48 protein-coding genes and 2 tRNA genes (2 of these 50 only partly in view) are annotated in these 57,671 nt (G+C 66.9%); 17 read left to right on the forward strand and 33 right to left on the reverse strand.

What is annotated here, in order from left to right; all coding sequences use genetic code 11:
• The 15 genes from BKA23_RS10950 to BKA23_RS11015 form a co-directional block, all read right to left on the reverse strand.
• Positions 1-1,154 carry the 5' portion of a polyribonucleotide nucleotidyltransferase gene (locus BKA23_RS10950; protein WP_145227930.1) on the reverse strand. The gene continues 1,270 nt to the left of window position 1, outside the view, so only the first 1,154 of its 2,424 coding nucleotides appear in the window; it begins with the start codon at positions 1,152-1,154; its stop codon lies beyond the left edge, outside the window.
• A gap of 176 nt (positions 1,155-1,330) precedes the next feature.
• On the reverse strand, positions 1,331-1,600 hold the full coding sequence (gene rpsO / locus BKA23_RS10955) for a 30S ribosomal protein S15 (protein WP_145227932.1): 270 nt from the start codon (positions 1,598-1,600) through the stop codon (positions 1,331-1,333).
• Positions 1,601-1,719: 119 nt separating this feature from the next.
• Positions 1,720-4,614, reverse strand: coding sequence for an ATP-binding cassette domain-containing protein (locus tag BKA23_RS10960; RefSeq protein WP_145227934.1), 2,895 nt, complete (start codon positions 4,612-4,614; stop codon positions 1,720-1,722).
• Positions 4,601-6,841, reverse strand: a complete 2,241-nt coding sequence (locus BKA23_RS10965; RefSeq protein WP_145227936.1) for a cysteine peptidase family C39 domain-containing protein — start codon at positions 6,839-6,841, stop codon at positions 4,601-4,603. Before BKA23_RS10965 ends, BKA23_RS10960 begins: the two co-directional genes overlap by 14 nt.
• Positions 6,838-7,653, reverse strand: coding sequence for a biotin/lipoyl-containing protein (locus BKA23_RS10970; protein WP_145227938.1), 816 nt, complete (start codon positions 7,651-7,653; stop codon positions 6,838-6,840). Before BKA23_RS10970 ends, BKA23_RS10965 begins: the two co-directional genes overlap by 4 nt.
• A 22-nt stretch (positions 7,654-7,675) precedes the next feature.
• Entirely contained in the window at positions 7,676-8,413 is a 738-nt protein-coding gene (locus tag BKA23_RS10975) for an ABC transporter permease (protein ID WP_145227940.1), read from the reverse strand.
• On the reverse strand, positions 8,410-9,348 hold the full coding sequence (locus BKA23_RS10980; RefSeq protein ID WP_145227942.1) for an ABC transporter ATP-binding protein: 939 nt from the start codon (positions 9,346-9,348) through the stop codon (positions 8,410-8,412). Before BKA23_RS10980 ends, BKA23_RS10975 begins: the two co-directional genes overlap by 4 nt.
• Positions 9,348-11,351: a B12-binding domain-containing radical SAM protein gene (locus BKA23_RS10985; RefSeq protein WP_170226466.1), complete on the reverse strand. Its 2,004-nt coding sequence runs from the start codon at positions 11,349-11,351 to the stop codon at positions 9,348-9,350. The genes BKA23_RS10980 and BKA23_RS10985 overlap by 1 nt, the downstream gene beginning before the upstream one ends.
• Positions 11,348-12,592 carry an LLM class flavin-dependent oxidoreductase gene (locus tag BKA23_RS10990; RefSeq protein WP_170226467.1) on the reverse strand — a complete coding sequence of 415 codons (1,245 nt, stop codon included), beginning with the start codon at positions 12,590-12,592 and terminating at the stop codon, positions 11,348-11,350. The genes BKA23_RS10985 and BKA23_RS10990 overlap by 4 nt, the downstream gene beginning before the upstream one ends.
• Positions 12,593-12,623: 31 nt before the next feature.
• Positions 12,624-13,793, reverse strand: coding sequence for a M20/M25/M40 family metallo-hydrolase (locus BKA23_RS10995; RefSeq protein WP_145227949.1), 1,170 nt, complete (start codon positions 13,791-13,793; stop codon positions 12,624-12,626).
• Positions 13,790-15,238: a SagB family peptide dehydrogenase gene (locus BKA23_RS11000; protein ID WP_145227950.1), complete on the reverse strand. Its 1,449-nt coding sequence runs from the start codon at positions 15,236-15,238 to the stop codon at positions 13,790-13,792. The genes BKA23_RS10995 and BKA23_RS11000 overlap by 4 nt, the downstream gene beginning before the upstream one ends.
• 9 nt (positions 15,239-15,247) lie before the next feature.
• Positions 15,248-17,557: a TOMM precursor leader peptide-binding protein gene (locus tag BKA23_RS11005; protein ID WP_145227952.1), complete on the reverse strand. Its 2,310-nt coding sequence runs from the start codon at positions 17,555-17,557 to the stop codon at positions 15,248-15,250.
• 32 nt (positions 17,558-17,589) lie between these two features.
• Positions 17,590-17,724: a hypothetical protein gene (locus BKA23_RS18140; RefSeq protein WP_281287550.1), complete on the reverse strand. Its 135-nt coding sequence runs from the start codon at positions 17,722-17,724 to the stop codon at positions 17,590-17,592.
• A 158-nt stretch (positions 17,725-17,882) separates the two neighbouring features.
• Positions 17,883-18,224 carry a hypothetical protein gene (locus tag BKA23_RS11010; protein WP_145227954.1) on the reverse strand — a complete coding sequence of 114 codons (342 nt, stop codon included), beginning with the start codon at positions 18,222-18,224 and terminating at the stop codon, positions 17,883-17,885.
• A gap of 162 nt (positions 18,225-18,386) precedes the next feature.
• Positions 18,387-18,608, reverse strand: a complete 222-nt coding sequence (locus BKA23_RS11015; RefSeq protein ID WP_145227956.1) for a hypothetical protein — start codon at positions 18,606-18,608, stop codon at positions 18,387-18,389.
• Between BKA23_RS11015 and BKA23_RS11020 the strand changes: the two genes are divergently transcribed.
• Positions 18,602-19,126, forward strand: a complete 525-nt coding sequence (locus tag BKA23_RS11020; RefSeq protein ID WP_145227958.1) for a MarR family winged helix-turn-helix transcriptional regulator — start codon at positions 18,602-18,604, stop codon at positions 19,124-19,126. The genes BKA23_RS11015 and BKA23_RS11020 overlap by 7 nt on opposite strands.
• Positions 19,127-19,169: 43 nt before the next feature.
• Here the strand turns inward: BKA23_RS11020 and ndk are convergent, their stop codons facing one another.
• From ndk to BKA23_RS11055, 7 genes are all read right to left on the reverse strand, one after another.
• The gene (gene ndk / locus BKA23_RS11025; protein ID WP_145227960.1) at positions 19,170-19,613 is read right to left on the reverse strand and encodes a nucleoside-diphosphate kinase; all 444 of its coding nucleotides are present in this window, start codon (positions 19,611-19,613) and stop codon (positions 19,170-19,172) included.
• 23 nt (positions 19,614-19,636) lie between these two features.
• Positions 19,637-20,458: an undecaprenyl-diphosphate phosphatase gene (locus BKA23_RS11030; RefSeq protein WP_145227962.1), complete on the reverse strand. Its 822-nt coding sequence runs from the start codon at positions 20,456-20,458 to the stop codon at positions 19,637-19,639.
• On the reverse strand, positions 20,455-20,844 hold the full coding sequence (locus BKA23_RS11035) for a DUF4233 domain-containing protein (protein ID WP_145227964.1): 390 nt from the start codon (positions 20,842-20,844) through the stop codon (positions 20,455-20,457). Before BKA23_RS11035 ends, BKA23_RS11030 begins: the two co-directional genes overlap by 4 nt.
• The gene (locus BKA23_RS11040) at positions 20,841-22,238 is read right to left on the reverse strand and encodes a bifunctional folylpolyglutamate synthase/dihydrofolate synthase (protein WP_145227966.1); all 1,398 of its coding nucleotides are present in this window, start codon (positions 22,236-22,238) and stop codon (positions 20,841-20,843) included. The genes BKA23_RS11035 and BKA23_RS11040 overlap by 4 nt, the downstream gene beginning before the upstream one ends.
• The gene (locus BKA23_RS11045) at positions 22,231-22,737 is read right to left on the reverse strand and encodes a GNAT family N-acetyltransferase (RefSeq protein ID WP_145227967.1); all 507 of its coding nucleotides are present in this window, start codon (positions 22,735-22,737) and stop codon (positions 22,231-22,233) included. The genes BKA23_RS11040 and BKA23_RS11045 overlap by 8 nt, the downstream gene beginning before the upstream one ends.
• The gene (gene ileS / locus BKA23_RS11050; protein ID WP_145227968.1) at positions 22,734-26,009 is read right to left on the reverse strand and encodes an isoleucine--tRNA ligase; all 3,276 of its coding nucleotides are present in this window, start codon (positions 26,007-26,009) and stop codon (positions 22,734-22,736) included. The genes BKA23_RS11045 and ileS overlap by 4 nt, the downstream gene beginning before the upstream one ends.
• Before the next feature lie 249 nt (positions 26,010-26,258).
• Positions 26,259-27,506, reverse strand: coding sequence for a sigma-54-dependent transcriptional regulator family protein (locus BKA23_RS11055; protein ID WP_145227969.1), 1,248 nt, complete (start codon positions 27,504-27,506; stop codon positions 26,259-26,261).
• A 97-nt stretch (positions 27,507-27,603) separates the two neighbouring features.
• Between BKA23_RS11055 and BKA23_RS11060 the strand changes: the two genes are divergently transcribed.
• The 5 genes from BKA23_RS11060 to BKA23_RS11080 all read left to right on the forward strand — a co-directional run bounded on the left by BKA23_RS11060 (position 27,604) and on the right by BKA23_RS11080 (position 34,457).
• Positions 27,604-29,463 carry a flavin-containing monooxygenase gene (locus BKA23_RS11060; protein ID WP_145227970.1) on the forward strand — a complete coding sequence of 620 codons (1,860 nt, stop codon included), beginning with the start codon at positions 27,604-27,606 and terminating at the stop codon, positions 29,461-29,463.
• Positions 29,464-29,586: 123 nt separating this feature from the next.
• Positions 29,587-30,432: a nitrilase-related carbon-nitrogen hydrolase gene (locus BKA23_RS11065; protein WP_145227971.1), complete on the forward strand. Its 846-nt coding sequence runs from the start codon at positions 29,587-29,589 to the stop codon at positions 30,430-30,432.
• Between the two features lie 13 nt (positions 30,433-30,445).
• Entirely contained in the window at positions 30,446-32,032 is a 1,587-nt protein-coding gene (locus BKA23_RS11070) for an NCS1 family nucleobase:cation symporter-1 (RefSeq protein ID WP_145227973.1), read from the forward strand.
• Entirely contained in the window at positions 32,029-33,426 is a 1,398-nt protein-coding gene (gene hydA / locus BKA23_RS11075; protein ID WP_145227975.1) for a dihydropyrimidinase, read from the forward strand. The genes BKA23_RS11070 and hydA overlap by 4 nt, the downstream gene beginning before the upstream one ends.
• A gap of 2 nt (positions 33,427-33,428) precedes the next feature.
• A complete protein-coding gene (locus BKA23_RS11080) occupies positions 33,429-34,457 on the forward strand; it encodes a TIGR03842 family LLM class F420-dependent oxidoreductase (protein WP_145228487.1) in 1,029 nt (342 codons plus the stop codon).
• Between the two features lie 17 nt (positions 34,458-34,474).
• Here the strand turns inward: BKA23_RS11080 and BKA23_RS11085 are convergent, their stop codons facing one another.
• Positions 34,475-35,065: a T6SS immunity protein Tdi1 domain-containing protein gene (locus BKA23_RS11085; RefSeq protein ID WP_145227977.1), complete on the reverse strand. Its 591-nt coding sequence runs from the start codon at positions 35,063-35,065 to the stop codon at positions 34,475-34,477.
• A gap of 156 nt (positions 35,066-35,221) precedes the next feature.
• Here BKA23_RS11085 and valS point away from each other — a divergent pair, with 156 nt between their 5' ends.
• The 6 genes from valS to BKA23_RS11115 all read left to right on the forward strand — a co-directional run bounded on the left by valS (position 35,222) and on the right by BKA23_RS11115 (position 42,154).
• Positions 35,222-37,858 (forward strand): valine--tRNA ligase, encoded by a 2,637-nt coding sequence (gene valS / locus BKA23_RS11090; RefSeq protein ID WP_145227979.1) that lies wholly within the window; start codon positions 35,222-35,224, stop codon positions 37,856-37,858.
• Positions 37,859-37,938: 80 nt separating this feature from the next.
• Positions 37,939-38,646 carry a DUF4129 domain-containing protein gene (locus tag BKA23_RS11095; protein WP_145227981.1) on the forward strand — a complete coding sequence of 236 codons (708 nt, stop codon included), beginning with the start codon at positions 37,939-37,941 and terminating at the stop codon, positions 38,644-38,646.
• Between the two features lie 13 nt (positions 38,647-38,659).
• Entirely contained in the window at positions 38,660-39,262 is a 603-nt protein-coding gene (locus BKA23_RS11100; protein WP_145227983.1) for a hypothetical protein, read from the forward strand.
• Positions 39,259-40,236 carry an AAA family ATPase gene (locus BKA23_RS11105; RefSeq protein WP_145227985.1) on the forward strand — a complete coding sequence of 326 codons (978 nt, stop codon included), beginning with the start codon at positions 39,259-39,261 and terminating at the stop codon, positions 40,234-40,236. Before BKA23_RS11100 ends, BKA23_RS11105 begins: the two co-directional genes overlap by 4 nt.
• Positions 40,233-41,537, forward strand: a complete 1,305-nt coding sequence (locus tag BKA23_RS11110; protein ID WP_145227988.1) for a DUF58 domain-containing protein — start codon at positions 40,233-40,235, stop codon at positions 41,535-41,537. The genes BKA23_RS11105 and BKA23_RS11110 overlap by 4 nt, the downstream gene beginning before the upstream one ends.
• Entirely contained in the window at positions 41,534-42,154 is a 621-nt protein-coding gene (locus BKA23_RS11115) for a hypothetical protein (protein ID WP_145227990.1), read from the forward strand. The genes BKA23_RS11110 and BKA23_RS11115 overlap by 4 nt, the downstream gene beginning before the upstream one ends.
• Position 42,155: 1 nt before the next feature.
• Here BKA23_RS11115 and clpX read toward each other — a convergent pair whose 3' ends face one another.
• The 5 genes from clpX to BKA23_RS11140 form a co-directional block, all read right to left on the reverse strand.
• Positions 42,156-43,445: an ATP-dependent Clp protease ATP-binding subunit ClpX gene (gene clpX / locus BKA23_RS11120; RefSeq protein ID WP_145227993.1), complete on the reverse strand. Its 1,290-nt coding sequence runs from the start codon at positions 43,443-43,445 to the stop codon at positions 42,156-42,158.
• A gap of 239 nt (positions 43,446-43,684) precedes the next feature.
• Positions 43,685-44,353, reverse strand: a complete 669-nt coding sequence (locus BKA23_RS11125) for an ATP-dependent Clp protease proteolytic subunit (RefSeq protein ID WP_425473766.1) — start codon at positions 44,351-44,353, stop codon at positions 43,685-43,687.
• Entirely contained in the window at positions 44,353-44,976 is a 624-nt protein-coding gene (locus BKA23_RS11130) for an ATP-dependent Clp protease proteolytic subunit (protein WP_425473775.1), read from the reverse strand. The genes BKA23_RS11125 and BKA23_RS11130 overlap by 1 nt, the downstream gene beginning before the upstream one ends.
• 192 nt (positions 44,977-45,168) lie before the next feature.
• On the reverse strand, positions 45,169-46,518 hold the full coding sequence (gene tig / locus BKA23_RS11135) for a trigger factor (protein ID WP_145227996.1): 1,350 nt from the start codon (positions 46,516-46,518) through the stop codon (positions 45,169-45,171).
• 100 nt (positions 46,519-46,618) lie between these two features.
• Positions 46,619-46,692, reverse strand: a tRNA-Pro gene (locus tag BKA23_RS11140).
• A 102-nt stretch (positions 46,693-46,794) separates the two neighbouring features.
• Here BKA23_RS11140 and BKA23_RS11145 point away from each other — a divergent pair.
• A tRNA-Gly gene (locus BKA23_RS11145) sits at positions 46,795-46,865 on the forward strand.
• A 100-nt stretch (positions 46,866-46,965) separates the two neighbouring features.
• On the opposite strand, the gene BKA23_RS11150 is transcribed toward BKA23_RS11145, so the two are convergent.
• The 3 genes from BKA23_RS11150 to BKA23_RS11160 form a co-directional block, all read right to left on the reverse strand.
• The gene (locus BKA23_RS11150) at positions 46,966-48,060 is read right to left on the reverse strand and encodes a PP2C family protein-serine/threonine phosphatase (protein ID WP_170226468.1); all 1,095 of its coding nucleotides are present in this window, start codon (positions 48,058-48,060) and stop codon (positions 46,966-46,968) included.
• A gap of 105 nt (positions 48,061-48,165) precedes the next feature.
• Complete coding sequence (locus BKA23_RS11155) at positions 48,166-48,633, reverse strand: ribose-5-phosphate isomerase (protein ID WP_145228000.1); 468 nt, start codon at positions 48,631-48,633, stop codon at positions 48,166-48,168.
• Between the two features lie 12 nt (positions 48,634-48,645).
• Positions 48,646-49,254: a mycothiol-dependent nitroreductase Rv2466c family protein gene (locus tag BKA23_RS11160; protein WP_145228493.1), complete on the reverse strand. Its 609-nt coding sequence runs from the start codon at positions 49,252-49,254 to the stop codon at positions 48,646-48,648.
• Between the two features lie 132 nt (positions 49,255-49,386).
• Here BKA23_RS11160 and pepN point away from each other — a divergent pair, with 132 nt between their 5' ends.
• A complete protein-coding gene (gene pepN / locus BKA23_RS11165; RefSeq protein WP_145228003.1) occupies positions 49,387-51,996 on the forward strand; it encodes an aminopeptidase N in 2,610 nt (869 codons plus the stop codon).
• A 331-nt stretch (positions 51,997-52,327) separates the two neighbouring features.
• On the opposite strand, the gene malQ is transcribed toward pepN, so the two are convergent.
• Positions 52,328-54,451, reverse strand: a complete 2,124-nt coding sequence (gene malQ / locus BKA23_RS11170; protein ID WP_145228005.1) for a 4-alpha-glucanotransferase — start codon at positions 54,449-54,451, stop codon at positions 52,328-52,330.
• A 64-nt stretch (positions 54,452-54,515) separates the two neighbouring features.
• On the opposite strand from malQ, the gene BKA23_RS11175 reads away from it, so the two are divergent.
• Genes BKA23_RS11175 through BKA23_RS11185 form a run of 3 tightly spaced genes read left to right on the forward strand, consistent with a single transcriptional unit; the run spans position 54,516 to position 57,543 of the window.
• Positions 54,516-55,427, forward strand: coding sequence for a mechanosensitive ion channel family protein (locus BKA23_RS11175; RefSeq protein ID WP_145228007.1), 912 nt, complete (start codon positions 54,516-54,518; stop codon positions 55,425-55,427).
• Between the two features lie 13 nt (positions 55,428-55,440).
• Positions 55,441-55,821, forward strand: coding sequence for a globin (locus tag BKA23_RS11180; protein ID WP_145228009.1), 381 nt, complete (start codon positions 55,441-55,443; stop codon positions 55,819-55,821).
• A 6-nt stretch (positions 55,822-55,827) separates the two neighbouring features.
• Positions 55,828-57,543, forward strand: coding sequence for a glycoside hydrolase family 13 protein (locus BKA23_RS11185; RefSeq protein ID WP_145228011.1), 1,716 nt, complete (start codon positions 55,828-55,830; stop codon positions 57,541-57,543).
• A 43-nt stretch (positions 57,544-57,586) separates the two neighbouring features.
• Here BKA23_RS11185 and BKA23_RS17665 read toward each other — a convergent pair.
• Positions 57,587-57,671 carry part of the coding region annotated (locus BKA23_RS17665) for a DUF8185 domain-containing protein (protein WP_170226469.1) on the reverse strand (this coding region is incomplete at its 5' end). Its footprint extends 397 nt past the window's final position, so 85 of the 482 annotated nt are shown.

Below are 57,671 nucleotides of genomic sequence, written 5' to 3' on the forward strand. Positions count from 1 at the left end.
TTCAGCGTGGTGACACCCATGATCTGGGTCTCGCCGCGCTCGAAGATCGCCGAGCCGTGCACGCGCGGCAGCACCTCGACCTCGGCCGAGAGGGCACGGATGTCCTTGGGGCCACGGCCGTCGATGCGGACCTTGTCACGCAGGATCCGCTCGCGCACGACGTTCTTCTGCACGGACCGGTATGCCGCGGAGATCTCCTTGGCACGACCCTCGAACGGCTTGCCGTCGCCGGCGAGTTCGTCCTTGAGCTCGTCCTTGTAGGCGTCCAGCTGCGACTCGCGGTCCTGCTTGTCGGCGATGGACAGCAGGGTGCGCAGCTTGTCGGTGGCGGCCGCGGCGACTGCGGCATACGTGTCGTCCTGGTAGTCCAGGAACACCGGGAAGTCCTGCACCGGCTTGGCAGCCTTGGTGGCCAGCTGCGCCTGCGCCTCGCACAGCACGCGGATGAACTTCTTGGAGGCCTCAAGGCCCTCGGCGACGACCTCTTCGGTCGGGGCGCCCTTGCCCTGGTGCTTGACGAGGTCCCACGTGGACTCGGTGGACTCGGCCTCGACCATCATGATCGCGACGTCGTCACCGACGACGCGGCCGGCGACGACCATGTCGAAGACCGAGCGCTCGCTGTCGGAGAAGTTGGGGAAGGCGACCCATTCGCCGTCGATGAGCGACACCCGGGTCGCACCGATCGGGCCGGAGAACGGCAGACCCGAGATCTGCGTGGACGCCGAGGCGCCGTTGATGGCCAGCACGTCGTACTGGTGGTCGGGGTTGAGCGACAGGACCGTGATCACGACCTGCACCTCGTTGCGCAGGCCCTTGCGGAACGCCGGGCGCAGCGGGCGGTCGATGAGACGACAGGTCAGGATCGCATCGGTCGAGGGGCGACCCTCGCGGCGGAAGAAGCTGCCGGGGATCTTACCCGCGGCATACATGCGCTCTTCGACGTCGACGGTCAGCGGGAAGAAGTCGAACTGGTCTTTGGGCTGCTTGCCGGCCGCGGTGGTCGACAGCAGGGTGGTCTCGTCATCCAGGTAGCAAAGGACTGCACCGCCGGCCTGCTTGGCCAGCCGTCCGGTCTCGAACCGGACCTTGCGAGTGCCGAAGCGGCCGTTGTCGATGACGGCTTCGGCGAATGTGATCTCTGGACCCTCCATTGGGCCCTCCTCTTCTCTTCTTCAAGGCCACGCATCGTCGTTGTGCGTGGGTGTTCAACGCATTCAGCTGTATGCCGCAGGGTGGTCGCATCCGTGCGACGGCTGCGGCATACAGCTGCTTACGCCGAAGAGGCGGCCACCGACGGTGGCCGCCTCCAGGCGGAAGTTCTGGGTGATCAGCGACGCAGACCCAGTCGCTTGATCAGCGAGCGGTAACGCTCGATGTCGACGCTCTCGAGGTAGCGCAGCATGCGCTTGCGCTGACCGACGAGCAGCAACAGGCCGCGACGGCTGTGGTGGTCGTGCGGGTGGCTGCGAGCGTGCTCGGTGAGGTCCTTGATGCGCTGCGTGAGCATCGCGATCTGCACCTCGGGGGAACCGGTGTCGCCTTCTTTGGTGGCGTACTCGGTCATGATCTGCTGCTTGGTGGCGCTGTCCAAAGGCATGAAGTGACGACTCCCGTTTCTAGATCGTTGCGCGGTGCTCCTGGGCATGTCCACCAGGGCGCTGTGTATCCGCGGCCGGTTCACGGCTGTTCAAGGCTAGCAGCGCGCGGCCCTCCGCCCTAATCGCCGCGAACCCCAGTGGTGGGAGCGACCTGCTGACGGCGGATGAGGCGCTGGAACAGTCCGTCCTCCTCCGCCAACTTCGCATACGACCCCTGCTGCACCACGCGCCCCTGGTCGAGCACGATGATGCGGTCGGCCTGCCGGATCGTCGACAGCCGGTGGGCGACGACCACTCTCGTGGCGTCCATCCGCTCGATGGCGTGCATCACCCGCGCCTGCGTCTGATTGTCCAGCGCGGAGGTCGCCTCGTCCAAGAACACGATGCGCGGCGAACCGGCGATCGCTCGCGCAAGAATCAGCAGCTGCTGCTGTCCCCCGGACAGCACCCCGGAATATTCGTTGACCAGCGTGTCCAGGCCCATCGGCAGGTCGTCGACGAGTTCGTGCAGGCCGACCGCACGCAGGGCGGCGTTCACCTGGTCGTCGCCCAGCGACCTCGAACCGGCGACGTTCTCGCGGATGCTGCCGCTGATCAGCCGGGTGGACTGCAGGACGACCCCGCACTCCTGTCTCACCGACAGACCGTCCAGCGAGCGCAGGTCGTGGTTGTCGTAGAGGATCGCACCGGAGCTCGCCTCTTCCAGCCCGAGCAGCAGACTCAGCAGAGTGGACTTGCCAGAGCCGGACGGCCCGATGATCGCCACCATCTCCCCGGCCTCCACCTCGAAGGACACATCGCGCACGATGTCGAGCTCACCGATGCGGTAACTCACCTGGGCCAGCTCGATGCGGCCGCTGGGGCCTCCCGAAATGGTGGACCGGCCGGCGACCAATTCACTCGAACCGGCGATGTCGAGCAACCCGCTGCGTGTGGTGAGGGCGTCGACCAGCGCGGTCGAGCACTCGGCGAGCAGCCGTATGCCGATCGCCAGGACGGCGAGGGTGGCTCCGAAGCTGGGGACAGCGGTCACCGAACGCAGCGGCGCCGAGGACGTCGACAGCCACGGCATACTCGCCAGCACCAGCGCACAGACCAGCCCGCCGACCATCGCCTCCTGGCGTAGCCGTTGACGCAGCCGTTCCCGATGCGCGACCTGAGCGGTGGAGAACTGGCTCAGCCACCGCAGTGCCGCGCGGCGCTCCGCATGGGCGAGCCGGATCTTCGCGATGCCGGTGAGCAGGGACGCCGTCAGCGCCTCCAGTGCGGCGCGGGCATGTCGATCGGTATGACGAGCACGGTGCATCGTGCGCAGGCTCACTGTGAACAAGAGGGCGAACAACACGACCACCGCAAGGATCCAGCCGATGCTGTCGCCGGTGAGCACGGCCAGGGTGACCAGTGCGATCCCGGTCATCGCGCCGCCGAGGGTGCCGGTGAACCAGATGCGCAGCCACTGGCCCTGGGCGGAGCTGAGGTCGGTCATGACCGCCAGCACCTCGGCGGCCGGCACCTTACGCAGGTAGCTCATCGGCTGGGTCAGCACCTGCTGCAAGAGACCACCCTGCAGGCGCATGGTGGACCGCACCTCGACTCGCACCATCACGCGAGCGGCGAAGATCCCCAGTGCCGCGATGCCGATGGCATAGGCGCCGAGCGCGGCGGACAGGATCGCCGTGGTCGTGACATCCAACGGGGTCGCTCCCTCGCCCTGCAGGAAGTCCAGTGCGAACGCAGGTATCAACGTGAATAGCCCGATGAGGCAGAACAGCAACAACGCGACGACCACTTCGCGCGCGCTGCGGAACAGCGCGAAGCGCACGAGCGTGCGCAGTCGCGAGGTGACGGGAGCTGCGGCATACAGTTGGTAGGCGCGCGCCAACTGCCGGTCGGAGTCTTGGTCGACAGGCCGGGAACGCCCGGTGCGCAGGTCGCGGATCTGGTAGCCACGCCGGCGACGGATCAGCGGCAGCCACTCCCCTTCCGGCTCCTTACCGACGCCCAGCAGCGGACCGGCGTCGCCGTCATACCAGTGGGAGCCGAGGGACACCCGACGCACGCCGAAGCCGGAATACCGCGCGCAGACACCGAGCGGGTCGTCGGCGCCCTCGATCATGCTCAGCGGGGCCGGGTCGAAGGCCACCCCCGAGACCTTCGCGACGTGCTCGACCGCCACGAGAAAGGGCGAGCTGACATAGGAGTTGCTGCGGCTACCGGTCCGCCCGAGGAGCACATCATGTGCATCGCCCTCGACGGCGGCCACAAATCCGGCTTCGTACTCCCGCAGGGCCGCCCGGCGCGAGAGTTCGCTCTCGGTCGCGAGCCGGGAACGCTCGCCGATCCACCGGTAGCACATGGCAAGCATCTGCTCGAATCCCTGCCACCCCGAGGCCGAACCCAGTGCCTCCTGCCCGGACACCACGCGTGCGGTCACCGTCGTGCTGGTGACGACCGGCACATGCGGCGCGCACGGTATGACGCCGCCGCAATCCTCGCCCCACAACTGCACGTCGTGCTCGAAGGACAACCACAACCCGCGCTGACCTGCCGCGAACGGCTGATCGGCGGCGATGTCGACGCTCGCGCCGACTGAGGTGTCCGTGGGAGTGGACTGCGGCGGGTGCGGATATGTCGCAGCCATCAACCGGGTGATCCACCGCTCGATGAGGATCGCGACGGCAGCGGTGTTGCCGGCCAGCGCACCCTCGCGCATCTCACCCAGGTCGACGTCTGCGACGGTGGCATCCGGCGAACCGACAACGACCAGTTCGTGGGTGGGGTCGGCGATGGCGTCGGTGCCGACGACCAGACTGCCCTGACCGCAGGTCACCAACGGCGTCATCCGGCCGTGCGAGCCGTCGTCCATGCGCTCCACGGAGAACACCTGCACCGAACCGGTGAGAACCAGGTGTCCGTGTCGCGGCGACCCGAGCGACACCCGGTCGGCCGCGGACAGCACCCGCCGCCCGGTCGCGTGGCGCTGGTCGTCGGTGGGGGTCTCACTCCTCGTCATCGATCAACCCCCGGTAGACACCACCTGCTGCAACGAGCGAGTCGTGCGTGCCGGCCTCCACGACGCGCCCGTCTGCGAGCACCAGGATCGCGTCGGAGTCCCGGATGCTCGACAACCGGTGCGCCACCACGATCACCGTGCAACCACGCCGCTGCAGGTTGGCGTAGATCTGCTGCTCGATCAGCGTGTCCAGTTGGGAGGTGGCCTCGTCCAGCACCAGCACCGCCGGATCGGTCGCCAGGGCTCTGGCGAGTTCGAGGCGCTGGCGTTGACCACCACTCCACTCGGACGCGCCGTCATACATCGGGCGGTCGAATCCGCCTGCGCGACCGACGATCTCGCGGTGGATGACCGCGTCTCGCGCGGCCTTCGCCAACGTGACGTCGGTGAACGTCGGGTCCCACAGCGACAGGTTTTCGCGCACCGTGCCCTGCACGAAGACGGTGAACTGGTCGACATATCCCACGGATCCGGCCAGCATCGCCGGCGCCAGATCGGCACGAGCCACTCCGTCGTACAACAGCTCGCCGTCGGTCGGGATGTAGAGACCTGCCAGCACCTTGGCAAGGGTGGACTTGCCTGACCCGGACGGTCCCACGATCGCCACGCGCTGGCCGGGCCGTACGACGAAGGACACATCCTCCAGCAGCAGATGTTGTCTGCCGAAGCCGAATGACACGTCCTTGACCTCGACGTGACCGGACAACTGGACGATCCGCGATGCGGCCGACGGGCCGGCCGATGTCGCAGCCGCCTCCGCACTGACTGCGAGGTCGCCCTGTGCCAGCTCGTCGGTATGTGGATCGACCGGTGAACCGATCGGATACGTCATGACATCGCGACGCACCGCCAGGTCCGCACTCAGGCTGCTGAGGTCCTCCCACGAGGTCACCACCCTGCTGATGCCGTGGACCCCGATCAAGGCCAGCAGCTCCAGTTCCAACAGGCAACCCGGCGTCACCTGTCCGGCCTGCAGCTGGCGGCCACCGAGGATGCTCACCGCGCAGATCAAGACACCGGCCAAGGAGGGCGGGAAGGCACGATAGGCCAACTGTCGGCGCCGCACCGGCCAACTGAGGTTCGCGCTACGCGTGAGTGCTCCGGACCAGCGCTCGAAGGCCGCAGCCTCCTGCCCGTTGGCCTTGATCGTCCGCATCGAGAACAGTGCACTGGCGGCGACCGCCGACGTCCGCAGCATCGCACTGCTGTACCGGCTGTAATCCAGGACGGCCACCCGGTTCACCGCGCCCAGACCGATGCCGGCGGCGGCGATGATCGTGATCTCGGTCAGACCCACGAACGGCGCAATTGCAACCGACACCGACATCGCGGCCACGAGCATGGCGGCATCGACCACGACCGCGCAGGCGGTGATCGTGAACGCGACCGCCAACGAGTCGTTCGCCTTCAATCGCACCGCCAGCACGCCGCTGTGGCGTTGCTGGAAGTAGGCGATGGGCAGCCGGAGCATCCGGGTCAGCATCTGACTGTTCATCGAGAAGGCAAGCCGTTGCGCCGCAGTGAGCGCGACATTGTTACGGACCATGGTCGCGGCGGCATACACGACGAGCGCAGCGAACAGGAAGAACGAGGTGACGCCGGGTGACAGCCGTGGTTGACCACCCGCGACGAAAGCGTGGTCGACGTAGGCGCGGCACAGTGATGGGACCGCGATGACCGCGACAACCCCCAACAACCCGGCGACCAGCGCCAGCGCGATCTGCCGGCGGTACCCGCCGGTGACGGCGATCGCTTCGCGGAGCAGGGACGGCCGTTCCCCGGAGCGCACGAAGTCTGCTCCGGGCCGCAGTTCGAGCGCGATGCCGGTGAAGGACAGGTCGAACTGCTCCCACGGTATGACGCGCCGCCCCACTGCGGGGTCGTTCACCACCGCGCCGCGCCGGGTACCGCCCTCAAGCACCATGAAGTGCTTGAACTCCCAGTAGATGATCAGCGGCATACCGAAGTCCGCCAGGTCGGCAACCTCAGCCCGCACGCCACGGGCCGACATGCCGTACCGCCGCGCCGCCACGACGATCTCGGCCGCCGACGCACCGTCACGACCGACGTTGCACTCGGTGCGCGCCTCGTCCAGTGACACCCACTTGCGGTGGTGCGCCAACACCATCGCGAGGCAGGCCGCGCCGCACTCGACCGCCTCCATCTGCAGCACCGTCGGGACGGCCACGGGACGAGCGCCGAAGCTGACCGGACCGGACGTGCTCACTGGCGCGCCCCCGTGAAGGCGTCGATCGGCCGGTAGCTGCCCAGGATGAACTTCACCGCCGCGGCGGCGCCGTCGGTCACATGCAGATCGCCGGGTCCGGATCCGCCGATCCAGTGCAGCGCGCCGGCCCCGGTCCCCTGGTCCAAGGTGACCTGGATGTCGATGAGCGGACCCAATGAGGCGACTTGCTCCGCGAGCCCCGGGCTGCCCAACTCCTCGGCGATCTGGCCCACCGACGGTGGTGCGGAGCCGATGGCACTGATCCGACCACTGATCCGGCCGTACAACCCCGGGTCGTAGCCGGCCACCACAACCTGGGCCGGCAGCCCCACGCTGAGCTGGTCGGCGTTCTCGACCGACACAAACGCGTGCACGACCAGCCGGGAGAAACCCTGCGGCCGGATCGCCGCGATGGTGGTGCCGTCGGACACGAAGCCACCGGATGCCACGGTGACGTCGGCCACGGTCCCCGCGACCCCGGCCGAGACGGTGGTCGTGCTGCCTCCGGACCGCACCGTCGCCACCGGTTGTGTCGCCGAGACGGTCTGACCAGGCTGCACCAGCACGTCGACGGATCCGGCGGCGGGAGTCCAGGCGTCATACAGCCCTGGGGTGTGAGTCAGGTATGCCGCATCGACGTCCATGGTCGAGACCAGTCGCGCCTCGACCGACCACACTGTGGAGCCGACCATGAACAGCACGATCGCGAGCAGCACAAGCCACCATCGCTTCGGGGCGATCTTCAACCGATCGGTCGTCGGATCGGGGATCTGCGATTGCAGCAGGGCCTTGGCCCTTACACCAGAGAGCATCGCGAAGTCCGGCCGTGCGGGCTCAGCGAGCTATGTCGCGACGGTAGCTCCAACCGGCGAGCAGCACGCACACCAGCGACCACACCGCCACGACCAGCCAGCCGCGCAACGTCCAGGCGTCGCCGCCGATGCCGACACGGGAAGCCTGGCTGATCCAGTAGGACGGCACGAACTCGCCGATGTGTTCGAGCAGGCTGCCGGATTTGAGGGGAAACCAGATTCCGCCGAGGAACGCCAGCAGGGCGCCGGCACCACCCAGCACCGGCCCCATCGAATCTCCCGGCAGCAGCTGACCTAGGGCGATTCCGAGCGCGATGAACGGCAACACCCCGACCAGGATCAACCCGATCATCAGGCTCCAACGGTCGGCACCGTGCAACCGAGCACCGAACGCCGTCCCAGCCAGGAGCATGATCGCGATGCTGAGCATCGCCATCAGGTATGCCGTGACCGCCTTGGCGAACATGTACCCGAACGAACCCAGCGGCGTCAGCCGCAGCTGGCGGTTCCAGCCCACCTGGCGTTCGGAGGCGATGCGTGCGCCCCCGGACAGCGCCGCCATGAGCGCGCCGTAGCCCGCCATCCCGACCATGTAGTAGAGGACGAACTTGATCTTCGTCGGGCCGAACTGGATCGTCTGGTTGGCCTGGGTTCCGCCGAAGATCAGGAAGAGCATCAAGGGGAACACCAGGGTGAAGAAGAAGAACGCCCGGTTTCTGGTCAGGCGCAGCAGTTCGTAGCGCATGTACCGCAGGTTCATGCGCTGACCTCCTCGACGTCGGCGTTGGTGATGGCCACGAAGGCTTCTTCCAGACCCACCGGCTTGATCTCGATGGACCTCGCCTCCGGCGCATGCTGCAGCAGAGCACGTATGGCGGTGTCGGAGTCGGAGCACTGCAACAGCACCTGGTCGTCCAGGCGTGAGGCCGAACTGACGCCGTCGAGTTGTGCGAATCGCGGGTCGTCGGGGTCGTCGACCCGCGCCCAGATCCGGCGGCCGCCCGCGAGCGCCTTGATCTCCTGCGGGGTGCCGTCGGCGAGGATCCGGCCCTTCGACACCACGACGACCCGGTCAGCGTGCGCGTCGGCCTCGTCGAGGTAGTGCGAGGCGAACAGCACCGTCACACCGCCACCCTGCAGGTCGGCCATGGTGTCCCAGAAGTCCTCGCGGCCTTGCACGTCCATCGCGACGGTCGGTTCGTCGAGCACCAGCAGCGACGGGTTCGACACGACGGCGACCGCGAAACGCACCCGCTGCGATTCGCCACCAGACAATTTGGTGGTCCGCTGCTTGGCGAGGTGTGACATCCCTGCCAGTTCGAGGGCTTCGTCGACCGGCCGCGGATTGGGGTAGAGGCAGGCGGTCATGTCGACGATCTCGCGCACGGTCAGCCCGTCTATGAGCGCGCCGTCCTGCAGCATGGCTCCGACACCTCCACGCCGGATGGCGGCCCGCGGCGGCTCGCCCTCGATGCGGACCGTCCCACTCGTCGGCGTCGTCATCCCGAGCAGCATGTCGATGGTCGTCGACTTGCCGGCCCCGTTCGGCCCGAGCAGCGCGACAGTCTGTCCGCGCGGGACCGTGAGCGACAGGTCGTTGACGGCGCTGAGCACACCGTCGCGGGTATGGAAGTCCTTGTGCAATTCGGTCAGCTCGACCGCTGGGTGATCCGACGTGGCGGAGTGTTTCGGCATCACGCACCTATCTCTTTGGCCAGGGAGTCGCGAACATCGCAGTCCCGCAACGGATTCGAACTACCGTGCCAGATGGACACGGCGTAACTGCTGAATGAGAACGTCCGGCCGCAGTCGGTCGCGGTGACCAGGACGTCGGTGTCGGCCGTGCCCGCCACCATCGCGAGCACGCCACGACCGCGCAGTGCTCCGGTGATGTGCGCCGGCAGGTGTCGCGGCCGACGATCCGGCTCGGTCCGCGGGATGGTGGAGCGGATCGTGGCCATCGCGGCGTGATCGGCGCCCAGGCAGGCGCTGATGTCGACCTCGCACACACCGTGCTCGCGCCCGATCGAGCGCAACACCCGTTCCGCCACGTCCCGGGCGTCCTTGCCGCCGGCACCGAAGACCAGCCGTTTGACCACGGCCTGGTAGTGCAACTCCTCGACGATGCCGCTGGCGCCGATGATGTCGTGCGCACGCTGCAGGCCCTCGAAACCGGGCGTGCTGAACATGCTGAGGTAATCCGCGATGAGGGCCGAGATGACCTTGTCACCGAGCCCGTTGACGAAGAGTTCGTCGGCGAGTCTGCGCAGTATGGCGGTGTGCTCGACTCCCCCGGCGGTGTTGAGGTAGCTGATCGTCGCGCGATAGCAGCACTTCCAGAAGACGCCGAGGGCGAACCGGATGCGGATGCCCTCCATCCAGTCGTCCTCGGTCATCCGCGAGTGCGCGACTACCACGTCGCCGAGCAGGTGCGGATTGGACATGTCCGACGGCAGCCGACGGGTCCGCATCGCGAAGTCGTCGCGGAATCGCGCTGCGGTGTATTCGGTGTTGTTCAGCAGCAGCAGCGGGTAGATCACCGGGGAGCCGCCGGAGGTCAGGCACTCCTCGATGCCGGCCACGTGCACGTCGAGGCTTTCGCCGGGCAGACCCCAGAGCAGGTCGGTGTAGGTCGGGATGTTGCGGTCGATGAACTCCGACTGCAGCGACCGGTAGCGGGACACCTTGATGTTCTTGCGGTGCGCGATCTCCAGGGTGCCCGCGTCGAAGGACTGCGCCGACAGGGTGACCGCTCCGGTGAGGCCTGCGTCATACAGCACACTGGCGATCTCGACGACCTTGCTGCTGGAGTTCTTCGCCCAGTTGGTCATCACGATGAGCCGCTTGTGGTGCTCCCGGGACAGCCGCACCAACTCCTGGGCGATGTCGAGATCCCGGCCGAAGATGCCGAAGTTCGCGTCGGCGATGAACAGCGCCGTGTTGTCCTTGCAGTGCGTGAGGATGTAGTCGAGCTCGGCGAGCACGCGTTCGGTGGAGAACTGCCGCACCTTGGAATTGGTCGCGCCGCCCCAGTAGCAGAACGCGCAGCTGTAAGGGCAGCCGCGGTTGGTCTCGTAGACCACCATCGAGGTGCCGGCCAACTGCTCGGGCCGGATCACCCCGGTCAGGAAGGGCGAGGGGATCAGGTCCAGGTTCTCGATGCGCGGCCGTGGCGCAGTGGTCACCGCACCGATGTCGCCGCGGAACGAAATCCCTTGCACCGTCGACAGATTCGCGCCGTCGTAGATCGCCTCCAGCAGCTCGGGGAAGGTCAGCTCGCCTTCGCCGTGCACGACGATGTCGACGGCAGGGCAGCCGCGGAAAACCTGCTCTGCCTGGTCGGTGACGTCGTTCCCACCGAACACCAGGACCGTGTCCGGCCATCGGCTGCGGATGAGGGTGGCGCACTGTTCGCTGAACTGCCGATTCCAGAAATACACCGAGAACGCGACGACGTCCGGACTGTCCAGCGTGTCGACGAAGCGCTCGACCGCTGTGTCGTCCTCGACGTCCTGGAAGACGACGTGGTCGCTCAACGACCACTGCGCGCCGACCTCTGGGTCGGCTTCCACGGATGCCCGCAGGTAGGCCATCGCCAGGCTGTAGCCCATCTGCGGCATGATCGAGAATTCGACGAGAACGCACGATCGGCGGGCGCCGACGGCGCGCTCTTCGACGCCGATCGGACCGGAATTCACGGCACGACCGCCTCGTCGGCGAAGGTGAGACCGAACTCCGGCATGATGTGCTCGGCGAACAGTTCCAGTTGCCGGATCGCAACCTCGGTCGGCATCGGCCGCCATGCCAGGTGCCACACGAGGTACTCCGCAGGCAACGCCGTCAGCGTCTTCTCGACGGCGCGTTTGACGTCGTCGACGGTGCCGATGCATGACATGCCCGACCGCGACAGCCGCTCACCGATCGACTCCCCGGGCGCGGGGACCGGACCTTCCTCCCCCTTCAGCCGGAACAACTCCAGGTAGCCGAAGGCGCGATACCACTTGTCCCAGATCAGCGAGTCGTATGCGTCCGAGGCGGCCAGTGCCTCGGATCTGCTGTCCGCGATGTGGAAGATCCGGATCAGACCGAGGCTGTCGCCATACTGCAGGTCGCGCCCGGCGAGCTTTGCCTCGGACAGGTAGTAGTTGCCGAGGGCGGAGCACACGTCGAGGTCGGGGCTCTGAATGATCGGGATCACTCCCTCACGGGCGCACCAGCCCACTGTCCGTGGACTGATGCTCTGCGCCTGGAACAGCGGCGGATGCGGGTCCTGGAACGGCCGGGGCACCACACTCACGCCACGTATGCCGCCGCCCGCGTCCAACTCACCTGGTGCGCCGTAGACGCTGGTGACACCCTCGGCCGGAGCCCAGGACGCGCCGACGTTGCCCGGCAGCCGGTAGTGCTCGCCGTCGTATGCCGTGACGTCGCGCGTCCAGGCCATCTTCATGATGCGGTAGTGCTCGCGGAACAGCGACCAGTTGAGCGCGTCGCGTTCGGAGTCGGAGTGGTCGGCCGCGCCGGCTCCGGTGCGTTGTCCCAGGACGTCGACCCAGCGGTTCTGGTAGCCACGCGCCATGCCGACGAAGAGCCGGCCGCCGAGCATCTGGTCGATCATGGCGGTCTCCTCCGCCAGCCGGACCGGGTCGTGGAAGGGGAGCACGTAGCCGAGCTGACCGTGCCGTAATCGCTTGGTACGCATACCTGCCCAGAGGTTGTACAGCCCTGGGTCGGGTGACAGCTCGATGCCCTCTGAGTGGAAGTGGTGCTCGGTGTGCGACAACCCCCAGTAGCCGAGCTCGTCGGCGGCCTGTGCGATCTGCACCAGTCCGTCAAGGAGCCGTTGCACCGCCCAGGTACTGCGGCCGATGGGTCGGTGCTCGCTCATCTCGGTGAGGTCCCCGGTGGTCGGGTAGACCTGCACGATCACTTTCGGCACGACATGGCACCTGCCTTCCTTGACGGACGCTTCATTGCGGCTCCTGCTGACTCGACTGCTGCTGGGATGCGACATCGATGACTGTCAGCGCCATGGCGGTGCCGGCACGGACCATCGCGTCCATCGCCTGCGGGGTGGCCGCCGCGACGCTGAATCCGGCGTCGTGGTTCAGGTGCGGCCGGCTGCCGATGTCGAAGAACGGGTGCACGGTCGGGATCCGCTGCGAGATCACAGCCAGATCGGTTGCGACCGGCAACGACATCGGGCAGGACCTCATCGACAGCAATCCCCTGTTGCGACTCCACGCCTGCAACAGCGTCGGGTTGGAGTGCAGCGGCGGGGCCATCGGGTGCGCGCGGTCGAAGGACGCCTCGACGCCGACGACTCCTGCTGCGGCATACAGCGCGGTCCGCAGGATCGACTCGGCGTCGACGAGGTCGCTCACCGAACGTCCGCGCGCGATGATGTCGAGGTCGAGCCGTGAGGGACGAACACTGGCGGTGCCGGTCGTCGCACGCCGCTCGGCGGTGACGGTGCAGTCCGCCGGCAGCCGCGAGGTCGCGAACTGCAGGTTGGTGCGCAGCAGTGCCTCGGCGGCGAACGGGTCGCCACCACCGGTGTGTCCGGCACCCGGGTGGGCACTGAGGCAGGTGTTCTCCAGCGCCGCCGACCATCGGGCGAAGGCGGCCAGTTGCGGGTCGTCACAGCCGACCGGCGCCGGATGGCACATCAGCAGGGCGCCGACCTCGTCGAAGACCCCGGACTCGGCGAGGTCGATCTTGGCCATGCCGTCCTCCTCCGCCGGGGTGCCGAAAAGAACAACACGTATGCCGCAGTCGTCGGCCACCCTGCTCAGAATCGCGAAGGCGAGGTAGGCGGCTCCGGCGATCAGGTTGTGCCCGCAGGCATGGCCGACACCGGGGAGTGCGTCGTACTCGGCGATGATGCCGAAGCCTGGGCCGCCCGACGATCCGGTGCGGGCGATCAGCCCGGTCGGCCAGTCGCCGAGTCCCGACTCCGTGGTGCAGGCCAGCGGCTCGAGCGCCGCCAGGATCGCGTCACGACTGGCTTCCTCATGACCGGAGGGCTCCGCCAGAGCATGGATCGTGGTCGCGAGTTGCCCTGCGGTGGAGGCGAATTCGCCACGACATGCGAAAACCTGGGCTTTTGCCCGACCGGCTCGCTCCATGGTGTCGGTCATGCGACACCGCCGGCTTCCGGGTGCCATGCCGGCAAGGACGGACGCTGCCAATTCACCGGGCGCGAACCGAGGATGAACTCGCCCACGGTTGTGCACTCCAGATACGGAATCTGGGTGACCGCCGAGAACAGGTCGCTGTCGCCTCCGCCGAGCCCACAGGGCGCCAATCCCAGATCGGTCGCGTGCAGATACAACGCGTCATACAGCGCACCGACATTCTTCAGGATGACGGCGTACGACACAGCGTCGTACTTCCACATCACCCGCGGGAATCGTGCGGCGATCAGCAGCACCACCTGCGGCGGCTCGGCCATCTGGGCGGTCACCTGTGCGACCTGGCTCAGCTGCTCCAGGTCGCCCGGCCCGGTGGCAATGCGGCGAAGGCCGTGCCATGCCGAGTCGTAGTGGTACAGGCCCTGGTCCAGATCCGCGCAGCGGTTGGCCAGCACAAAGATCTCGAGCTCGTACAACGACCCACCGGCGGGATATCCCCTGCGCAGTATGTCGCCGTAGCCGTCGACCTCCCGCGCGAATCGCACCCGCTGTGTCCGTGACAGTAGCGCGCCCAATTGTGCTGCTGTCACTGGATTTTCGGTGTCGTGCTCGCGTATGGAGCAACGACTCGTGGCGACATCGAGCAGGCTGCGGCTGGCGCCCTCGTCGTTCGGCAGCTCGATCAGTTCGTCTGCACCGAACCCCTGAGGTATGCCGGGCCACGGGTCGCGCACCCCACGAAACCGGAAGGTGCCGCCGTAGTCACCACGGGTGCGGCCGAGCCGGGATCGAGCGTGGAACAGCAACTCCCAGTCCGACCAGTAGTCGGCTGCGCCTGCCTGCGCTGGCGTGTCGCGCTCGGCCGAGAGCAGGCCTGCGTCATACAACGCGGTGAGCACGGCGCGCGCGTCTCGATCGGCCAGTGCGGAGCTCCGACACGTGTCGCCGACGGTTGCCGACCCGCGCAGACCGACGAGCAGGTCGAGCACGCGGGGATCCTCGACGTGAGCAACGTGGTGAGCGGCGCCGGATTCCAGCGTCGGCATCGGTTCGCCGAAGCGCAACACCGCGGTAGGAGCCATGCGAAGCACGTCGCCGTCGGACAACCGTGCTGTGCCGGGGACCGAACCGAGTCGTGGTGCCGGTGTCAGTGGCTGCAGGCGGACCAGTTTTTCTTCACCGGCCAGCACCGTGGTTTCGATCCAGTATGCCGCCGTCAGTCCGGCCGCCAGGCGCACCCAGAAAGCCATGAGGTGAGGCGAACGTGATTGAGCCACAACGCGATTCAACTCCGCCTCGGTGAACCCTGTCTCGTGCAGACAGGTCAGCACGGTGAGCAGCGCCGTGCCCGGCACGGTCAGTCGCACGCAGCGACCGGCCCTGTTCAAGATGACGGCGCAGGCGTCCTGCTCGACCGTGAGGCTGTCGGCGACGAGCCGGTGATGAAGCATCCGCGCCGCCTAGAAGAAGACCGTCGTCGGATTGAGGTCGGCCTCTGGCAACGGTTCCGGCAACCAGCCCAGCCGCACCGGTGCGTCGTACAGACGACCCGGTCCCAGACGGCGCCAGAAGTGCCGCAGCCCGGGCGCGACCACACGTGCAACGCTCAACGGCACCTCGGGCCGGCTCAGATCCTTGAAGTACAGCTGGGTGCCCATTCGCTCGGCCGCCGAGCAGCACGCTTCGACATCGGCCAACACGTCGTCGGTCACCCACGACTGCACAGTTCGCAGGTCGGTGCGTGGCTGGGGTCCGGGCAGCAGGTACGGCTGGTTCTGCAGGGTCGCCGTGCGATACCACCGCACCGCCTCCTGGTCGGCGGACCAGTACTCCCCTGGTCCGCGGGACGGGTCGGGCAGAACCGTCGGCAGGAACTGGTTGAGTTCGTCGACAGCCGACCCGAAGGCCGCCATCGGGTCCAGGTCACTCCCGAACCCGACGATGATGTCCTGCGGGTCAGCATCCGACTTCGCCGACAGCACTGCGTAACAAGGGATTCGACTGTCGGTCGTGAGATCGATCGCCCAGATGTCGCGGCCGAGTCGGGCGTAGGCCTCCCGCGTTGCGTCCAGATACGGATCCTCGAGCACATCGAGGTCGACCGCCGGCCGCTGGATGCGGTTGTACCACCACAGCGCCACGCTGTCGCGTTCGACAAGCTCGCAGAAGCCGCGCACAACCGCTTCCTCCAGGCAGCCCCCTGCGGCAGTGCCGTTGGAGTCGGCGACACAGAACCACCAGCGATACATGTCCGGGTGCCCGTAATAGCAGTATGCCGACGGAATCAGCCGCTGCTCGCCTGCAGTGGAGCCGAGCCCGTGCACCGTGGTCCAACTGATCGGCCGCTGCGGATCGAACCGGGTCGGCACGAACTCGTAGCGGCTCTGGGTGCCGGCGTTGAAGTCCTCGCGGCCGCGATACTGCATCTCGGAGAACCCGAAGAGGGTGTCGACGTCGAGAGCCCGTCCAGGTTCCAGTTGCGACAACGCTGCAACGAACTCCTGCTCATCGCCGCGATGAACAGTGACACCGCGCTCGACGGCCTCGCAGATCGCGCTCAAACGGGCGCTGCTCTCGGTTCGCCCCTTGCCACCGCTGAGGCTGCCGCGCAGTGTGCGTGCGAGCACGTCGAAGCGCGTGCGCGAGATGGCAAAGTCATGCCCGGCCGCGTATCCGTAGAACAGCTCGGACTGGGTGTCCACGCTCGACAGAACGGTCACGACTCCGGTGATCGGGCTGATGTGCGGCTCGAGATCGGCGAGCAGTTCCTCGGAATCGCGGATCCTCCGCTCTATCTCGCCCTGCTTGTTTCGCCTCTTCGGTCGCGACACGAGGGTGTCGGACTCGATCCGCACACCATGTCCGCATGACGGGCATTCCGGCCGACGGCTGAGGATGTGACGTTCTGTCTCGAAGGTGGCAAGGTTCAACGAGACGACGAGGTCACTCTCGTTCTTGTCCAGCATCGTCAGCGCAAGATGCAGTGCCGAACCCACCGTGCTCGCCGTGCCCGCCTCCTGCACTCCAACCGGGTCGTTGCGATCGGTGACCATTGCGACATACCGGTCAAGAGTGCGGTGACCGGCCACGCGGTGAGCCAGGCACCGCCAGCAGGCAGAACTGCCCGGCACCACCAACGGCCCGACCCACACCTGGGTAGTCGTCGGCTTGAGCAGGATCCAGGTGACGCCGGCGGCCAGACAGGCCCGATTGACCTGTTCGAGTTCCGGCGTGAGGACGTCACTCACCACGACGAGCAGATCACGGTCCGCATCGAGGACTGCAGGCAGTTGATCGTGGACCTCGGCATCGGGGCGAGTGCCCGCAACCGCCGTGACGACCAGGTCACGCAGCCGGTCGCCGAGCCCGATCGGCAACACGTCCAACGGCCGCCGAGCGACGGCCGGTATGCCGAGGGCATCGCGAATCGCCCAGCCGGCTCGATCGCCAGCATCGACCGGCCCGTCGCGCAAGGCGTCGAGGGCGTGCAACCGGGACAGCAGCCCGAACAACTGCACGAAGCCGAGCGTGCCACCGAGTTCACGGTGGATCTGCGGGGTGGCACGCGTGCCGTCCAGCAACGGCAGCACGAGCGCCAGGTGTGCGTCCTCGAGATAGAACAGTCGATCGTCGGCTGCGAAGATGTGCCGACTGTCGCCGTCACAGATGACATCGAGATCCGCCCGAAGCCGAGGCCGGTTCGGCAACGAACCACTGTGACCCTCACCGACGGTGCGGGACTTCGGCCGACTCAGACCGACACCGGTCACGCTCCCCCCTTACGACATGGTGGGCGGTGGAATCAGGTGCGAGCCTGCTTCGACCGAATAGCCCACAGGATGCTTGAAATGGGCGCGCAGATGACTGCGACGATGATGAATGCAGTCCATTGATGAAGGATTGCCAGCCAGCCGAGGGCAGCGAGATAAATCACCATGAATATGATGATTGCCCCGGCCGGAATCACACGACCCGAGTTATTCATTTCCGATTTACTCCAAGTTTGAATTAGTCGAGGAGCGGTGGCAGAAGACAACGGGCCGCCGTAACGTCACCGTCGCGGCGGCCCGGCTCCGGTGAACTATCTGGTGACGCTCACGCCGTGCAGGTGCAGCACGGACAGCAGCAGTAGTCGGTGCCGCCGGCCATCGCGCTGAGTTCGGCGTCCGAGACCTCTCCGATGTTCACCGGCGGAGCCTCCGGCACGACGAGCGTGATGGAGCCGGCAGCAATGCCGTCGGTCCACAGCTTGTACTGCTCCTCGATGCTGCCCTCGCCCTCGGTCTTGCGGCGAACCGCGACCGTGACGCCGTCAGGCACGTCCAGACCCACTTCACGCAGGGCAGGTGCCGGATCCGACATCAACTCCATGACGTAGTCCTCGCTCGTCCAGCTGCGCATGAGCAAGGCGTAGTAGGCGTCCTCAAATTGCGACAATTCCATGATTTTCCCCAGTTCACGTTGTCCCGAATGAACCCCGAGTCTCCCAACACGGGAAAGCTAACACCACAGATACTCGCGTGGGTAGGGAAAACAGGTCGGAACTCCACATTCTCAGGGTATTTTCAGCCAATTAAATTGAAAGCTGAACTAAAAATGTTACTTGGTCGGTCGACCGAATTGAAAGTTTTGGTGCACGCGCTTGCGCCGTTGGCTCTGAGTGCGCAGCAGATCCCAGATCTGCCCGTCGACCGGAGCGGCGGTCTCTGAGGGCATCTGGGTGAACGCGTCCGGCGCCTGGGGCCCGCCATCGTCCTCGACCAGTCCCCACGCGATGTCAGCTGTCGTCGAACCTCCTGGCAGACTGACGCTCCATGACACGCGCCATCGGCACCTCACCGACCACCGAGCGCCAGCGTCATGCCGCCGAGGTCGCCGCGTATGTCGCCGCGGGCGGCAACGAGCAGGTGCAGCGCGTCGTCACCGCGGTCCACGGCCTTCACCGGCGGCTGTCGCAGTGGTACACCAAGCAACTCGCCTCGATCGGCCTGTCCGCGGGCGAGTGGGCGGTCATCTCACATCTGGCGACGGTGGCGGAGGACCACACCTCGACTCCGTCGCAACTGGCGGTGTCGGCAGCGATCGCGCCATCGTCGATGACCCACCGGCTCGACCGGATGAGCGAACGCGGATTGATCAAACGCGAGCAGGACCCGGCCAACCGCACCCGGATCCTCGTCAGTCTCACCGAGCCCGGCTGGGAGATGTTCCAGCAGGTGATCCGTGAGTCTGACGTCGTCGAATCCGATGTGCTGTCACATGTGCCCGAGGACCAGCGGGAAAATCTCGCCGCGCTGCTGGAACTGGGGATCGCCGGCCTCGACGACGCCCTGCGCTGAGCCAGCTTCGGCGAGGAAAGCCGGCTCAGCGAGAGTGACCAGGTCAGCGCAGCGCGCTGACCTCGTCCGGAAACCAGATGCCGATCTCACGTTCGGCCGACTCGGTGGAGTCGGAGCCGTGCACGATGTTCTGCTGCACCTTCAGGCCCCAGTCGCGACCGAGGTCACCACGGATCGTGCCCGGCAGCGCAGCGGTCGGGTCGGTCGCTCCCGCAAGCGCGCGGAAGCCTTCGATCGCCCGGTGGCCCTCGACGATGACGAAGGTTGCCGGCCCGCTGGCCATGAAGTCGACGAGCGGCTCGTAGAACGGCTTGCCCTCGTGCTCGGCATAGTGCTGGGCGAGCCGTTCACGATCCGGCGTGGTTACGTGCAGCGCGGCGAGGGTGTAGCCCTTGGCCTCGATGCGGCGCAGCACCTCTCCGGTGAGTCCGCGGGCGTAGCCGTCGGGTTTGACGATGACGAGGGTGCGTTCGAGCGAAGCAGTCACGTGCCGGAGCCTAACCTGCCGACTCAGGCCGCGATCTTGTCGGTCAGCAGCATCCCGAACAGGAAGGCCGCAAGCCCGAGGCGGTAATACACGAACGGCCGGAAGCTGTGCGAGGAGATGTAGCGCATCAGCCACGCGATGACGGCATACCCGATGGCGAAGGCGATCACCGTGGCGAGCGCGATGTGCGCCCAGCCGTCGGCGCTGGTGCCACCGACGTCCCCCAGTTCGAACAACCCGGAAGCCAGCACCGCCGGCACCGCCAGCAGGAAGGAATACCGCGCGGCCGACGCGCGGGTGTAGCCCATGAGCAGGCCACCGGAGATCGTCCCGCCGGAGCGTGACACCCCGGGGATCAGCGCCAGCGCCTGCCACAGGCCGAACAACAGCCCGTCCCGCTTGGACAGGTCGCCGAGTTCTTTGCGCTGGCTGGCCGTGGCGTCGGCGATCGCCAGGACGATCGCGAAGGCCACCAGCATCGATGCGGTCACCCACAGATTGCGCAGCGGTCCTTCGATCACGCCCTTCAGTGCCACACCGAGGACGGCGATCGGGATCGTGCCCACGATCACCAGCCATCCCATCCGGGCGTCCGGGTCACTGCGTGGCACGCTGCCGCGCACCGAGCCCAGCCACCGGCGGACGATCCGCACGATGTCGTTTCGGAAGTAGACCAGCACGGCGGCTTCGGTGCCGAGCTGGCTCACGGCGGTGAAGGCCGCCCCGCCCCCGTCGTTGTTCCAGAACAGACGCGCCACGATCAACTGGTGGGCCGATGACGAGATCGGCAGAAACTCCGTCAGCCCCTGCACGATGCCCAGCACGAGTGATTCTGCCCAGGTCACGGGTGGTCCCGAAGGTAGGTGCGGGTCAGGCGGTCCATCTTGCGGCCTTGTGACAGCGCGAGAATCCACAGCGCGAGGAACATCACGCCGACGATGAGCATCATCGGCACGACGACGGACGAGGCGATGGTCAGGATCTGCACGATCCAGCCCACCGTCACCCCCCACGGCCGGCGCAGGTTGCCGGCTGCGACCAGGCAGACCAGTGCCAGTGCGATGCCGACGAACAGATATGCGGTGTGGTCGGTGTTGCCCTGCGACTTGCCGATGGCGTAGGCGACGAGGGCGCCGAAGAAGACCACCAGCGTCTGCGACCCGACGACGATGCCGGCGAACCGGCGCGTCATACGTTCGCCGACGCCGTGCACGAGAAGGGTGCCGATCACGTGTCCGTCTCCCGCAGGCCGAGCAGGGCGCGCACATCGGCGGCGGTGACGATCGATCCGGTCGCGAGCACCCCGCCGGCCACCCCGCCCTCGTCGGCGAGTTCGGCGGCGCGGTCGATGGCGTCGGCCAGATCGGGCTCGATGCTGACGCGGTCCTCACCGAAGATGTCGACCGCGAGCGCGCCGAGCACGGCTGGCTCGGTGCTGCGATGGGACGAATTGCGAGTGATCACAACCTCATCCAGCACCGGCTCCAAGGTGGTCAGCATGTCCTCGGCATCCTTGTCGGCGAAGATCGCGAGCACACCAACCAGCTTGCTGAAGTTGAACGAGTCCTCCATGGCGTCACGCAACGCACGCACTCCGGCCGCGTTGTGGGCCGCGTCGACCAGCACCGTGGGCGACCGGCGAACGATCTCCAACCGCCCGGGTGAGGTGACACCGGCCAGACCGGCACGCAGCATCTCGATGTCGAGCGGCTGCTCACCACCTCCGACGAAGGCCTCGACCGCGGCGATCGCGGTCGCGACGTTGTGCGCCTGGTGCTCGCCGAACAGCGGGACGAACAACTCGCTGTATGTCGCAGCCAACCCCCGGACGTCCAACTGCTGCCCACCGACCGCCTGGTCACGAGCCACGACCTCGAAGTCGATGTCCTCGCGGCGCGCCGTCGCGGCAACCTCGGCGGCACGCTCAGCGATGAGTTCGTCGACCGACGGGTCCTGGCGCCCGACGATGACGATGGCGTCGTCCTTGATGATGCCGCGCTTCTCCATCGTGATCTCCTCGACGGTCGAGCCGAGCAGTCTCGTGTGGTCCAGGGACACCGGCGTGATGACCGCGACCTGGCCGTCGGCGACATTGGTGGCGTCCCAGAGCCCGCCGAGGCCGACCTCGACGACCGCGACGTCGACCGGCGCGTCCGCAAAGGCTGCGTAGGCCAGCACCACCATCATCTCGAAATACGTGGTGCGGGGATCGCCCTCGGCGACCGCGCGGTCATCGACGATCTGCACGTAGGGCAAGACGTCGTCATATGTGCTGATGAATCGCTCGGCGTCGATCGGATTGCCGTTAAACGCGATTCGCTCGCGCAGATCGTGCAGGTGCGGGGAGGTGAACCGTCCGGTCGACAAGCCCATCTCGCGCAGGATGCGCTCGACCACCCGCGTCGTGGTCGTCTTGCCGTTGGTGCCGGTGAGGTGGATCACCGGGAACGAGCGCTGCGGGTCACCCAGCAGTTCCATGATCTGGCGCACGCGTTCCAGGGATGGCTCGGGCGAGCTCTCGGGGGTGCGGGCCAGGATCTGCTCGTTGATCTCGCGCAGCCGTCGGCGGGTCTCGAGCTTGCGCTCGGCCTCGACCTGCGCCGCGTCGGGTCGTCCACTAGCCATCGGTGCTGCCTTTCAGTTGCAATCGCATCCAGATCGAGTCGGGGATCTCGCCGCCCTCGTCGCGGTCGAACACCTCGAACCCGTGGTGCTCGTAGAACCCTCGCGCACCGTCGTTGCCGTCGAGATAGGACAAGCGGAGTTCGTCATACTCGTCGGCGGTCGCCCGAGCGATCGCGGCGCGCAGCAGCATCCCGCCGACACCCGAGCCCTGCAGTTCGGGCACGACGTACAGCTTCCACAGCACCAGATGCCCGTCGAGCGGGCCGACGGACGTCATGCCGACGATCTCGTCGCCGATCTCGGCCACCGTCACCCGGCCCGCACGGATCGCGGGGATCGTCGCGTCAGCGGTCCACCACTTGGCCAAACCCATTGCGACGTAGTCTTTTCCGGCGATCGGGATGTAAGTCGCAGGCCACGTGCGATGACCGACGGCGACGACCCCCTGCAGGTCCTCGCCGGTGGCCGCGCGCAGCGAGACCCCGTCCCGGACCCTCATCGCGTGGCCACCCCGTCGGAGGCGACGCGGTCGATTCGAACGGTCACGGTCTTGCCACTGCCCAGGTCGACCGACGTGCCGCCCGGCAGCTCGTGACCGGCGCCGGCCGCACCGAATTGCACCGCAAGGGTCTCGCCCATGATGAGGTTCTGATGGGCGACTGTCGCCTGCCACACCTCGTCGTCGCCGACCACGCTCAGGCTGATCCGGTCGCTGACATCGAGGTCGGCGTCACGTCGCGCCTGCTGCACTGCGCGGATGACGTCACGGGCGAGGCCCTCGGCGCGCAGTTCGTCGGTGACGTGGGTGTCGAGCACGACGAATCCGCCGCCCGGCAGCATCGCCGGCACCTGGCCGGGCGGGCCGTCCTGCGCCACGACCGTCTCCAGGGTGAACTCTCCCTCCTGCAGGGTGAGTCCGCCGCTGGTCACGGTGCCGTCATCGCCGACCGACCAGTCACCGGACTTGCTGCCCTTGATGGCCAGTTGCACGTCCTTGCCGAGCCGCGGACCGGCGGCCCGAGCGTTCACCGACAGGCGCTGGCTCACTCCGAAGTCGCTCTCGCCCGCGTCCGTGACATCGACCAGGTGCACCGACCGCACATTGACCTCGTCCGATATCAACGCTGAGAAGCGTTGCAGCGCCTCCGGATTCGCGCTGACCACGGTCAACTGAGCCAGTGGCAGGCGGACCCGCAACTGTTCGGCCTTGCGCACCGACAATGCCGTCGAACACACCGCCCGGGCGCGGTCCATTGCGGCGATGAGCTCGTCGTCCCGCGGCAGGTCGGCGGCCTCCGGGTAGTCGGTCAGGTGCACCGACCGGCCACCGGTCAGACCGCGCCAGATCTGCTCGGAGGTGAAGGGCAGCAGCGGAGCCGCCACCCGGGTGACGACCTCGAGCGCCGTGTAGAGCGTGTTGAACGCATCGTGGTCGACATCCTGCCCGGTGGACCAGAAGCGCTCCCGGGAACGACGGATATACCAGTTGGTCAGCACCTCCAGGAAGTTCTGCACCGCATCGCAGGCCTCGGCCACCGCGAAGGCGTCGAGGCTGGTCTGCACAGAGGCAACCAGTTCGCGCAACTTGGCCAGCAGGTAGCGGTCGAGCACGTCCTCGCTCGCTGTCGACCAGTTCGCTTCGACCCCAGCGGCATTCGCATAGAGACTGAAGAAGTACCAGCTGGACCACAACGGCATCAGCACCTGACGGACGCCGTCGCGGATCCCCTGCTCGGTGACGATCAGGTTGCCGCCGCGCAGGATCGGGCTGCTCATGAGGAACCAGCGCATCGCGTCGGCACCGTCACGGTCGAAGACCTCCGAGACATCCGGGTAGTTACCCAACGACTTGCTTGCCTTCAAGCCGTCGTTGCCGAGCACGATGCCGTGGCAGATGACGTTCTTGAACGCCGGCCGGTCGAACAGCGCCGACGCCAGGATGTGCAGCGTGTAGAACCACCCACGGGTCTGACCGATGTATTCGACGACGAAATCCGCCGGATAGTGGTGCTCGAACCAGTCGGCGTTCTCGAACGGGTAATGCACCTGGCCGTACGGCATCGACCCAGAGTCGAACCACACGTCGAGCACGTCCTCGACGCGGCGCATCGTCGAATTGCCGCTCGGATCATCGGGATTCGGCCGCGTCAGCTGGTCGATGCCGGGGCGGTGCAGGTCGGTCACGCGCACGCCGAAGTCGCGCTCGAGCTCGTCGAAGGACCCGTAGACGTCGACGCGCGGATACTGCGGGTTGTCCGACTTCCACACCGGTATCGGGCTGCCCCAGAAGCGGTTTCGTGAGATCGACCAGTCGCGGGCGTTCTCCAGCCACTTGCCGAACTGCCCGTCGCGCACGTTGCCGGGGACCCAGTTGATGTCCTGGTTGTTGGCGAGCATGCGCTCCTTGAACTTCGTCACGCTCACGAACCACGACGAAACCGCCATGTAGATCAGCGGGTTCCGGCAGCGCCAGCAGTGCGGGTAGGAGTGCGCATAGGTCTCGCGCTTCAGCAGCACCGTGCCGAGCGACACCTGACCGCTGGCATCGTGCTCGCCGCGCGTGGCCGCCTTGAGGTGGTCGATGATGTGCGGGTTCGCGTCGAAGACCAGCATGCCCTCGTAGTCGTTCACCGGGAAGGTGAATCGGCCGTCCGGCCCGACCGGGATCACCGGCGTCATACCTTCGCGGTCGGTGACGACCATGTCCTCCTCACCGAAGGCGCCGGCGCTGTGCACCAGCCCGGTGCCGTCGGTGGTGGTGACGAAGTCGGCCTCGACGACGCGGAAGGCGTCATCGTGGTCGGCGTAGTAACGGAACGGCGGGGTGTAGTGCCGGCCGAGCAGGTCGGCGCCGGTCAGCCGCTGCACCACGTGCCGGCTCCAGTCGGCCTTGGCGTCGCCGAAGAGCTCCCGGCTGTATGCCGCAACCCGCGCCTCGGCGATGACATACCGCTCGGTGGATCCGGTCGGCACATCGCTCTCGACGACGACGTAGTCGATGTCGGGGCGCACCATGATCGCGAGGTTCGACGGGAGGGTCCACGGCGTGGTGGTCCAGATGAGGGCGAGTTCGCCTGTCTCCAAACGCAATCCGACGGTGACTGCTGGGTCCTGCCGCATCTGGTAGACATCCTCGTCCATACGCAGCTCGTGGTTGGACAGCGGTGTCTCGTCGTTCCAGCAGTAGGGCAGCACGCGGAAGCCCTCGTAGATCAGGCCCTTGTCGAACAGCTGCTTGAAGACCCACAGCACCGACTCCATGTAGTCCGGCTCGAGCGTCTTGTAGTCGTTGTCGAAGTCGACCCAACGACCCATCCGGTTGACGTACGCCTCCCACTCCTTGGTGTAGCGCAGCACAGAGGCCCGGGCGGCGTCGTTGAACGTGTCGACGCCCATCTGCAGGATCTCGTCCTTGGTCTTCAGGCCGAGCTGCTTCATGGCCTCGAGCTCGGCGGGCAGACCGTGGGTGTCCCACCCGAAGCGGCGCTCGACGCGCTTGCCGCGCATCGTCTGGTAGCGCGGGATGAGGTCTTTGACATAACCGGTGAGCAGATGGCCGTAGTGCGGCAGCCCGTTGGCGAACGGCGGACCGTCGTAGAACACGAACTCGTTGCTGCCATCGGCGCCGGCGTCACGCTGCTCGACGGAGGCGCGGAAGGTGCCGTCGGCGTCCCAGTACTTCAGCACCGCCTGCTCGACTGCCGGGAAGTCGGCGGACGACGGCACACCGGAGGGGTTGTCGGATGTCAGGTCGACCTTGGGGTAGCCCATGGCTCGCAGTCACTTTCGCGCGTCGTTCGTGTCGGCCACGAGGACGACGCGCCCGGCATACGTCGCCGGCCGACACCGCGGTGCCACCTCGCTTGCCGCACGTCGCGGGTCACCCCGCGGCGCGTGACCGCTCATTCGTGAGCTGTCACGGGCTCGTCCCGTCCGGTTCTACTGAAGCTCACGTATGACGCAGGCTCGTTCTTCCGGAAGCTCGCCGCTGATGACGGCTCGATCGCTGTTGCACCCAGTCTACGAACCGCGGGCGTCCGCGGCCAATCCGGTTTTGCCGGTGGCTGCACCGTCTTGCTCCTGCGGCGTCACGACCGTCAGCAACACACCTTCGGCGATCCGGTAGGGGCTGCCGGCGACGATCGCGCCGAGGGAGCGCCGCATCCGCGAAACCTCGGCACGCGCGGCCACCGAGTGCTCGGCGTCACCGAACAGCGCCTCCGACAGCTGGGCAGCCGACATGCCGCCCGGACCTGCCGCAGCCAAGACGGCCACGATCTGAGCACGCCTGGGCGACAAGGCGATTCGCCACGGCTGGCCGTCGCAGGTGACTTCGATGGTCGAGTCGGCGCCGAGTTCCAGACGTGCCCGCACAGCACGGTCGTTGCCCGAGGGTCGCACCAACCAGCCGTGGTCGAGGCGTTCGGGCAGGCACAGGCCCAGCCCGGGGACCACCAGCGGACGGTCGGCGGTCGGTCTGGTGATGCGGTCACGCACCCCGACGCCCCTGCTGTGAGCAACCCACCCTGCGTCGTCGACGACCAGCGCCGGACCGCCCGCCGCGGCGATGACCGGATCGGCGGTGCGCCGCAGTCGCTCCAGCGCCTCCTGGTGACGCCGCAGCAGCAGTGACTCCGCGAGCAGCACGGCAGTCTCGACCAGCGCACCGATCGCCGGGTGCAGCGTGAGAGCCGGGCCACTGATGTCGATGATGCCGATCAGATCACCGGTGCGTGGGTCGTGGATCGGGAAAGCCGTGCAATACCAAGGGTGTTGAGCCTGCTCGAAGTGCTCGCCGGAGAACAGCTGCACGGGCGAGGCCTCGGCCAGTGCGGTGCCGATCGCATTGGTGCCGACCGTGCTCTCGGTCCACACCGCCCCGTCGGCGAAGCCGAGACCGTCCGCCCGGCGACGCACTGCCGGCGCCCCCTTGCGCCAGAGGATCACGCCGTCGCCGTCGGTCACCACCATGAGGAAGTGCGACGCGTCGGCCACCGACGACACGACGCGCTCCAGATCGTCGATCACCAACCGCAGCTGCGACTCCCGACGCCGACGCTCCAACTCTTGGACGCCCACCGGGTCTCGCGCACCTGTGCGATCGGGCACCAGACCACGACTCATCGCGCGCTGCCACGACCGGGCCACCAATGGTCGTGGCCGCATCGCGGGTCGACTGCCGCCGATGAGCGCGTCGTGCATCGCCACCAGGTCATGGGCGTAGCGGCCCAGGTCGGTGCCGGCGGTCACGGCGGCGTAGCTCTTCACGGGACATCTCCTGAGGGTTGCAACCTCGTGCAACGCTTCCGTCGAGCCTAACCGCGAGGTGTGCTGTGGGTCACAATTTCCGCACGAAAGGCCAGCCATGACCCAGACCCTGGAACCCGACGCCGCTACTGACACCGGAACCGTCGCAGGCTCCCCCACTGACAGCCGACAACCGGCAGCGGCGTGGCTCGCGGCTCTCGATGCGGCGCTGCAGGCGCGCGACGTGCCTGCCGCTGTGGAGCTCTTCGGGACACAGAGCTTCTGGCGTGACCTCGTCTCGCTCACCTGGAACATCACGACCGCCGAAGGAAAGGACGGCATCGCCGACCTGCTCGAGGCCACTCTCGACACCGCTCAGCCGAACGCGCTGACCTTCACCGAACCGGTGACCGAGGCCGAGGGTGTCGTCGAGGGGTGGATCTCTTTCGAGACGGCCGTCGGCCGGGGCAAAGGACACCTGCGACTGAAGCGCGACGACGACGGGCAGCTGCGCGGCTGGACCTTGCTGACCAGCCTGCGCGAACTGAAGGGTCACGAGGAGAGTCTGCGCGAACGCCGCCCGCAAGGCGTCGAACACACCCTCTCGCCGGGCCGGAAGTCGTGGCTGGAACGCCGGCAGCAGGAGGAAGCGAGCCTGGGCCGCGAGCAGCAGCCGTATGTGGTGGTCATCGGCGGCGGCCAGGGCGGTATCGCGCTCGGCGCGCGGCTGCGGCAGCTCGGGGTGCCGCACCTGGTGCTCGACAAGCACGACCGACCCGGCGACCAGTGGCGCAGCAGGTACAAGAGCCTGTGCCTGCACGACCCGGTCTGGTACGACCACCTGCCCTACCTGCAGTTCCCGGCGAACTGGCCGGTCTTCGCACCCAAGGACAAGGTCGGCGACTGGCTGGAGATGTACACCAAGGTCATGGAGGTGCCCTACTGGCCCAAGACCGAGGTGCGCTCTGCGGCATACGACACGGCCTCCGAAAAATGGGAGGTCGTCGTCGACCGCGACGGCGAGCACCTGGTGCTGCGCCCCACACACCTGGTGTTCGCGACCGGGATGTCCGGCAAGCCGAACCTGCCGAACTTCCCTGGCATGGACGTCTTCGCCGGCGAGCAGCAGCACTCCTCGCAGCACCCAGGACCCGAGGCGTATGCCGGCAAACGCGTCGTCGTCATCGGCTCCAACAACTCGGCGCACGACATCTGCGGGGCGCTGTGGGAGAACGGCGCCGACGTGACGATGGTGCAGCGCTCCTCCACCCACATCGTGAAGTCGGCATCGCTGATGGACATCGGACTGGGCGATCTGTACTCCGAGCGCGCGCTGGCGGCCGGTGTCACGACCGACAAGGCGGACATGATCTTCGCCTCGCTGCCCTACCGGATCATGCACGAGTTCCAGATCCCGCTCTACAAGCAGATGAGGGAGCGCGACCAGGACTTCTACGATCGCCTGGAAGCCGTTGGCTTCCAACATGATTGGGGCGACGATGGCTCCGGGCTGTTCATGAAGTACTTGCGCCGCGGGTCCGGCTATTACATCGACGTCGGTGCCGCCGAACTGGTGTGCGACGGCAAGGTCAAACTCGCCCACGGCCAGGTCGACCACCTCACCCGCGACTGCGTCGTACTGGACGACGGCACCGAACTGCCCGCCGACCTGGTCGTCTACGCCACCGGCTACGGCTCGATGAACGGCTGGGTCGCCGACATCATCGACCAGGCAACCGCTGACAAGGTCGGAAAGGTGTGGGGTCTGGGCTCGGACACCACCAAGGATCCCGGCCCGTGGGAGGGCGAGCAGCGCAACATGTGGAAGCCCACCCAGCAGCAGGCGTTGTGGTTCCACGGCGGCAATCTGCACCAGTCACGCCACTATTCGCTGTACCTCGCGCTGCAGCTCAAGGCGAGGTACGAAGGCATCCCGACGCCGGTGTACCGCCTGCAGGAGGTGCATCACACCAGCTGACCGACGGCGCCCGGTGGCAGGTGGATGCGGTGAAATCCGTTGCCGCGAAACCCTGTCGCCGGGCCGTCGGCGCCGCTACCGTGAGGTGCTCCCCGAGACAGCATCGTGAAGGAGCCCTCGTCCATGACCGTCATCAAGGCAGGCCTTTTCCAAACCCACTGGCGCGGCAGCAAGGCCGCACAACTGGATGCACACGAGCAGATCGCGCACGACGCGGCCAAGCAGGGCAACCAGGTCCTGTGTTTCCAGGAGTTGTTCATGGGCCCGTTCTTCGCCCAGGTGCAAGACAGCGAGTGGTACGACTGGGCCGAGGCGGTGCCGGACGGCCCGATCGTGCAGCGCTTCTCCTCGATCGCCAAGGAGACCGGCCAGGTGCTCGTGCTCCCGGTGTACGAAGAAGTGCAGCCGGGCGTGATGTTCAACACGGCGGCGGTCATCGACGCCGACGGCACCTACCTGGGCAAGTACCGCAAGACCCACATCCCGCAGGTCAAGGGATTCTGGGAGAAGTTCTACTTCCGGCCCGGCGTCAACGACGGCTGGCCGGTCTTCGAGACCGCGGTCGGCAAGGTCGGCGTCTACATCTGTTACGACCGGCACTTCCCCGAGGGCTGGCGAGGCCTCGGTCTGGCCGGCGCCGAACTGGTGTTCAACCCCAGCGCCACCTCTCGTGGCCTGTCGAAGTACATCTGGGAGGTCGAGCAGGTCGCCGCGTCGGTGGCGAACATGTACTACGTCGGCGCACTCAACCGGGTCGGTGTCGAGGCCGATCTCGGCGACAACGACTTCTACGGCACGTCGTACTTCGTCGACCCTCGAGGCAAGTATGTCGGTGACGTCGCCTCGGACACGCAGGAGGAACTCGTCCTGCGCGATCTCGACCTTGATGTGATCCGCGAGGTCCGCGCGCAGTGGGCGTTCTACCGGGATCGCCGCCCGGACACCTACACGATCCTGACGGACAAGTGACGGTGTCCCGGCGATGACCGCGCTGCGGAGCGAGCCCGTGCAGGGCCAGTTGGAGCATCCCGACGGACGCGTGACCCTTGAGGACACCGCAGTCCTCACCGACAGTCCGTACGCCAACCGCGACCTCGACCCGGTGCCGCTGCCGCGGCGGAACTGGTCGACGTACAACTACACGGCGTTGTGGATCGGCATGTCCCACTGCATCCCGTCGTGGACGCTCGCCTCCGGCATGATCGTGCTCGGAATGAGTTGGCGTCAGGCGGTTCTCATCGTCCTGCTGGCCAACCTGATCGTGCTCGTGCCGATTCTGCTCAACGGCCACGGCGGGACGAAGTACGGCATACCGTTCCCGGTCCTCGCGCGCGCGTCGTTCGGGGTGCTGGGCGCCAACATCCCTGCACTCATCCGGGCACTGGTGGCCACGTGCTGGTTCGGCATACAGACCTGGATCGGCGGCGAGGGCATCTTCTTCCTGGCCGGCCGGGTCTTCGGACACGGCTGGCAGACCGCGTCGATGGTCGACGGCTACCCGTGGACCCAGTGGCTCAGCTTCGTGGTGTTCTGGTTGCTGGAGATCGCAATCATCGTGCGCGGCATCGACACCCTGCGACACTTCGAGAACTGGGCGGCGCCGGTCGTGCTCATCGGCGCTGCCGCCCTGCTGGTCTACCTGTGCATCAAGGCCGGCGGTGTCGGTGACGCCCTGTCGCAACCGGGCACTCTGCACGGTCACGCATTCTGGACGGCCTTCGGCCCGCAACTGATGGCGATGATCGCGTTCTGGGCGACGCTGTCACTGAACATCTCCGACTTCACCCGGTTCGGCGGATCGCAGCGCAAGCAGATGGTCGGCCAGTCCCTGGGGCTGCCGACGACGATGACGCTGTTCGCGTTCATGTCGGTGCTGGCGACATCGGCGGCGCAGAAGGTCTACCCCTCCAAGGACCCGATCTGGGACCCGATCCAGCTGGCCGCCAAGATCAACAACGTCATCGGCGTGCTGTTCGCGCTCGCGATCGTGATGATCGCGACGTTGTCGGTGAACATCGCCGCGAACCTCGTCAGCCCGTCCTACGACTTCGCCAACGCAGCGCCCAAGGTCATCAACTTCCGCCGCGGTGCGCTCATCACCTGCGTGCTGTCGGTGCTGATCTTCCCGTGGGAGCTCGTCTCCAACCCGCATGTCTACATCTACACGTGGCTCGGCTTCGTCGGCGCGATCCTCGGACCGGTCGCCGGAATCCTGGTCGCCGACTACTGGTTCGTGCGGGGCCGGCACCTGGTCGTGCGCGATCTGTACGTCCGCGGCCGCGGGCTCTACTGGTACGCCGGTGGTTGGAACTGGCGGGCGATCGTGGCCTTCGTCGTCGCGGCCGTGCTGGCGGCCGGCGGGTCCTACACCGCTGCCGGGTCGTCGGGACCGTTCCCCACCGGCGGCATCATCCCGTTCCTGCAACCCCTCGCCGACTACGGCTGGCTGGTCGGGCTCGCGTCCGCAGCCATCATCTACACCGTCCTGATGAAATCCACCAAAGTGCCTGTCCGGTATGACGATCCGAGCACTGGCATGACCACTGACACGCAAGGAGCGACTGTATGACGACCCTCATCTTCGGCGGGCAGGTCGTGTCCCCGCAGGGTGCTGCGCCGGCCGACGTGCTCATCGACGGCGAGATTGTGACGGCGGTGCTGGCGCCCGGCGCCGCTGACGCGCTCGATGTCCAGGCAGACCGTCGCATCGACGCGACCGGCAAGTACGTGCTGCCCGGCGGCATCGACGTGCACACGCACATGGACATGCCCTTCGGCGGCACGTTCAGCGTGGACGACTTCGAGACCGGCACCCGCGCCGCCGCATGGGGTGGCACCACCACCATCGTCGACTTCGCGGTGCAGAAGAAGGGCGGCTCACTGCAGGAGGCCGTCGACACCTGGCATGCCAAGGCGGAGGGTCGCGCCAGCATCGACTACGGCTTCCACGCCATCCTCGCCGACGTCAACGAGACGTCGTTGAAGGAGATGGATGTCCTTGTCGACCAAGGGGTTTCGAGCTTCAAGTTGTTCATGGCCTACCCCGGCGTCTTCCTGTCCACCGACGACCAGATCATCCAGGCGATGTTCCGTGCGGCCGACAACGGCGCGACGATCATGATGCACGCCGAGAACGGCGCCGCCATCGACCAGATCGTCAGCCGGGCGGTGGCCGACGGCCACACCGAGCCGAAGTACCACGGCCTGACCCGGCCGATCGCCCTCGAGGCCGAAGCCGTCAACCGGGCCACCCAGATGGCCGACGTCACCGGGGCCCCGTTGTACTTCGTGCACCTCAGCAGCGGTGACGCCGTCGACGTCGTCGCCAAGGCCCGCGACGAAGGCCGCAACGTCTTCGGCGAGACCTGCCCGCAGTACCTCTTTCTCGACGAATCCGATCTGGCCAGGCCGGATTTCGAGGGTGCGAAGTACGTCTGCACGCCTGCGCTCCGACCGGTGGAGGAGCAGGCGAAGCTGTGGCGCGGCATCCGCACCAACGACCTGTCCGTCGTCGCCACCGACCACTGTCCGTTCTGCTTCACCCCCGACAAGCAACTGGGCCGCGACGACTTTCGGGCGATCCCGAACGGCCTGCCCGGCGTCGAACACCGGATGGACCTGTTGCACATGGGCGTCACCAAGGGCGAGATCAGCCTCGCCCGCTGGGTCGAGATCGCCGCGGCGACGCCGGCGCGCATGTTCGGCATGTACCCCAAGAAGGGTGTCATCGCTCCCGGTTCGGATGCCGACATCGTCATCTACGACCCGGCAGCAACCCAGATCGTCTCGGCACAGACCCACCACATGAACGTCGACTACTCGGTCTACGAGGGATGGGAGTTCACCGGCAAGGTGGAGACCGTCCTGTCCCGCGGCGAGGTGATCCTGGAGAACGAGCACTTCTCCGGAGCCCTGGGCCGCGGCAAGTTCATCAAGCGCGACCTGTCGCAATACCTGGTGTGACGATGGATTTCGGCATCGTTCTGCAGACCACCCCACCGTCGGCACGCGTGGTCGATCTGGCCCAGCGGGCCGACCGGCTCGGTTTCGACTACGTGTGGACCTTCGACAGCCACATCCTGTGGCAGGATCCCTACCCGATCTACAGTCAGATCCTGGACCGCACCCGCAATGTCGTCGTCGGGCCGATGGTCACCAATCCCTCGACCCGCGACGCAACAGTGACCGCCTCGTTGTTCGCCACTCTCAACGAGATGTACGGCAATCGCACCGTGTGCGGCATCGGCCGCGGCGACTCGGCAGTGCGTGTCACCAACGGCCGCCCGTCCACCCTCGCGGCGCTGCGCGAGGCCGTCACCGTCATACAGGCGCTGGCCGGTGGTGAGGCGATCGAGCACGAAGGCACCTCGCTACGGCTGCCGTGGGCCGGCCGGTCCCGGCTGCCGGTGTGGGTTGCAGCATACGGGCCCAAGGCCCTGCAGCTCGCCGGTGAGGTCGCCGACGGATTCATCCTGCAATTGGGCGACCCGCAGATCGCGCAGTGGATGATCGGTGCGGTGCGATCCGCTGCCGAGCGCGCGAAGCGTGATCCGGATTCGATCACGATGTGCGTCGCGGCACCGGCCTATGTCACCGACGGCAGCGACGAAGCGCTCGTGCACGCCCGCGAGCAGTGCCGCTGGTTCGGCGGAATGGTGGGCAACCACGTCGCCGACATCGTCACCAGGTATGGCGAAAGTTCCGGTGTACCAACGGCATTGACCGACTACATCAAGGCTCGCGAGGGCTACGACTACAACCAGCATGGCCGCGCGGGGAACACGCACGCTGCGTTCGTTCCTGACGACATCGTCGACCGGTTCTGCGTCATCGGGCCTGCCGAGGAGCACATCCGGCGAGTGCAGGAACTCGCCGCGTTGGGCGTCGACCAGTTCGCGGTCTACCTGCAGCACGACGACAAGGAGCACACCCTGCAGGTGTATGCCGATCAGGTGCTGCCGATGGTCAACCAGGCAGGGCAGGCGCGCAGCTGAGCCGGAGGGTGCTGCGGTTACCGCTGATGGACGTGCTGGCGCACCATCTGGTGGACGATGTCGAGGTGGACCGGGCCGTTGCCCTTGTCCAGATTCTCCTGACGCACCTGACCGCCGAGCGCGAGCATCGGCGTGAAGAAGTAGATCTCGTCCGCAGCGAGTGCACCCCTCGCGTCGCGAGCGCCCTGCCGCAGGGCCCGCAGGTCGGCCAGATGCGAAGAGCGGCTGGGCAGGTGCTGGTTGAAGAAGTCGGTCATGTCGCCGGGGATGACCACATTGTTCTGGAAGTGCGGATCGAGGCACTGGATCCGATCGGCGCCGTCGACGTGGTCGTAGTGGTAGATGTGCCCGAAGCTCGTCACCGCGAACGGGATGCTCGTCACGCCGGTCCCCAGCCAGGTCTGCAGGCTGTCGGTCCAGACCCCGGGGTCGACGAGCGCGATCTGCTGATCGCCGTAGAACCCGAGACCGTGCGCGCGCCACAGCTCGATCAACGCTTCGGGGAAGTGCGCCACGCCATACGCGAGGAAGGCCTCTCCTGGCACGCGGACGCCAGGGTCCGGCGGGTAGGCGTCGACGAACGGCTGCAGCGCGATGGATTCCGGCATACCACTATTCTTTCATCACCCTCACGCGCTCCCCGCGCATATTCGACCGCACGGCAGCAATAACCGCCCCCACGTCGAATATCCGGCAGGGCTGCGCACCCGGCAACGAGGAAACCGATTCGAAACCGGGCACCGGCCAATGGGACGATGTGCGGCATGACTGACTCCGCCAGCCCGCGCACGCCCGACGTCCCCGACAAGCCGACCGTCGACGGCCTGGAGGACAAGTGGGATGCCGTATGGCGCGAGCAGGGCACCTACGCCTTCGACCGCGAGCGCGCGCTGTCGCTGCCGCGAGAGCAGGTCTTCGCCATCGACACTCCCCCGCCGACGGCGAGCGGGTCGCTGCACGTGGGTCACGTCTTCGGCTACAGCCAGGCCGACGCGATCGCGCGCTACCAGCGCATGCGCGGCAAGGAGGTGTTCTACCCGCTCGGGTGGGACGACAACGGCCTGCCCACCGAGCGTCGGGTGCAGAACTACTACGGCGTCCGCGGCGACCACTCCGCAGCATACGACCCGGATTTCACCCCTCCGCAGCAGGGCGCCGAGGGCAAGTCGGTCAAGGCCGCCGACCAGGTGCCGATCAGCCGCGCCAACTTCATCCCGCTGTGTGAGGAGCTCACGGTCGAGGACGAAAAAGCCTTCGAGTCCTGCTTCCGCCGCCTCGGCCTGTCGGTGGACTGGTCGCAGACCTATCGCACCATCGACGACCGTTCGCGCGCGGCTGCCCAGCAGGCGTTCCTGCGCAATGTCGAGCGCGGCGAGGCCTACCAGGCCGAAGCCCCCGGCCTCTGGGACGTGACCTTCCAGTCGGCCGTCGCGCAGGCCGAGCTCGAGGCACGCGACTACCCCGGAGCCTTCCACCGGGTGGCCTTCCACGACGGTGAGACGCCGCTGTTCATCGAGACCACCCGACCTGAGCTCATCCCGGCATGCGTGGCGCTCATCGCCCACCCCGACGACGAGCGGTATGCATCGTTGTTCGGAAAGACAGTGACCTCACCGCTTTTCGGCGTCGAGGTGCCGGTGCTGGCGCACCCCGCGGCCGAGCCCGACAAGGGCGCGGGCATCGCGATGTGCTGCACCTTCGGCGATCTCACCGACGTCATCTGGTGGCGCGAGCTGCAACTACCGATCCGTTCGGTGATCACCCGCAACGGCCGGTTGCAGGGCGAGACGCCGGACTGGATCGCGGGCGGTCCCGGCGAGCAGTTGTATGCCGAAGGTCTGGCCGGCAAGACGGTTCACTCCGCACGGGTGGCCGTCGTCGATGCGCTGCGTGAGTCCGGCGATCTCGACGGTGAGCCCAAGGCGACGCAGCGCAAGGCGAACTTCTTCGAGAAGGGCGACAAGCCGCTCGAGATCGTGACCAGCCGGCAGTGGTACATCCGCAACGGAGGTCGCAGCAAGGAACTGCGCGAAGCCCTGATCGCCCGTGGCAGCGAGATCGACTTCCACCCCGGTTTCATGCGCAGCCGCTACACCAACTGGATCGACGGGCTGAACGGCGACTGGCTGATCAGCCGCCAGCGCTTCTTCGGGGTGCCCTTCCCGGTCTGGTATCCCGTCGACGCCGACGGGGAGACCGACTACGACCGCCCGATCCTGGCGGCCGAGGCGAGCCTGCCGGTCGACCCGCAGACCGACATACCTGCCGGTTACTCCGGCGAACAGCGAGGCGTGCCAGGGGGTTTCGTCGGTGACCCGGACATCATGGACACTTGGGCGACGTCGTCGCTGACCCCGCAGATCGCCGGTGGCTGGTCGGTCACCAGCGACGCCGGTGGGCGTAACGACGCCGAACTCTTCGACAAGATCTTCCCGTTCGACTACCGACCGCAGGGCCACGACATCATCCGCACCTGGCTGTTCTCGACCGTGGTCCGCAGCCACTTCGAGCACGGCAGTGTGCCGTGGACCGGCGCCGGCATCAACGGGTGGATCCTCGACCCCGACCGCAAGAAGATGTCCAAGTCCAAGGGCAACGCGGTCACACCGGAGGAGGTGCTGCGCCAGCACGGCGCCGACGCGGTGCGTTACTGGGCCGTCTCGGGTCGTCTCGGCAATGACGCCGCGTATGACGAGGGTCAGATGAAGGTCGGCCGTCGTCTGGCGATGAAGCTGCTCAACGCCAGCAAGTTCGCGCTCACGATGGGTGACGCACCGGCGGTTGCGGCGCTGGTGACCCACCCGCTCGACCGTTCGATGCTGGCGGCTCTCGCGCAGGTCGTCACCGATGCGACGCGCAGCTACGAGGCGTGGGATTACACGCGCAGCCTCGAGCTGACCGAGTCCTTCTTCTGGACCTTCTGCGACGACTACATCGAGCTGGTCAAGGACCGCGCCTACGGTAGCCACGGCGAGGAGGCGGCAGCCAGCGCGCGCGCCGCGCTGCGGATAGCTCTCTCGGTGCAATTGCGCCTGCTCGCGCCGTTCGTGCCCTACGCCACCGAGGAAGTCTGGTCCTGGTGGCAGGACGGCTCGGTGCACCGCAGCAGCTGGCCGGAAGCCGCCGAGTGCGGTGTCACCGACGCCGATGACGGCACCCTGGCCGCCGCGGGCGCCGCGCTCGCGGGCATTCGCAAGGCCAAGTCCGACGCCAAACTCGGGATGCGTGCCGAGGTCACGGCGCTGACGATCGCGGCGCCCACCGCCATACAGCAGCTGTTGCGGTCGGCAGAGGCCGACCTGCGCGCCGCCGGAAAGGTCACCGCCGATCCGCACTACGTCGATGGGGACGCGGTCGAGGTGTCGGACGTTGCGCTGACGCCACCGCCTCCGCGCAATTGACAGGGTCGTGATGTCGACCGAGTCGGAAAGCGCACCCGATTTCCGACTCGGCGGCAATCTTTGTGCCATAGATTGTCCTCATGCTCGGGGGGCACCACACATCACAGACGACGGCCGCACGCTCGTGGCCGTTGGTGGGCACAGCCGCCGTCGCCGTGGCAACCCTGTTGTTCCTCTCCATCGCCCGTCGGCCCGGCTTCGCCTACACGACCGGCCGCGAGACGATCGGCGACCTGGGTGTCCCGCACCATGCGCCTCGTCCGACGACCGTCGGTTCGCGCAGTTCCGCGCCGGTGCAGGCGCCCCTGCACTCACATCACAGCCTTATCGGACCGTCGATCGTGGCGCTGGTCGGCGTCGTCCTTGCGGTGATCCTGGTCGTGTCGGCAGTGCGCTGGTTGATGGAGTACCTGCGCGATCGGCGCCGCCTCGACCCGATCGCGGTGCAGGTGGCGGCGCCATCGACGACCTTCGCCGAAACCGTCGAGCAGCAACACGAGGCGATGCGACTCGGCACCCCGACCAACGCCATCATCGCCTGCTGGGTCGCGTTCGAGAGGACAGCTGCCGAGGTCGGCGTACCACGCCGCCCCGCGGAGACCTCCGGCGAACTCGCCGAGCTGATCTGCCAGGCCTTCAGCGTCGACCGCGCGGCCCTGCAGGAACTCGCCGAGTTGTATGGCGAGGCGCGGTTCTCCGATCACCCGTTGCAGGAGGCGCACCGCGACCGTGCGATCGCGGCACTGCAGCGAATCCGTGCATCACTGGACCGGCAGCCGATCGGATGAGCAGGTGCCACAGATGAGTCAGTTCGTACGCGAGCCCGACCATGTCATCGAACCCGAGCCGGTCACGCGAACAGACCTGCGATCCCGTTGGACTAAACGCCTCGCGGTGGTCGCCGTCCTGGTCGTCGTGGCGTATTTCGGCGCCGGACCGCTCAACATCCACACCCACTGGTTGGCAGTGGCCGCTACGGTCATCGCCGCAGCCGTTGTCATCTGGGCGTTGGAGTCGGCGGAGTCGGACTGGGACCCGGGCACGTGGGGCGACATCACCGGCCTCGGGCGATCGGTTCGCCGCTCGGATGTGCGTCTGCGGCGTCTTCGACTGGCCTGCACGCAGGCAGTCGGCACCGACGGCGAGCACGCGGCGCCGCAGGCGCTGCAGCAGATCCTCACCGATCTGGTGGCCGCCAGACGGGCCGACCTACCGACCGCGGCCCCACCGCCGTCAACCGGGCCGATGGGCATCGGCCGCATCACCGAGACGTTCGAGACCGGCAGCGCGACGCGGCCACCCGCGCTTCCGCCGGCCGTCGCAGCCTTCCTGTCCGCCGATCCACCACCCCGCCTCACCGAGCAGCAACTACGAACCATCGTCGGAGAAATCGAGGACATGTGACCACTGATGCAACCCCGCCCCTGACGGTGCCCCAGACCTCCGAACTCGCCGCGACCGTCCTCGACCACGTCGAGACCGCGGTGGTCGGCAAGCGTGATGCGCTCGAGGTGGTGCTCGCCACCGTGCTGGCCGGCGGCCACGTGCTCTTGGAGGACAACCCGGGGCTGGGCAAGACGCTGGCCGCCCGGTCCCTCGCGCAGTCGCTCGGGCTGGACTTCCGCCGCGCACAGTTCACCCCCGACCTGCTGCCGGCGGATCTCACCGGATCGTTCATCTTCGACCAGCGCAACGCCGAGTTCGAGTTCCGTGAGGGCCCCATCTTCACCGGCCTGCTGCTGGCGGACGAGATCAACCGCACGCCTCCCAAGACCCAGGCGGCGCTCCTGGAGGCCATGCAGGAACGCCAGGTCACGATCGAGGGCCGCACCTTCCCGCTGCCGCAACCGTTCCACGTCCTCGCGACGGCGAACCCGGTCGAGTACGAAGGCACCTACCCCCTCCCGGAAGCCCAACTCGACCGGTTCCTCACCCGGGTGACCTTCGGTTACCCGACCGAGGCCGAGGAGTTCGACGTGCTGCAGCGACGTATGACGCGCCGCGCCGAAGAGATCCAGCTGGATCCGGTCACGGACGCAGCCGGGGTGTTGGCGATGCAGGCGTCGGTCGAAGCCGTGATGGTCGAGCCGACGGTGGCGCAGTACTGCGTGCAACTCGCCGCGGCCACCCGGGACCACGCGCAGACTCTCATCGGTGCGTCACCGCGCGGGTCGCTGGCACTGATGCTCGTCAGTCGCGCCTACGCGGTGATCCGCGGTCGTGACTATGTGCTCCCTGAGGACATCAAGGCGATCGCCGTGCCGGTGCTGGCACACCGGGTGACGCTGCGCCCCGAGCTGTGGATGTCGAATGTCACGCCCGCCTCGGTCGTCAACGGTGTGCTGCAGTCGGTGCCGACGCCGGTTGTCACGGCGTGAGCGGTCAGCCGCCTGCTGGGCTGCGTTGGCGACCGACGCCGTCGTTCCTCGTCGGTCTCACCGCCGCGGCGGTGCTGTCGCTGGTTGCGATCCTCTTCCGCCGGCTCGATGCGGCGCTCTTCGCGACGCCGTTCATCATCGTGGTCGCCTGGTCGCTCGCCACCCGGCCGTCGAGCAGTCCGCGTCTCCTGCGCCGGTTCAGCGACGTCACCGTGCAGGAGGGCACCACCCATCTGCTGCAGATCGAAGCCCGCGAGGTGGCCGGAGCCGAGCAGTTGCTCACCGAGGTCGGTGCCGTCGAGACGATCCTGGTCTCTCCGCGTCGCCATGACGTGCAGCTGGTCACCTCCGACACGGCCACCGCGCAGCTGCACTGGACGCCGGCCCGCTGGGGAACCCCGGATTTCGGTGCCTGCCGGGCCGGTCTGCTGTCGCCGTGGGGGGCCTTCCGGTGGGGGCCGGTGAGATTCAGTTCGGCGATGATCCGGGTGACCCCGCGGGCGGTGTCCTTCCAGAGCCGTGCGGGGATGCCGCACCCGGTCGGTCTGGTCGGGCGCAACCAGTCACGCCGCAGGGGCGACGGCACGGAGTTCGCCGACATACGGCCGTTCGTACAGGGTGACCGGCTGCGCCGGATCCACTGGCCGGTCTCCGCCCGCAGCGGCGAGTTGCACGTGCGGACCACCTACGCCGAATTGGACGCCGAGCTCGCGATCATGCTGGACGCATCGACCGAGGTGGGCGTCTCCGGCGGTGTCGATGACGTCAGCACCTCTCTCGACCTGGGGGTCCGTGCGGCGGCAGCGGTCGCCGGCTGCTTCCTCACGCAAGGGGAGCGCGTCGGTCTCGACGTGATCGGTTCCAATCCGGCGGTTCACGTCCCGGTCCGCCCCGGTAGGACGCAGCTGCAGCGTCTGGTCGCCAGTTTGTCCACGGTGCGCCCCGGCGGTGAACGCCACCTGCTCTCGTCGATCCGACGGGTGCGGACGTCGCCAGGCGCACTGGTGGTCCTGATTTCGCCGCTGATGTCCGAGCAGGTGCTTGCGGCCGCAGCCGCGTTGACGCGGCGCGGGCTGACGGTCATGGTGGTCGACTGCCTTCCCGCCGACGTCCGGATCGACAACGACGACACGCCCTTGGTCGATGTTGCGCTGCGTATCCGGCTGCAGCAGCGTGCGGTCGAGATCGCTGCCATCCGCAGGATCGGCGTGACCGTGACGGCGTGGAACGGCCCGGGCAGCCTCGACACGGTGTTGCGCGACCTCAACCGCCGCCCGGCATCCTCGGGAAACCTCAGATGACCGGTCCTGAGCTGACCACCGTGCAACGTGAAGGCCCTGCGATGAACTTCGTGCGCACGATACCGACCTGGTTCGCCGCTGCGCTGTCGCGACGCCATCGGCCATACCGGGTGCATCGCGATCGCCGATACTGCTACCTCGTCGCAGCGGCGATGGTCCTGGCCGTGTGCGCATGTGCAGTCGTGGCGGGACACGCCGGAGGTTTCGCCGTGTTCTTCACCGTGCTGGCGGTGGCGTGCGTGGGTGTTCAGCAATGGGGCCCCGGTATGGCGGGTGCGCTCACCTTGTCGGCGGCGGCGTGGTTCAGCGCCGCCCCGCCGTCGCAGACGCCGTGGTGCGTCCCGGCCGCCGTTGCGATGCTCGTGATGTTCTCGGCTATGACGCTGGCCGGCTACGGTCCCGAGGCGGCTCCCGTGCCGCGTGACCTGCTGCTGCGGTGGGTGCGTCGCGTCGCTGTCGTCGCTGCGATCACCGTGGTGGCGGGACTCCTCGCGGGCGCCATGGGCTCAGCCGGCATGCGCGGATCAGTGGACCTGTCGGCAGTCGGCCTGCTGCTCGTCGCGGGGCTGGTGGTCGTCATCGTCCGCATCATCACGGCTGCGCACGGCAGCGACTGACTCAGGCGGATTCCTTGCGCGGCGGGCGTTTGCGGGTCGGCGTGGTGTCGCGTCGCACGATCGTCGGGTTGACGTTGTCGAGCACAACCTCGCGGGTGATGACCACCCGGGCGATGTCGTCGTCGCTCGGGACGTCGAACATCACCGGCAACAGGACCTCCTCGAGAATCGCACGCAGCCCACGGGCACCTGTGCCACGCAGCATCGCCTGCTCGGCAACCGCCTCGACAGCGTCCTGACTGAACTCGAGCTCGACCCCGTCGATCTCGAACATCTTTTCGTACTGCTTCACCAGCGCGTTGCGCGGCTCGGTGAGGATCGACACCAGACCCTCGCGGTCCAGCGGCTCCACCGTGGTGATGATCGGCAGACGCCCGATGAACTCCGGGATCAGGCCGAACTTCATCAGATCCTCGGGCAGCACGTCGGAGAAGCTGGTCAGCGGGTCCTTGGCGGTCCGCAGCTCCGAACCGAAGCCCAGACCCTGGCGACCGGTACGGGCCTCGATGATCTTCTCCAACCCCGCGAAGGCGCCACCGACGATGAACAGCACGTTCGTGGTGTCGATCTGGATGAACTCCTGGTGTGGGTGCTTGCGACCGCCCTGCGGCGGCACGCTCGCGGTGGTGCCTTCGAGGATCTTCAGCAACGCCTGCTGGACGCCCTCACCGGACACGTCACGGGTGATCGAGGGGTTCTCGCTCTTGCGGGCGACCTTGTCGACCTCGTCGATGTAGATGATGCCCGTCTCGGCCTTCTTCACATCGAAGTCGGCGGCCTGGATGAGTTTGAGCAGAATGTTCTCGACGTCCTCGCCGACATAGCCCGCCTCGGTCAGCGCCGTGGCGTCGGCGATGGCGAAGGGAACGTTGAGCATCCGGGCGAGCGTCTGCGCGAGGTAGGTCTTGCCGCAGCCGGTCGGGCCGATCAGCAGGATGTTGGACTTGGCGATCTCGACGCTCTGGCCATCCTTCTTGGCCGACGCAGACTGCTCGGCGGCCTGGATGCGCTTGTAGTGGTTGTAGACGGCAACGGCCAGCGCGCGCTTGGCGGTCTCCTGCCCGACGACATACTGCTCGAGAAACTCGAAGATCTCTTTGGGCTTGGGCAACTGTTCCAGCCCCAGGTCGGAGGTCTCGGCGAGCTCCTCCTCGATGATCTCGTTGCACAGGTCGATGCACTCGTCGCAGATGTAGACGCCCGGCCCGGCGATGAGTTTCTTGACCTGCTTCTGGCTCTTTCCGCAGAACGAGCACTTCAGCAGGTCGCCGCCCTCTCCCATGCGTGCCACGTGGCTTCCTCTCCGATCGCGAACACCTCTGACCAGCCTGCCGTCGACAAGCTGTGCTGTGGCGACGCTACCCCGACGGCGCGCTCACTCATGACATTGAATCCCGGTGTCGGGCATCAAGTCACGCCTGTCCGCTGATGGCGAAATCGCCGGTCGAGTCACACCCGTCACAGACGTTCGTATGCCGGGGACGTCATGTGCTGACGGCCCCGGCATACGAGACGAAAAACCTGCGGGTACTACTGTGCGGACGCCTTGCGGCTGGACAGCACCTGGTCGATCAGGCCGTACTCCTTGGCCTGCGCGGCGGTGAGGATCTTGTCGCGCTCGATGTCCTTCTCGACCTCTTCGGCGGTGCGTCCGGTGTGCTTGGCCAGCGTCTGCTCGAGCCACTCACGCATCCGGAAGATCTCGTTGGCCGTGACCTCGAGGTCGGAGGCGGTGCCACCCGTGCCCTCCATCGCCGGCTGGTGGATCAGGATGCGCGCGTTCGGCAGCGCGAACCGCTTGCCGGGAGCGCCCGCGCCCAGCAGCACCGCGGCTGCGGAGGCGGCCTGCCCGACGACGAAGGTCTGCACGTCCGGCTGGATGTACTGCATCGTGTCGTAGATCGCAGTGAGCGCGGTGAAGGAGCCACCGGGTGAGTTGATGTACATCAGGATGTCGCGGTCGGGATCCTGGCTCTCGAGCACGATCAGCTGCGCGATGACGTCGTCCGCCGACGCGTCGTCGACCTGCACCCCGAGGAAGATGATGCGGTCCTCGAAAAGCTTGTTGTAGGGGTCGGAGCGCTTCATGCCGTAGGAGGTGCGCTCCTCGAACTGCGGCAGGATGTAGCGATTGGTCGGCTGCGGTGCGCGGAGTCCGGCATACGGCGAATTCATCTGTGCTCCCAGGTAATCGGTCATCAGTGGCCCCCGCCCGGTGCGTCGGTCGAACGCTCGAAGACGTGGTCGACGAAGCCGTAGTCCTTGGCCTCCTGAGCGGAGAACCAGCGGTCACGGTCGGAGTCGCTGGTGATCTGCTCGACGGTCTGGCCGGTGTGCTCGGCGATGAGCTCGGCCATCTGCCGCTTGATGAACACCAGCTGCTCTGCCTGGATCTTGATGTCGGAGGCCGTGCCGCCGATACCGCCGGACGGCTGGTGCATCATGACGCGTGCGTGCGGCGTGGCGTAGCGCTTGCCCGGCGTACCCGCCGACAGCAGGAACTGGCCCATGCTCGCAGCCATACCCATCGCGACGGTTGCGACGTCGTTGGGGATCCAGTTCATCGTGTCGAAGATCGCCATGCCGGCCGAGATCGAGCCACCGGGGCTGTTGATGTACAGCCAGATGTCCTTCTCCGGGTCCTCGGCCGCCAACAGCAACAACTGCGCGCAGATCGCGTTGGCGTTGTCGTCGCGGACGTCGGAACCGAGGAAGATGATCCGTTCCCTGAGCAGGCGGTTGTAGATCTGGTCGTCAAGGCCCATCGAGCTTTCGGTGGCCATCGACACCTCCTGTGCGTTGCTCACGCTCGTCTCCATCATGTCGTGGTGCGGGTTGTGCACTTCATGGACCCTAACGCCAGCGTCCGCCGTCTTCGTCCCCGATCGGGCCGATGTTCGCCACAGGCGAAATCGCGGATCTTCACCGGTATGACGAAACGCCCCGGCACCAGGTGGCGCGGGGCGTTCCGTCATACGTTCTCGGGGTCATACCGGCAGGTATGACGCTCCAGGTCAGGCCTTCTCGGTGACCTCGGCGTCGAGGTCCTCGGAACCGGCCTCGTCAGCCTCGTCCTCGGCAGCGACATCGTCCTCGTCGTCTTCGTCGAGGGCGTTGAGGTCGACCACGTCACCGTTGGTGTCGACGACCTTGACGACGTCCAGGATCGAGGCGAGCGCCTTGCGGCGGGCGACCTCGCCCATGATCGCGGGGACCTGGCCCTGCTGGTCGAGGGCCTGCGCGAACTGGTTGGGATCCATGCCGTACTGCTGCGCCGACATGATGAGGTACTCGATGAGCTCCTCCTGCGACACCTGCACCTCGTCGCGTTCGACGATCTTGTCCAGGATCAGCTGGGTCTTGAACGCACGACGGGTTTCGGCGTCGACCTCGGCGCGGTGCTCGTCGTCCTCCATGCGGTCCTCGCCCTCGAGGTGCTGGTTGACCTCGGCCTCGATCACGGAGTCCGGCAGCGGCAGGTCCAGGGTGTCCAGGATCTGCTCGAGGGCCTTGTCGCGTGCCTGCACGCCCTGCTGGAAACGCTTGTTGCGCTCGGCCTGTTCGGCGACCTCGACGCGCAGTTCCTCGATCGTGTCGTGCGAGGAGGCGAGCTGGGCGAACTCGTCGTCGAGTTCGGGCAGCTGACGTTCCTTGACGCCCTGCACGGTCACGGTGACCTCGGAGTCCTCACCCTCGTGTTCGCCACCGGCGAGGGCAGCGGTGAAGGTCTTGGACTCGCCGACGCTCAGACCGGTGACGGCTTCGTCCATGCCCTCGAGCATGTTGCCGGAGCCGACCAGGTAGGACACACCGGTGACATTGTCGATCTCCTCGTCGCCGATGGTGGCGACCAGGTCGATCGTGACCGAGTCACCGTCGGCGGCGGCGCGCTCGACAGCGGCCAGCGTGGCGAAACGCTCGCGCAGCGACTGCAGTTCAGCCTCGGTGTCCTCCTCGCCGACCTCCAGCGGGTCGACCTCGACGGTCAGCGCGGAGAAGTCGGGGAGCTCGAACTCAGGAACGGTGTCGACCTCGACGTTGAACTTCAGGGCACTGTCGTCATCGGCGGGCACGTCGGTGATGTCGACCTCGGGCTGACCCAGCGGGCGCACGTTGTTCTCGGTGAGCGCCTGGCCGTAGAAGTTCGGCAGCGCGTCGTTGACGGCCTCCTGCAGCACGGCACCGCGGCCGACCCGCTGGTCGATGATGCGCGCCGGCACCTTGCCCTTGCGAAAACCAGGAACCTGGATCTGCGAACCGATCGTGGCGTATGCCGCGTCCAAGCTCGGCTTGAGCTCCTCGAAGGGGACCTCGACGGTCAGCTTGACCCGAGTCGGGCTCAGGTTCTCCACGGCACTCTTCACTGCTGAGACTCCAAATGGTGATGGTGACAGGACCAGCGGGATCGAATCCCGGGCCGCTGGCATGGCGGTATTGCCACGCACTGGCAAGCAATGCTAGCTGTCGGGGTAGCCGGATTCGAACCGGCGGCCTTCCGCTCCCAAAGCGGACGCGCTACCAAGCTGCGCCATACCCCGTGGTCAAACTCGCCGCCATCAGCCCGGTGCGAGCGCGATGTATGGCGGGCAGTAGGCTAACGCCCCGGAACCAGCACCTGCACGGCGGGCAGCCGGGACCACGCGGGCGTAGCTCAATGGTAGAGCCTCAGTCTTCCAAACTGATGACGCGAGTTCGATTCTCGTCGCCCGCTCTTCGCACCGACCTTGCTGCCGCCGAGCGTCTTTCGCTGACCGGCAGTTGCCCCGCCGACACGGGACTGGGGCCGCCACCCGAGATGAACGTGACCGCGGTCAGTCGCGCCAGACGACCACGACCGCACGGTCGTCGGCCTCACCGCCGGATCCGATGGCGCAGATTCGGGCGGCAGCGCCGCGCATCTGAGACATGAGCTCACGATCGGCATGCCCGAGCATGCGGTCGATGCCCTGTGCCAGGTCGACACCCGGCTGCTCGATCATCCCGTCGGTGAAGAACATCAACGCGTCACCGCGCTCCAGGCTGCCTTCGGCGCGGACGAAGTCGCCCGGGCCTTGGCGGTCCATCACTCCGAGCAGCACGCCCGAGGCGCCCGAGACCTGGGTGAACCTGCGGGAGCCGGCATGGAAGTGGATGGCCGACGGATGCCCGGCCGAACCGATGCTGAAGTGCCCGCTGGTCAGGTCGATCGATGCGTGCACGGCGGTCGCGAAGCCCTCGGACCAGCCCTGCCGCATGAGGTAGTCGTTGGCGGCGGGCAGGAAGCGCGTGGGCTCCATCGCGCCGAGCAGACCAGCGAACGCGCCGCCGAGCAGCAGCGATCTGGTGGCGGCTGTGCAGCCCTTGCCGGACACGTCGACCAGGGCCAACTCGAAACGATCGGGCGTCGGGCAGTTACCGACGACGAAGTCGCCGGAAAAGCTGTCGCCATACGCAGGTTGGACGCAGGACTCGACGTTCCACCCGCTCGGCAGGACAGGCAGACGCCCCTGCGCGCGCAGGCGTTCGCGCAGATCGACCAGCATCGAACTGCCGACCGCCGGCGTCACACCGGCGCGTGCGTGCTGCCGATCGACGGCAGCCACGAGCAGCATGACCATCACGAGAACGCCGCCCACCGACCAGGCTCCGACCGACCGGGTGATGGCGACACTCAGCACGAACATCACGGCCAGCACCGCGAAGATCGTCATCGCCCGGCGCGGCACGAGAAGCATCCCGGCAGCAACGGCGATCGGGATGAAGACGGCGTACGTCGTCGAGGTCGGCCACTCGACGGTCGCGATCGTGGCGAGGAAAGCCAGACTCAGCAGGGTGGGCACACAGGCACCGGAATCGCTCCACGCCACACCGGAACCGGTGTGCGTCCGGCTGATGCGCCGGGAGGATAGCGAAACGTCGATGGCCATGGGGCGAGCATCGCTGAGATCGTTTCCGAAATCAGCAATTTTTACCGAGTCCTTACCCATTCATTGCCAACTTCGGGCAATGATTCGCCCAGCACCCGCGCTGGATCACCCTTCGGGGGGAAGCGAGCCGTCTTTCTCGTATGCCGACACCATGTCGAGGCGGCGCTGATGCCGGGGCTCGCCGGAGAACGGCGTCTCCAGGAAGACCTTGACCATTGCCTTGGCCTCGTCGATCGTGGTGAACCGGCCACCGATCGAGATGACCTGTGCGTCGTTGTGCTGCCGCGCGAGCTGCGCCAGCTCCGGCGTGTAACACAGCGCAGCGCGGATGCCCTCGACCTTGTTGGCCGCCATCTGCTCGCCGTTGCCCGATCCACCGAGCACGATGCCCAGGGAACCGGGGTCCTGCGCCACGCCCTGCGCCGCGCGCAGCACGAAGACCGGGTAGTCGTCGACTGCGTCATACGTCGTGGCGCCGTGGTCGACCACGTCATAGCCCTCGTCGCCCAGCCACTGCACCAGGGCACGGCCCATCTCGTATGCCGCGTGGTCACCGCCGATGTGCACCCTCATCGCTGCCGCCCCTCAGCTGAAGTCCGGACCGACAGAGCGGGTCCGCTTGATCTCGTAGAAACCGGGCGTCGCGGCCACCAGCAGGCAGCCGTCCCAGAGCTTGCCCGCGGCTTCGCCCTTGGGGGCGGGCGTCACGACCGGACCGAAGAACGCGGTGCCTTCGACCGCCACCACGGGCGTGCCGACGTCATCGCCGACCAGGTCGATGGCGCGCTGATGGGATGCGCGCAACAACTGGTCGATGTCGTCACCGGGAACGTTGTCGGCGAAGCGGATCAGGTCCGCGGGCAGACCGACCTCGGCCAATGCCTCCTGCAGCACCTCGCGCTGGGACGCCTCGTCCTGACCGCGCTGCTCCAGGTGGAAGCGGTGCCCGATGGCGTCATACAGCGCCTTCTTGACCTCGTCACCGTGCTCGCGAGCCGCGGCGATCACCAGGCGCACCGGTGCCCAACCGCGCGACAGCATCGCCTTGTAGCTGTCCGGGAGACCTTCGCGGTTCTCGTTGAGCACCGACAGCGACATGACCGACCAGGTGATGTCGACCGGGCGCACCTGTTCGACCTGTAGCAGCCACCGCGAGGTCATCCACGCCCAGGGGCACAGCGGGTCGAAGAACATTTCGGCTGAGGAGCGCGTCTGCGCCTGGTCTGTGGTCACAAGCCCTCATCCTGCCACCGACCTTCCTGTGCGAGGATGCGACTCGTCTCATCAGGCAATCACCCACTTGAACGCGCGATGGAGTTCGTCACTGTGCCCGCAACCAATCTGACCCGCGAAGAAGCGCAGCAGCGCGCGACAGCCGTATCAGTCGAGTCGTATGACGTCGCCCTCGATCTGACGACCGGGGCGAGCACGTTCCCGACGAGGTCGCAGGTGCGTTTCACCGCCTCGCCGTCTGCGGACGGGCTTTTCATCGACTTCATCGGGCCGTCCGTCGAGGCGATCACCCTCAATGGCGAATCCATCGATCCGGCAACACATTTCGACGGCGCCCGGATCTCACTGCCGAGCGTTGCCGCCGACAACACCCTCGTGATCGAGGCGACCGGCGCCTACATGAACACCGGCGAGGGCCTGCACCGGTTCGTCGACCCGGCCGACGACGAGGTCTACCTCTACACGCAGTTCGAGGTGGCCGACTGCCGGCGCGTGTTCGCCGTCTTCGACCAGCCCGATCTCAAAGCCACCTTCGCTTTCACCGTCACCGCGCCCGCGCGGTGGCAGATCATCTCCAACCAGCCGACTCCCGCCCCCCAGCCGGCGGACGCGACATACGTCAATGTGAAGGGCGAGTCCGAGCCGACCGCGACGTGGCGTTTCGAGCCGACGCCCCGGCTCGCGTCATACGTGACGGCTCTAGTCGCGGGGCCGTATGCCGTCGTCCGCGACCAGGTCGAGGCGGCGGGCGGCACGATCCCGCTGGGGTTGTTCTGCCGGGAGTCGCAGCGCGAACACCTCGACGCTGAGAGCCTTTTCGACACCACCAAGCGAGGCTTCGAGTTCTTCGAGCGGACCTTCGACGAGCCGTATCCGTTCGCGAAGTACGACCAGATCTTCACGCCGGAGTTCAACGCGGGCGCGATGGAGAACGCCGGCTGCGTCACGATCACCGACACGTACATCTTCCGCACGCAGGTCGCCGAGGCGATCGTCGAGCGGCGGGCCCTGACCGTGCTGCACGAACTCGCGCACATGTGGTTCGGCGACCTGGTGACGATGCGCTGGTGGGACGACCTGTGGCTCAATGAGTCCTTCGCCGAGTGGGCGTCCAGCGTATGTCAGGCCGAGGCCACCCAGTGGGACACCGCCTGGACCACGTTCGCCGCGAGCGAGAAGACGTGGGCGTACCGGCAGGACCAGCAGTCCTCCACCCACCCGGTCTACGCCAACATGCGCCACCTCGAAGACGTCGAAGCGAACTTCGACGGCATCACCTACGCAAAGGGTGCGTCGGTGCTCAAGCAGCTCGTGTCGTATGTCGGGCGCGATCCCTTTGTGGCCGGATTGCGTTCGTACTTCAACAAATTCAAGTGGGGCAACACCACGTTCGACGACCTGTTGGGCGAGCTGGAGCAGACCTCCGGTCGTGATCTCGGCAGCTGGAACGAGCAGTGGTTGCGCACCTGTGGCGTCAACACTCTCCGGCCGGTCGTCGACACCGATGCGGACGGCGTGATCACGCGATTCGTCATCGAGCAGACCGCTGCCGCGGAGTACCCCGTGCTGCGGACACACCGGTTGGCCATCGGGTGCTACGAGCTGCAGGACGGTCACCTGGTGCGCACCGACAGCGTCGAGACCGACGTCGACGGATCGGTGACCGAGGTGTCGGCGATGACCGGGCGCCGTCGCCCCGACCTCTTGCTCATCAACGATCAGGACCTCACCTACGGCAAGGTGCGACTGGACGACTCGTCACTGGCGGTGGTGCTGCAGCACCCGACCGGCATTCCTGACTCGCTCACGCGGGCCGTCGTGCAGGGTGCGCTGTGGGACATGGCCCGCGACGGCGAGCTCGGCGCTCGGCGGTACATCGCATATGCGATGGAAGCCGTTGCGGCAGAGACCGATTCATCGTTGCGACAGTGTCTGTTGATGCAGGTGACCGGTGCGACGACGGTCTTCCTGACGTCGGGAGCGGCGGGCAATCTGACCTCGTTCGTGCGACCCGAGCATCGCTCTGAAACGGCGGATCACGTGGCGACCTCGCTGCGGTCTTCGCTGATCGCCGCAGCGCCGGGCAGTGATGCCCAGTTGCAGTTGGTGCAGTCCTTCGCCCGGATGGCGCGGCGCGACACCGATGTCGCCTACATCCGCGGGCTGTTGGAAGGCACCACCGCGCTGGCCGGGCTGACCCTGGACACCGACATGCGCTGGACCCTGCTGGCCTCGCTCGCGGCGGCCGGCGTGCTCGACGACACCGAGGTCGAGAACCAGCTGGCGGCAGACCGCACCGCGACCGGAATCGCGCGGGCGGCGGGCGTGCGTGCGACATACCCCACGGCGGCCGCCAAGCAGCAGGCGTGGCACGACATGATCGAGAGCGACGCGCTGCCGAACGAGACCGTGCGAGCGGTGGCCCTGGGCTTCGGGCGAGTGCACGACACGACGGTGCTCGAGCCGTATGTCGAGTTGTTCCACGCGGCCCTGTTGCCGCTGTGGGAGCAGCGGACCTTCGCGATCGCCTCGTCGCTGGTGCAGTTGGCGTATCCGATCGCGCTGGCCAGCCCTGCGTTGCTGGAGGCGTCGCAGCGGTGGCTTGATGAGAATCCGGAGGCTCCGGCCGGTCTGCGGCGACTGGTCGCGGAGAACCGCGACATCGTGCAGGTGGCCGTCACCGCACAGGAGCACGACGCGTAACACCCCCGCGAGTTCGACCGACTCCGGACCACTGGGTGCCCACCAGGCACGTCGGCTCGGTCGCAGTTCGGTCGCGCGTAGACGTCCCATCGCCGCGACCCGCGTTGCAAGCATGTGGTTGAGAAGTCGATTACTTACCGGTATCTGGTCTTCCGGCGGAAGTAATGGACATCTCAACCACCCAGCCGTTATTTCTGTGGCTGCTGTGGCCTCATCACCTGGCAGACATCAGGCGACAAGAATCCGCCGACAGCAGGCGACCGTTCCGGCGACGGCAAGCGACGGTTTCAGGCGACAAGATTCCGGCGACGGCAAGGAACACTCCGTCAGATCAGATGGGGTTGCGGCGGGTGACACCCTTGATGAGCCGCTTTGCCCGCCTGGACACCATCAACTGATCCAGTGTCACTGGCTGTCGGTCGGGACCGGCCATCGGAAGCCGCCAGTTGGGGTACTCCTCATAGGTGCCCGGCTGGTTGATGGTGCGCACGTCGCCGGCAAGGTCGTTGACCGAGACACCCAGCAGTTTGCTCGGGGTCCACGTCATGAACTTGTGCAGTGCGTCGACCTGGTCGTCGACGGTCGCGCCCTTGCGCAACAGTCCACGCGAGTGCAACTCGTCCAGCACCGCGTCGCGCTGCTTGGAGTCCTGGTCGAGCTCTTCCTCCAACGACCTTGTCAGCAAACCGAGTTCGTGCCGGACGGTGACGTGCTCACCTTGCAGGTAGCCGGCCGTCGGCGGCAGGTCGTGCGTCGTCACGCTCGCCAGGCACAACTTGCGGTAGGTCTCCGGAGGCTTGGGCGCATCACTGTCCTGCCGCTCGAACCACAAGATCGACGTGCCGAAGATCCCACGTCCGGCCAGGTAGTCGCGCACCCAGTCCTCGACCGTGCCGAGGTCTTCCCCGATGATGACCGCACCCGCGCGCTGTGCTTCGAGCGCGAGGATGCCCACCATCGCCTCGTGGTCGTAGCGGACGTACGTCCCCTCCAACGGCTGCGCCCCTGACGGCACCCACCAGAGGCGGAACAGGCCGAGAATGTGGTCGACGCGCAGGCCACCCGCCATACGTAACGCTGTCCGCAGCATGTCCCGGTACGGCGCGTAGTCAAGCTCGGCCAAGCGATCCGGACGCCACGGCGGCTGACTCCAGTCCTGACCCAGCTGGTTGTAGTCGTCCGGCGGGGCGCCGACGCTCACACCCTTCGCGAGCACGTCGCCCAACGCCCACGTCTCGGCGCCGTCGGGATGCACGCCCACTGCGAGGTCGTGCAGAACCCCGAGTTTCATTCCGGCAGCAAGGAGTTCACGTTGTGCGTCGATGAACTGCGACTGCACGATCCACTGCAGCCAGCACTGGAACTCGACCTCCTCAGCCAACCGGTGCCGCTCCTTGGCGACGGCTTCGCTACGCGGATCCTGCAGCTCCGCCGGCCAGTCCCGCCACGGCAGACCCCGTTCGAGCACCATGGCGCACCACGTCGCGTAGTCCTGCAGACCCTGCCCCTCGCGCTCGCAGAAGCTCTCGAAATCGCGACGCCGCCGGTGGGTGCGCTCGGTGCGGAAGATCATCTTCAACGCGGCCTGTTTGGACTGCCAGCTGGCATCGCGATCAAGGTGCGGCAGAGCGTTCAGCCGGCGCGCGTCGTCGCTGTGCCACTCGACCAGCTGGTGCTGCGCGGCGGAGAGATAACCGAGTTCGGCGACCTCCTCGACCCGGATGTACATCGGGTTGACGAACCTGCGCGAGGTCGGCAGGTATGGCGAAGGCTCCATCGGCGCGACGGGTTCGGCCGCGTGGATCGGGTTGATCAGCACGAAATCGGCGCCCTGGCGCGCGGCCCACGTGCCGAGCTCAGCCAGATCGGCTGCATCGCCGATCCCCCACGACCGGTCCGAACGCACCGAATACAACTGAGTCAACAGTCCCCAGGCGGAGTCGCGTTCAAGGGCGTCGGGCAGGTGCAACGCGGCCGGCGTGACGATCACCGATGTCTGCGCATGACCGCCCTCGTGCGACACCTCGAGCCGGTGATAACCCAACGGCAGATCACCGGGCAGCTCGACAGTCGCCTCGGCGACCATCGAACCGTCGATGTTGCGCGGTTCGACCCAATGCTCCACCTGCCGCAGTGACCGCACCTCGCCGTCCTCGAGCACGATCCGGGCAGTCAACTCGTGTCCTTCCGGCAGATGCACCGGCACCCACGGGGTCCAGCCCTCACGCATGACGACCACTGCGGGCAGCTGTCGACGCCACGGCTCGAGAGCGCGCTCGGCAAGGGCGCGTTCAGCCGCTTCATCGGTGCCGGCATCCACATCCAGCGCGGCGAGCACGGCGACGATCGTGTCGACGGGAACGCTGACATGGTTGCCGCGCCAGTCCCAGAACTCGGTCGCGACACCGTAGGAGTGCGCGAGTTGGGTCAGTGCTGCAGACGGTGGGACGGGCATATGCACCAGTCTTCCAGAGCGCCCGCCATCACCGCACGATGCTGTCCCGGCGATGATGGAGCGCATGCCCGATCTGCATCTGGACAGCAAGACCTCCACTTCACCTTGGGAGTGGTTCGTCGGCACGCCCCTGATGGTGGTGTGCATCATCATCGGCGCAGTGGCCCTTCGATGGCTCGTCCACCGCGCGATCCGGCGGGTCGTTCGGCTCATGGAGGACCGCACCCACGAACGCCCCGAGACCGGTCGCGCCGGGCGAGTCCTGCGGCAGGCGACCGGCCTGGATTCCGAGCGACGCATCCAGCGCGCCGCGACGATGGGTTCGTTGCTGCGGTCGGTGACCACGATCCTCATCTTCGGCATCGCCGCGCTCACCGCGATGGGTGCTCTCGGCGTGCCGCTGGCGCCGTTGCTGGCCTCGGCCGGAGTCGGTGGGGTCGCCATCGGTTTCGGTTCACAGAGCCTGGTCAAGGACTTCCTCTCCGGCATCTTCATGATCCTGGAGGATCAGTACGGCGTGGGCGACGTCATCGACACCGGTGAGGCGATCGGCACGGTCGAGGAGGTCACCCTGCGCATCACGCGGGTGCGCGACGGCAGCGGAGTGGTGTGGTACGTCCGCAACGGCGCGATCGCGCGCGTCGGCAACCAGTCTCAAGGCTGGGCGGTCGGATTGATCGACATACCGATCGGGTATGACGAATCCGTCGAGCACGCTCTGCAGGTGCTGCGCGATGTCGTCAAGGCGATCGACAGCGAATCTCCCTGGAACGACAAACTTTTGGAGGAACCAACCGTGGCAGGCGTCGAGTCCGTCACCGGCGGCGTGGTGACCCTGCGGATCACCGCCAAGTGTCTGCCGAACGAGCAGTATGCCGTCGGCCGCGAAATCCGCGAGCGCGCCAAGCTGGCGCTGGATGCAGCCGGCGTGAAGGGGCCACAACTGCCGCCATACCTCACTCCCCCGACGACCTGAAAGGATCGTCTCCGTGACGAACACGTTTTACGACGAGGTCGGCGGTCACGCCACCTTCGAGAAGTTGGTGCGTGAGTTCTACCGCGGTGTCGAGGGCGACCCGACGCTGCGGGCGCTCTATCCGGAGGAGGATCTCGGCCCCGCCGAGGAGCGGCTGCGCGGCTTTCTCGAGCAGTACTGGGGCGGCCCGACCACCTACAGTCAGGAACGCGGCCACCCTCGACTTCGTATGCGGCACATGCCTTTTCGAGTGACACCCGATCAGCGCGACCGCTGGTTGCTGCACATGATGGCCGGTGTCGACAGCCTCGAGCTGGACGCCGCGCACGACGCGATGCTGCGCGACTACCTGACGCGCGCGGCGTACTCGATGGTCAACGCCTGGGAGGACTGACGCACGATGACTGCACCGACAACCACGACCACCGGGGCGACCAGCGCCGACATACTTCACACTGCCCGCCCGGACGCCGAGTGGTGGCGCCGCGCGGTGATCTACCAGATCTACCCACGCTCATGGGCAGACTCCAACGCTGACGGCATCGGCGACCTGCCGGGCATCACGGCACGCCTGCCGTACCTGAAAACCCTTGGCGTCGATGCAATCTGGTTGTCGCCGTTCTATCCGTCGCCGCAGGCCGATGCCGGGTATGACGTTGCCGACTACCGCGACGTCGACCCGATCTTCGGCACTCTTGCTGATGCCGATCAGCTCATCGCCACCTCGCACGAGCTGAACCTGAAGGTCATCGTCGACCTCGTGCCGAACCACACCTCCGATGAGCACGCGTGGTTCCGCGCGGCTCTGGCGGCAGGTCCGGGCAGTCGCGAGCGCGGGCGCTACATGTTCCGCGAGGGCACGGGCGCTGACGGTGCACTGCCACCGAACAACTGGCAGAGCGTTTTCGGCGGACCTGCGTGGACGCGTGTCACCGAGGCCGACGGCCGCCCGGGGCAGTGGTATCTGCACCTGTTCGACGTCAAGCAGCCCGACCTCAACTGGCACGACCAGCAGGTGCGAGACGAATTCGACGACGTGCTGCGGTTCTGGCTGGATCGAGGTGCCGACGGCTTCCGCGTCGATGTCGCGCATGGGCTGATCAAGGCCGAGGGATTGCCCGACTGGGCTGGACCGCTCAACATGCTCGACCTCAAGGACGACGGAAAGCCCCCGATGTGGGACCAGGACCAGGTGCACGAGATCTACCGCCACTGGCGCGGTGTGCTCGACTCGTATGGCGGCGGCGACGACAGTTCGCGCGCGATGTGCGCCGAGGCGTGGGTGCAGCCGGCCGACCGGGCAGCGATGTATGTGCGTCCCGATGAATTCCAGCAGGCGTTCAACTTCGAGTTCATGCAGACGCCATGGGAGGCGGCCGCACTGCGCTCCTCCATCGCCGACTCGTACCAGGCGAACGACGAGGTGGGCGCACCGACAACCTGGGTGTTGTCCAATCACGACGTCGTGCGCCACGCGTCGCGCCTCGGGCTGCCTGTCGGTAATCCGCGCCCGAATGGCATCGGCGCCGACGATCCTCAGCCTGATGCCGCGCTGGGGCTGCGCCGTGCCCGCGCCGCGACGATGCTCATGCTCGCGCTGCCCGGCGGTGCCTACATCTACCAGGGTGAAGAGCTCGGCCTGCCCGAACACACCGGCCTACCGGACGACGCTCGCCAAGATCCGACCTTCGCACGTACGGGCGGAGCCGAACTCGGCCGTGACGGCTGCCGGATTCCGATGCCGTGGGTCAAAGACGCCCCCACTCACGGTTTCGGCCCTGGCGGCGATCCTTGGTTGCCGCAGCCCGGCGAGTATGCCGATCTGGCCGTCGACCAGCAGGATGGCGTGACCGGTTCGACTCTGGAGCTCTATCGCACTCTGCTGTGGGTGCGGCGCGAATTCGATCTGGGCGAAGGCGGTCTGCGCGAGCTCGACTTCGGCCCGGACGTGGTCGCCTATGAGATCCAGGCTCGCCGGACAGCCACGGTGTTGGTCAATCTGGGCGCGAAACCGATTGTGCTTCCTGCGAATTCGGCAATCCTGGTCGCAAGCCAGCCGGGCATCTCCGACGAACTGCCGCCTGACTGCGCGGTCTGGCTGACTCCTCGCGCGTGATTGTGTCGCGCTGGATCGACGGCTGAACCGACCGCTGCCGGCCTCAGCGCACCAGGACGTGGCCGGCAGGTGTCGTGAGCCGGTGCCAGCGCGCTGCGGCATACACCTCGGCCGACTCACCGGCCAGG

Origin of the sequence: Rudaeicoccus suwonensis, from assembly GCF_007829035.1 — a bacterium.
GTDB classification, from domain to species: domain Bacteria; phylum Actinomycetota; class Actinomycetes; order Actinomycetales; family Dermatophilaceae; genus Rudaeicoccus; species Rudaeicoccus suwonensis.

Bases quoted from the DNA above. Each gene is read 5' to 3' on its own strand.
- rpsO (WP_145227932.1), bottom strand. From the start codon at position 1,600: ATGCCTTTGGACAGCGCCACCAAGCAGCAGATCATGACCGAGTACGCC.
- BKA23_RS10960 (WP_145227934.1), bottom strand. From the start codon at position 4,614: ATGACGAGGAGTGAGACCCCCACCGACGACCAGCGCCACGCGACCGGG.
- BKA23_RS10970 (WP_145227938.1), bottom strand. From the start codon at position 7,653: ATGCTCTCTGGTGTAAGGGCCAAGGCCCTGCTGCAATCGCAGATCCCC.
- BKA23_RS10975 (WP_145227940.1), bottom strand. From the start codon at position 8,413: ATGAACCTGCGGTACATGCGCTACGAACTGCTGCGCCTGACCAGAAAC.
- BKA23_RS10980 (WP_145227942.1), bottom strand. From the start codon at position 9,348: ATGCCGAAACACTCCGCCACGTCGGATCACCCAGCGGTCGAGCTGACC.
- BKA23_RS10995 (WP_145227949.1), bottom strand. From the start codon at position 13,793: ATGACCGACACCATGGAGCGAGCCGGTCGGGCAAAAGCCCAGGTTTTC.
- BKA23_RS11000 (WP_145227950.1), bottom strand. From the start codon at position 15,238: ATGCTTCATCACCGGCTCGTCGCCGACAGCCTCACGGTCGAGCAGGAC.
- BKA23_RS18140 (WP_281287550.1), bottom strand. From the start codon at position 17,724: ATGGTGATTTATCTCGCTGCCCTCGGCTGGCTGGCAATCCTTCATCAA.
- BKA23_RS11020 (WP_145227958.1), top strand. From the start codon at position 18,602: ATGACACGCGCCATCGGCACCTCACCGACCACCGAGCGCCAGCGTCAT.
- BKA23_RS11040 (WP_145227966.1), bottom strand. From the start codon at position 22,238: ATGGCTAGTGGACGACCCGACGCGGCGCAGGTCGAGGCCGAGCGCAAG.
- BKA23_RS11045 (WP_145227967.1), bottom strand. From the start codon at position 22,737: ATGAGGGTCCGGGACGGGGTCTCGCTGCGCGCGGCCACCGGCGAGGAC.
- ileS (WP_145227968.1), bottom strand. From the start codon at position 26,009: ATGGGCTACCCCAAGGTCGACCTGACATCCGACAACCCCTCCGGTGTG.
- BKA23_RS11060 (WP_145227970.1), top strand. From the start codon at position 27,604: ATGACCCAGACCCTGGAACCCGACGCCGCTACTGACACCGGAACCGTC.
- BKA23_RS11065 (WP_145227971.1), top strand. From the start codon at position 29,587: ATGACCGTCATCAAGGCAGGCCTTTTCCAAACCCACTGGCGCGGCAGC.
- BKA23_RS11070 (WP_145227973.1), top strand. From the start codon at position 30,446: ATGACCGCGCTGCGGAGCGAGCCCGTGCAGGGCCAGTTGGAGCATCCC.
- hydA (WP_145227975.1), top strand. From the start codon at position 32,029: ATGACGACCCTCATCTTCGGCGGGCAGGTCGTGTCCCCGCAGGGTGCT.
- BKA23_RS11080 (WP_145228487.1), top strand. From the start codon at position 33,429: ATGGATTTCGGCATCGTTCTGCAGACCACCCCACCGTCGGCACGCGTG.
- BKA23_RS11085 (WP_145227977.1), bottom strand. From the start codon at position 35,065: ATGCCGGAATCCATCGCGCTGCAGCCGTTCGTCGACGCCTACCCGCCG.
- valS (WP_145227979.1), top strand. From the start codon at position 35,222: ATGACTGACTCCGCCAGCCCGCGCACGCCCGACGTCCCCGACAAGCCG.
- BKA23_RS11095 (WP_145227981.1), top strand. From the start codon at position 37,939: ATGCTCGGGGGGCACCACACATCACAGACGACGGCCGCACGCTCGTGG.
- BKA23_RS11100 (WP_145227983.1), top strand. From the start codon at position 38,660: ATGAGTCAGTTCGTACGCGAGCCCGACCATGTCATCGAACCCGAGCCG.
- BKA23_RS11115 (WP_145227990.1), top strand. From the start codon at position 41,534: ATGACCGGTCCTGAGCTGACCACCGTGCAACGTGAAGGCCCTGCGATG.
- BKA23_RS11125 (WP_425473766.1), bottom strand. From the start codon at position 44,353: ATGACCGATTACCTGGGAGCACAGATGAATTCGCCGTATGCCGGACTC.
- BKA23_RS11130 (WP_425473775.1), bottom strand. From the start codon at position 44,976: ATGATGGAGACGAGCGTGAGCAACGCACAGGAGGTGTCGATGGCCACC.
- BKA23_RS11150 (WP_170226468.1), bottom strand. From the start codon at position 48,060: ATGGCCATCGACGTTTCGCTATCCTCCCGGCGCATCAGCCGGACGCAC.
- BKA23_RS11155 (WP_145228000.1), bottom strand. From the start codon at position 48,633: ATGAGGGTGCACATCGGCGGTGACCACGCGGCATACGAGATGGGCCGT.
- BKA23_RS11160 (WP_145228493.1), bottom strand. From the start codon at position 49,254: ATGTTCTTCGACCCGCTGTGCCCCTGGGCGTGGATGACCTCGCGGTGG.
- malQ (WP_145228005.1), bottom strand. From the start codon at position 54,451: ATGCCCGTCCCACCGTCTGCAGCACTGACCCAACTCGCGCACTCCTAC.
- BKA23_RS11175 (WP_145228007.1), top strand. From the start codon at position 54,516: ATGCCCGATCTGCATCTGGACAGCAAGACCTCCACTTCACCTTGGGAG.
- BKA23_RS11185 (WP_145228011.1), top strand. From the start codon at position 55,828: ATGACTGCACCGACAACCACGACCACCGGGGCGACCAGCGCCGACATA.